The 57,671-nt window shown below is 68.4% G+C and carries 38 protein-coding genes (2 of these 38 cut by a window edge); 25 read left to right on the top strand and 13 right to left on the bottom strand.

The window, feature by feature from the left end; all coding sequences use genetic code 11:
- Positions 1–80, bottom strand: the 5' portion of a protein-coding gene (locus BDD16_RS04965) for a TPM domain-containing protein (RefSeq protein WP_179632925.1). It extends 835 nt beyond the left edge of the window; only the first 80 of its 915 coding nucleotides appear in the window; it begins with the start codon at positions 78–80; its stop codon lies beyond the left edge, outside the window.
- Between the two features lie 21 nt (positions 81–101).
- Complete coding sequence (locus BDD16_RS04960) at positions 102–719, bottom strand: LemA family protein (protein WP_179632924.1); 618 nt, start codon at positions 717–719, stop codon at positions 102–104.
- Positions 720–843: 124 nt separating this feature from the next.
- Here BDD16_RS04960 and hemE point away from each other — a divergent pair, with 124 nt between their 5' ends.
- From hemE to BDD16_RS04930, 6 genes are all read left to right on the top strand, one after another.
- Positions 844–1,911: a uroporphyrinogen decarboxylase gene (hemE, locus tag BDD16_RS04955; protein WP_179632923.1), complete on the top strand. Its 1,068-nt coding sequence runs from the start codon at positions 844–846 to the stop codon at positions 1,909–1,911.
- A 111-nt stretch (positions 1,912–2,022) separates the two neighbouring features.
- Positions 2,023–4,125: a primosomal protein N' gene (locus BDD16_RS04950; RefSeq protein WP_179636002.1), complete on the top strand. Its 2,103-nt coding sequence runs from the start codon at positions 2,023–2,025 to the stop codon at positions 4,123–4,125.
- Between the two features lie 304 nt (positions 4,126–4,429).
- The gene (locus tag BDD16_RS04945) at positions 4,430–5,473 is read left to right on the top strand and encodes a GNAT family N-acetyltransferase (RefSeq protein WP_179632922.1); all 1,044 of its coding nucleotides are present in this window, start codon (positions 4,430–4,432) and stop codon (positions 5,471–5,473) included.
- 72 nt (positions 5,474–5,545) lie between these two features.
- On the top strand, positions 5,546–6,778 hold the full coding sequence (locus tag BDD16_RS04940) for a carboxylate--amine ligase (RefSeq protein WP_179632921.1): 1,233 nt from the start codon (positions 5,546–5,548) through the stop codon (positions 6,776–6,778).
- A gap of 16 nt (positions 6,779–6,794) precedes the next feature.
- A complete protein-coding gene (locus BDD16_RS04935; protein WP_179632920.1) occupies positions 6,795–8,081 on the top strand; it encodes an FAD-dependent monooxygenase in 1,287 nt (428 codons plus the stop codon).
- A 160-nt stretch (positions 8,082–8,241) separates the two neighbouring features.
- Complete coding sequence (locus BDD16_RS04930; protein ID WP_179632919.1) at positions 8,242–9,501, top strand: carboxylate--amine ligase; 1,260 nt, start codon at positions 8,242–8,244, stop codon at positions 9,499–9,501.
- Positions 9,502–9,523: 22 nt separating this feature from the next.
- Here the strand turns inward: BDD16_RS04930 and BDD16_RS04925 are convergent, their stop codons facing one another.
- Complete coding sequence (locus BDD16_RS04925; protein ID WP_179632918.1) at positions 9,524–10,342, bottom strand: carbon-nitrogen hydrolase family protein; 819 nt, start codon at positions 10,340–10,342, stop codon at positions 9,524–9,526.
- Positions 10,339–14,547, bottom strand: a complete 4,209-nt coding sequence (locus BDD16_RS04920; protein ID WP_179632917.1) for a YhdP family protein — start codon at positions 14,545–14,547, stop codon at positions 10,339–10,341. Before BDD16_RS04920 ends, BDD16_RS04925 begins: the two co-directional genes overlap by 4 nt.
- 67 nt (positions 14,548–14,614) lie before the next feature.
- Between BDD16_RS04920 and glnE the strand changes: the two genes are divergently transcribed.
- Together glnE and rrtA are read left to right on the top strand one after the other, a co-directional pair.
- Positions 14,615–17,368, top strand: a complete 2,754-nt coding sequence (gene glnE / locus BDD16_RS04915; RefSeq protein ID WP_246332470.1) for a bifunctional [glutamate--ammonia ligase]-adenylyl-L-tyrosine phosphorylase/[glutamate--ammonia-ligase] adenylyltransferase — start codon at positions 14,615–14,617, stop codon at positions 17,366–17,368.
- Complete coding sequence (gene rrtA, locus BDD16_RS04910; protein ID WP_179632915.1) at positions 17,347–17,985, top strand: rhombosortase; 639 nt, start codon at positions 17,347–17,349, stop codon at positions 17,983–17,985. The genes glnE and rrtA overlap by 22 nt, the downstream gene beginning before the upstream one ends.
- On the opposite strand, the gene BDD16_RS04905 is transcribed toward rrtA, so the two are convergent.
- The 3 genes from BDD16_RS04905 to BDD16_RS04895 all read right to left on the bottom strand — a co-directional run bounded on the left by BDD16_RS04905 (position 17,933) and on the right by BDD16_RS04895 (position 20,668).
- Positions 17,933–19,819 (bottom strand): potassium transporter Kup, encoded by a 1,887-nt coding sequence (locus tag BDD16_RS04905; protein WP_179632914.1) that lies wholly within the window; start codon positions 19,817–19,819, stop codon positions 17,933–17,935. The genes rrtA and BDD16_RS04905 overlap by 53 nt on opposite strands.
- 151 nt (positions 19,820–19,970) lie before the next feature.
- A complete protein-coding gene (grxC, locus tag BDD16_RS04900; RefSeq protein WP_179632913.1) occupies positions 19,971–20,228 on the bottom strand; it encodes a glutaredoxin 3 in 258 nt (85 codons plus the stop codon).
- A gap of 29 nt (positions 20,229–20,257) precedes the next feature.
- Positions 20,258–20,668, bottom strand: coding sequence for a rhodanese-like domain-containing protein (locus tag BDD16_RS04895; protein ID WP_179632912.1), 411 nt, complete (start codon positions 20,666–20,668; stop codon positions 20,258–20,260).
- A 101-nt stretch (positions 20,669–20,769) separates the two neighbouring features.
- Between BDD16_RS04895 and gpmA the strand changes: the two genes are divergently transcribed.
- Positions 20,770–21,513, top strand: a complete 744-nt coding sequence (gpmA, locus tag BDD16_RS04890) for a 2,3-diphosphoglycerate-dependent phosphoglycerate mutase (RefSeq protein WP_179632911.1) — start codon at positions 20,770–20,772, stop codon at positions 21,511–21,513.
- Between the two features lie 95 nt (positions 21,514–21,608).
- Here the strand turns inward: gpmA and BDD16_RS04885 are convergent, their stop codons facing one another.
- On the bottom strand, positions 21,609–21,899 hold the full coding sequence (locus BDD16_RS04885) for a DciA family protein (protein WP_310733987.1): 291 nt from the start codon (positions 21,897–21,899) through the stop codon (positions 21,609–21,611).
- A gap of 51 nt (positions 21,900–21,950) precedes the next feature.
- Between BDD16_RS04885 and BDD16_RS04880 the strand changes: the two genes are divergently transcribed.
- The 4 genes from BDD16_RS04880 to argJ all read left to right on the top strand — a co-directional run bounded on the left by BDD16_RS04880 (position 21,951) and on the right by argJ (position 27,807).
- Positions 21,951–22,976 carry a M23 family metallopeptidase gene (locus tag BDD16_RS04880; protein WP_179632909.1) on the top strand — a complete coding sequence of 342 codons (1,026 nt, stop codon included), beginning with the start codon at positions 21,951–21,953 and terminating at the stop codon, positions 22,974–22,976.
- 153 nt (positions 22,977–23,129) lie between these two features.
- Positions 23,130–25,883 carry a preprotein translocase subunit SecA gene (secA, locus tag BDD16_RS04875; protein WP_179632908.1) on the top strand — a complete coding sequence of 918 codons (2,754 nt, stop codon included), beginning with the start codon at positions 23,130–23,132 and terminating at the stop codon, positions 25,881–25,883.
- Between the two features lie 27 nt (positions 25,884–25,910).
- The gene (locus BDD16_RS04870) at positions 25,911–26,519 is read left to right on the top strand and encodes a GNAT family N-acetyltransferase (RefSeq protein WP_179632907.1); all 609 of its coding nucleotides are present in this window, start codon (positions 25,911–25,913) and stop codon (positions 26,517–26,519) included.
- 58 nt (positions 26,520–26,577) lie between these two features.
- Positions 26,578–27,807, top strand: a complete 1,230-nt coding sequence (argJ, locus tag BDD16_RS04865; protein ID WP_179632906.1) for a bifunctional glutamate N-acetyltransferase/amino-acid acetyltransferase ArgJ — start codon at positions 26,578–26,580, stop codon at positions 27,805–27,807.
- Between the two features lie 16 nt (positions 27,808–27,823).
- Here argJ and BDD16_RS04860 read toward each other — a convergent pair whose 3' ends face one another.
- A complete protein-coding gene (locus tag BDD16_RS04860) occupies positions 27,824–38,167 on the bottom strand; it encodes a Calx-beta domain-containing protein (protein ID WP_179632905.1) in 10,344 nt (3,447 codons plus the stop codon).
- Between the two features lie 140 nt (positions 38,168–38,307).
- Positions 38,308–39,069, bottom strand: coding sequence for a glycerophosphodiester phosphodiesterase (gene ugpQ, locus BDD16_RS04855; RefSeq protein WP_179636001.1), 762 nt, complete (start codon positions 39,067–39,069; stop codon positions 38,308–38,310).
- A 255-nt stretch (positions 39,070–39,324) separates the two neighbouring features.
- On the opposite strand from ugpQ, the gene BDD16_RS04850 reads away from it, so the two are divergent.
- From BDD16_RS04850 to BDD16_RS04810, 9 genes are all read left to right on the top strand, one after another.
- Entirely contained in the window at positions 39,325–43,254 is a 3,930-nt protein-coding gene (locus tag BDD16_RS04850; protein WP_179632904.1) for a DUF3683 domain-containing protein, read from the top strand.
- A 177-nt stretch (positions 43,255–43,431) separates the two neighbouring features.
- Positions 43,432–43,839: a gamma-butyrobetaine hydroxylase family protein gene (locus BDD16_RS04845; RefSeq protein ID WP_179632903.1), complete on the top strand. Its 408-nt coding sequence runs from the start codon at positions 43,432–43,434 to the stop codon at positions 43,837–43,839.
- A 12-nt stretch (positions 43,840–43,851) separates the two neighbouring features.
- Positions 43,852–44,583 carry a bifunctional demethylmenaquinone methyltransferase/2-methoxy-6-polyprenyl-1,4-benzoquinol methylase UbiE gene (gene ubiE / locus BDD16_RS04840; protein ID WP_179632902.1) on the top strand — a complete coding sequence of 244 codons (732 nt, stop codon included), beginning with the start codon at positions 43,852–43,854 and terminating at the stop codon, positions 44,581–44,583.
- A gap of 366 nt (positions 44,584–44,949) precedes the next feature.
- Entirely contained in the window at positions 44,950–46,317 is a 1,368-nt protein-coding gene (locus tag BDD16_RS04835; RefSeq protein ID WP_310732865.1) for a TIGR03013 family XrtA/PEP-CTERM system glycosyltransferase, read from the top strand.
- A gap of 144 nt (positions 46,318–46,461) precedes the next feature.
- The gene (locus BDD16_RS04830; RefSeq protein ID WP_179632900.1) at positions 46,462–47,103 is read left to right on the top strand and encodes an XrtA/PEP-CTERM system exopolysaccharide export protein; all 642 of its coding nucleotides are present in this window, start codon (positions 46,462–46,464) and stop codon (positions 47,101–47,103) included.
- 84 nt (positions 47,104–47,187) lie between these two features.
- Positions 47,188–48,735, top strand: coding sequence for an XrtA system polysaccharide chain length determinant (locus BDD16_RS04825; protein ID WP_257645026.1), 1,548 nt, complete (start codon positions 47,188–47,190; stop codon positions 48,733–48,735).
- A gap of 17 nt (positions 48,736–48,752) precedes the next feature.
- A complete protein-coding gene (locus BDD16_RS04820; protein WP_179632898.1) occupies positions 48,753–49,748 on the top strand; it encodes an XrtA-associated tyrosine autokinase in 996 nt (331 codons plus the stop codon).
- Between the two features lie 16 nt (positions 49,749–49,764).
- Complete coding sequence (locus tag BDD16_RS04815) at positions 49,765–51,279, top strand: TIGR03016 family PEP-CTERM system-associated outer membrane protein (protein WP_179632897.1); 1,515 nt, start codon at positions 49,765–49,767, stop codon at positions 51,277–51,279.
- A 10-nt stretch (positions 51,280–51,289) separates the two neighbouring features.
- Entirely contained in the window at positions 51,290–53,707 is a 2,418-nt protein-coding gene (locus tag BDD16_RS04810; protein WP_179632896.1) for an XrtA/PEP-CTERM system-associated ATPase, read from the top strand.
- 14 nt (positions 53,708–53,721) lie between these two features.
- Here BDD16_RS04810 and ftsY read toward each other — a convergent pair whose 3' ends face one another.
- Complete coding sequence (ftsY, locus tag BDD16_RS04805; RefSeq protein ID WP_179632895.1) at positions 53,722–54,798, bottom strand: signal recognition particle-docking protein FtsY; 1,077 nt, start codon at positions 54,796–54,798, stop codon at positions 53,722–53,724.
- Positions 54,799–54,921: 123 nt separating this feature from the next.
- Between ftsY and rsmD the strand changes: the two genes are divergently transcribed.
- The 3 genes from rsmD to BDD16_RS04790 are packed head-to-tail and all read left to right on the top strand — an operon-like array spanning position 54,922 to position 56,412.
- A complete protein-coding gene (gene rsmD, locus BDD16_RS04800) occupies positions 54,922–55,569 on the top strand; it encodes a 16S rRNA (guanine(966)-N(2))-methyltransferase RsmD (protein WP_179632894.1) in 648 nt (215 codons plus the stop codon).
- Between the two features lie 54 nt (positions 55,570–55,623).
- Complete coding sequence (coaD, locus tag BDD16_RS04795) at positions 55,624–56,124, top strand: pantetheine-phosphate adenylyltransferase (protein ID WP_218897698.1); 501 nt, start codon at positions 55,624–55,626, stop codon at positions 56,122–56,124.
- 15 nt (positions 56,125–56,139) lie between these two features.
- A complete protein-coding gene (locus BDD16_RS04790; protein ID WP_179632893.1) occupies positions 56,140–56,412 on the top strand; it encodes a YfhL family 4Fe-4S dicluster ferredoxin in 273 nt (90 codons plus the stop codon).
- 6 nt (positions 56,413–56,418) lie between these two features.
- On the opposite strand, the gene pth is transcribed toward BDD16_RS04790, so the two are convergent.
- Together pth and BDD16_RS04780 are read right to left on the bottom strand one after the other, a co-directional pair.
- Positions 56,419–57,048, bottom strand: a complete 630-nt coding sequence (gene pth / locus BDD16_RS04785; protein ID WP_179632892.1) for an aminoacyl-tRNA hydrolase — start codon at positions 57,046–57,048, stop codon at positions 56,419–56,421.
- Positions 57,049–57,150: 102 nt separating this feature from the next.
- Positions 57,151–57,671: the 3' portion of a 50S ribosomal protein L25/general stress protein Ctc gene (locus BDD16_RS04780; RefSeq protein WP_179632891.1), read on the bottom strand. It continues 100 nt past the right edge of the window; only the last 521 of its 621 coding nucleotides appear in the window; its start codon lies off the right edge, out of view — the gene reads right to left on this strand; the stop codon is at positions 57,151–57,153.

Raw genomic sequence — 57,671 nt, 5'->3', positions numbered from 1 at the left:
TGGATGTCCTGGGCGTGGCTGCCGACGGCCATCAGCAGCCACAGTCCGAACGCGAACAGACCTCGCATCAGGGCAGTCATGGTGCGTGACAAGGCGTCGGCTTACTTGGCCGCGGGCTTGTCGAAGCTCACGGCGGGCGGCTGGCTGATCTGCGCCTCGTTGGCCACGGCCAGATTCGGCTTGACCTCGTAGTGGAAGACCATCGCCGTCAGGTTGGTCGGGAAGCTGCGGGCCAGCACGTTGTATTCCTGCACCGTCTTGATGTAGCGGTTGCGCGCCACGGTGATGCGGTTTTCGGTGCCTTCGAGCTGCACGCGCAGGTCCTGGAAGCCCTGGTTGGCCTTCAGGTTGGGGTAGTTCTCGGTGACGACCAGCAGGCGGCTCAGCGCGCCGCTCAGTTCACCCTGCGCGGCCTGGAACTTCTTGAACGCCTCGGGGTTGTTGATCAGCTCCGGCGTGGCCTGGATGCTGGTCGCCTTGGCGCGGGCCTCGACGACCTTGGTCAGCGTGTCCTGCTCGAAGCTGGCTTCGCCCTTGACGGTGGCGACGAGGTTGGGCACCAGATCGGCCCGGCGCTGGTACTGGTTCAGCACTTCGGACCAACTGCCCTTCACATCCTCGTCCAGCTTCTGGAAATCGTTGTAGCCGCAGCCGGTCAGCGACACCAGCGCCAGCGCGCTCATCACCATCCAGCACCACGAGCGCAGTCGTCCCAACATGTCGAATCCTCCATTGAATGATCAGGGTGTGTCGAAAGTCACGAATCGACACAGTGGAAGGTTACCTCAAACACCGTGCAGTTGCGCGTGGGGCGGGGTGGTGCGGCCTCCTACAATCACCCCCATGTTTGCCCCCCTCCAAAACGACACCTTCCTGCGCGCCCTGCGCCGCCAGCCCACCGACCACACCCCCGTCTGGCTGATGCGCCAGGCCGGTCGCTACCTGCCCGAGTACTGCGCCACACGCGCGAAGGCCGGCAGCTTCATGGGGCTGGCGACCAACGTGGACTACGCCACCGAGGTCACGCTGCAGCCGCTGGAGCGCTACCCGCTCGACGCCGCGATCCTGTTCTCGGACATCCTCACCGTGCCGGACGCGATGGGCCTGGGCCTGAGCTTCGCGGTGGGCGAGGGGCCGAAGTTCGCCAAGGTGGTGCGTGACGAAGCCGCGGTGGCGGAACTGGCCGTGCCGGACATGGACAAGCTGCGCTACGTCTTCGACGCGGTGACCTCGATCCGCAAGGCGCTGAACGGCCGCGTGCCGCTGATCGGCTTTTCGGGCAGCCCGTGGACGCTGGCCTGCTACATGGTCGAAGGTGGTGGCAGCGACGACTACCGGCGCGTCAAGTCGCTGATGTACAGCCGCCCGGACCTGATGCACCGCATCCTGGCCATCAACGCCGACTCGGTGGCGGCCTACCTGAACGCCCAGATCGAAGCCGGTGCCCAGGCCGTGATGATTTTCGACAGCTGGGGTGGCGTGCTGGCCGACGGCGCCTTCCAGGAATTCAGCCTCGCCTACACCCGCCGCGTGCTGGCGCAACTCCAGCGCGAACACGACGGCGTGCAGATCCCGCGCATCGTCTTCACCAAGGGCGGCGGCATCTGGCTCGACGAGATCGCCGAACTGGACACCGACGGCATCGGCCTCGACTGGACGATGGACCTTGGCAAGGCGCGCGCGCGTGTCGGCCACAAGGTGGCGCTGCAGGGCAATCTGGACCCGAACGTGCTGTTCGCCGGCCCGGCGCAGATCGAGGCCGAAGTGCGCCGCGTGCTCGACCGCTTTGGCGCGCACCCCGGCCACATCTTCAACCTCGGCCACGGCATCAGCCAGTACACGCCGCCGGAAGCGGTGACGGTGCTGGTCGAGACGGTGCATCGCCACTCGCGTGCGATGCGGGTTGCCTGATTTTGAGGCAATCCAGGAAAATGCCTTGTGTGACAGGCACTTGACAGTGCTCTGACCAGCTTGTCCCCAACGTTATCCACAGGTTCGGTGGACATCCCTGCGTTGCCTGTCATGTGCCGTCTGCGCGTGCTGGTCGATCTGCCGCGGCACAGCCGGCTGGATGCGGTGCTGGACTACCTGGCCCCCGAGCCGTGGCCAGCCGGCACGCTCGTGCGGGTGCCGCTGGGCAAGCGCGAGGTCTGCGGCATCGTCTGGGGCATGGCCGAGACGCCCGACCCGGCCGAGGCAGACGGCGAGGCCCCGGTCCTGCGCAGCGTGGTGCAGGTGCTGACCGATCTGCCACCCTTCACCCACGGCTGGCTGCGGCTGGTGGCGTTTGCGGCTTCCTATTACCAGCGCAGTCCCGGCGAGGTGGCCCTGAGCGCCTTGCCGCCCGATCTGCGGGATCTGGATGCGGTGCAGCTGGCCCGCCGGCTCAAGCGGCTGGACAAGGCGCTGGCCACGGCGGCCAAGGTCGCCAATGCAGCCGCTCAGGCGGGCACGCCCGAACGCCCCGCGCTCTCGCCCGAGCAGCAGCAGGTGCTCGACGTGCTGGCCGACGGCCCGCCGCAGCCCAGCCTGCTGTTCGGCGCCACCGGCAGCGGCAAGACCGAGGTCTATCTGCGCGAGGCCGAGCGGGTGCTCGCCGCCGGGCGGCAGGCGCTGGTGCTGGTGCCCGAGATCAACCTGACGCCGCAGCTCGAAGCCCGCTTCGCCGAGCGTTTCCCCGCGCGCTGCATCGTCTCGCTGCACAGCGGCCTGACCCCGGCGCAGCGCCTGCAGCACTGGCTGTCGGCGCACCTCGGTCGCGCCGATCTGGTGCTCGGCACGCGCATGGCGGTGTTCGCGTCCCTGCCGCGACTCGGGCTGATCGTGGTCGACGAGGAGCACGACCCGTCCTACAAGCAGCAGGAGGGCGCGCGTTACTCGGCCCGCGATCTGGCGGTCTGGCGGGGCCGCCATGAACAGGTGCCGGTGCTGCTGGGCTCGGCCACGCCGTCGCTGGAGAGCTGGTACAACGCCGGCCCGGCCGAGGCGGGGGGAGGGCGCTACCGCCGGCTGGTGATGCCGAGCCGCATCGGCGGCGGCGCCTTGCCGGCCGTGCGCGTGGTGGACCTGGCCCGCATCGCCGCGCAGTTCGGCAAGCAGGCCCTGCGTGCCCACCCGCTGGCACCACCGCTGCTGGACGCGCTGCGCGAGCGGCTCGACCGCGGCGAGCAAAGCCTCGTGCTGCTCAACCGCCGCGGCTACGCGCCGGTGCTGCACTGCACGAACTGCGGCTGGAAGAGCGCCTGCCCGCACTGCAGCGCCTGGCGCGTCTTCCACAAGCTCGACCGCACGTTGCGCTGCCACCACTGCGGCATCACCGAGCGGGTGCCGCGCGCCTGCCCGGACTGTGGTGACCCGGACATCCAGCCCATGGGCCGCGGCACCGAGCGGCTGGAGGAGCAGCTCGCCGACCTGCTGCCCGGCGCCCGCGTCGGCCGCATCGACGCCGACAGCACCCGCGCCAAGGGCAGCCTGGCCGAGCAGCTCGCCAGCGTGCATGCGGGCGAGGTCGATGTGCTGGTCGGCACGCAGATGGTCGCCAAGGGCCACGATTTCCGCCGCATGACGCTGGTGGCGGCGGTGCAGGCGGATGCGGCCTTGTTCTCCAGCGACTTCCGGGCGCCGGAGCGGCTGTTCTCGCTGCTGATGCAGGCGGGTGGGCGCGCGGGGCGCGATGCGGCGCTGGCCGGGCGCAGCGAGGTGTGGATCCAGACCTGGCATCCGGAGCACGCGCTCTATGCGGCGTTGCGCCGGCACGACTACGAGGCCTTTGCCGCGTCGCAGCTCGCCGAGCGTGAGTCCGCGGGGATGCCGCCGTTTTCCTTCCAGGCGCTGCTGCGGGCCGACGCGCGCACCCCCGAAGCCGCGCTGGCTTTTCTGGACGCGGCCGCGCTGCAGGCCCAGGCCTTGCCGGGCGCGCAGGAGGTGCTCATCTACCCGCCGGTGCCCGCGCCGATCCACCGGATCGCCGACGTGGAGCGGGCCCAGATGCTGGTCGAGGCCTCCGGGCGTGTCACGTTGCACCGCCTGCTGGCGCAGTGGCTGCCGGCGCTGCAGGGCTTGTCTTCAGAACCGGCCACGCGGGTGCTTCGGTGGGCATTGGACGTCGATCCGATCTCAATTTAGAACATTTGATAGCCATCCCCCGCATTCTGTTGTCACGTTTTGTTTCTGAGGGGGTGGTCGTTTGCCACGTTTTTAGTCAGGATTGCTGTAAAACCCGGCGTCGAGAATGAGGCGCCATGGGGGGGTCCCGGGTGCATGGTTGCAGACGCCGGGACGGATTCAAGGATCAACGGCGCAATGGGGAGGGAAGTACGTGGCAGTTCCACAGTGGGAAATCAGGTTGCGCCAGCCGGCGGAGCTGAGTGAAAAGGATCGGCAGGCATGGGCTGCGCTGGAGTCTCGTGCCGCAGAGCCGAATGCGTTCATGTCGCCGCACTTCGTGCTGCCGGCGTTGCAGCATCTGGACGCTGGCGCCTCGGTCGTCCTGATGTGGGTCGAGCGTGCGGCCGGTGGGCTGAAGGAGCTGGCCGCGGTCGGCGTGTTCCGGCGGTGTCTGGCGAGCCGGGTGTTTCCATGGCCGCACTTGTCGGCCTACCAGTCCGAGCACACCTATCTGGGGGGGCTGCTGGTCGATGGTGATGCGGTCGGCCCGGTGGTCGAGGCGATCCGGGGCTTCCTGGCCCGGCCGGGTTGTGTCTGGAAGGGGCTGGAGCTGCCCAAGGTGGACACCACGGGCAAGCTGGCCGAAGCGGTCCGGCAGGTTGCGCAGCAGCACCGCCTGCCGGCGCAACTGCTGGGGCCGCAGGAGCGGTCGATGCTGACGGTGGCCGGTTGCGGCGAAGACCTGCTGCGCGAGACCCTCGGCAAGAAGCTCAACGAGATCAACCGCTGCATGCGCCGGCTCGCCGAGCAGGGCGAGGTCCGCTGGCATTGCCTGCGCAAGGACATTCCCGAGGCATCGGTCGAGGATTTCCTGCGCCTGGAGCATCTGGGCTGGAAAGGCGAGTCCGGCACCTCGATGCGTTCGACCAAGGCCGGCGAGGACTTCTTCCGCGACATGGTGGCGCGCTTCGACCGGGACGGCCGGGCGCTGTTCACCGAACTGCGGGTCGATGGCCGTGCGGTGGCGTCCACCTGCAATTTTGTCTCCGGGTCGATGGGCTTCGCCTTCAAGGTGGGCTGGGATCCGGAGCTGCGCAAGCTCGGCCCCGGCATGCTCAACGAGGTCGAGTTCATCCGGCAGGTCCGCACCCATTGTCCGGATCTGGCGGCCTTCGACAGTGGCGCTTCGGCCGATTCGTTCATCAACCGGCTCTGGCCTGACCGGCGGTCGCTCGGGCTGCTGCTGATGCCGTCCAGCCGCATGGCGTCCTGTGCCTTGACGGCGACCCGGCGCCTGCGAGATTCCCGGCAGGCCAGGCGGCCGAAGCCGGAAATTGACGCAATAATCCAGCAAGTCGAAGCCTGATTCCTCTGCTGGAGTCGGTCCGGGATGCGGTTTCCGGTGGAGATCGGCCCGGTTCCCTGTCCCTCTATCTGCATGTACAACAACATATCCCCGGCGGTGGGTTGCCAGCCCGCCGTCGTTCTCGCGTGCGCCGGTGCCCCGGAAGGGGATCTGAACCTTGTGCGCTCGCTGGGCGAGCAGGGGGTGCCGGTGATCGTCCTGGGTGAATATGCCGACCCGCCGTCCCGCTACTCGCGTTACTGCATCGAGTTCGTGCAGGTGCCCGATTTCGGCGGACATCCGCAGGAACTGCTGGCGGCGCTCGCGGAGTTGTCGCGGCGCCATGGCGGGCCGTTGCCGGTGTTTCCGTCGGCCGACCCGGATCTGGAGGCGCTGAGCCGGCTCGGTGACGCCACCCGGCCGTACATGCGCTCCACGATGGCCGATCCTGCGCTGGTGCTGACGCTGATGGACAAGGGAGCCTTCAGCGAACTGGCCACGCGCGCCGGGCTGCCGGTGCCGCGCACCTTCACGCCACACTCGCTGGCAGAGGCCGAGCAGGGCGCCGGGATGCTGACCTACCCGGCCATCGTCAAGCCCTCGCTGCCGACGTCCTGGAGGCACCCGGCGCTGCCACGCGCGATCAGCCTGGCCAAGGCCATCGTGGTGGAGTCGCACGGCGAGCTGATGGATATCTGTCGCACGGTGGCGCCCTGGGGCCTGGCGTTGATCCTGCAGGAATACGTGCCGGGTGACGATGCCGAGCACTACGACGTGCACGCCTTCATCGACCAGCACGGCGAGGCCCGCGCCACGTTCTGTGGCCGCAAGTGGCGCATCCAGCCGCCCCATGTGGGCAGCGGCTGCTATGTCGAGAGCCTGCACGAGCCGGCGCTGGAGGCGATGGTGGCGGACCTGCTGCAGCGGATCGGCTACCGCGGCATCGCCAACCTCAATTTCAAGCGCCACAGCCGCACGGGCGAGTTCAAGCTGCTGGAGATCAACGCCCGGGTGAGCCAGTGGAGCATCCTGACCACCCGCTCCGGGGTGAACCTGCCGTGGATGGCCTACCGCGATGTCTGCGGACTGGCACAGGAGGCGCCGCCGCCGCGGCAGTCCGGGCTCTGGTACGTCAGCGGCAAGAGCGATTTCCGCGCAGTCCGCGGCTATGTGCGCGAGGGGCTCTGGACCTGGAGCGGCTACCTGCGCTCGCTGCTGAAGCGCCCGATGGTCTGTCAGGTGCTGAGCCTGCGGGATCCCGGCCCCGCCCGCCAGCTCACCCTGCGCTGGATTGCGGAGAAAATGCGCCTGCGGTCACCCTCCTGACCGCTCAGGAGCCGAGATGTCCGCTGTCCTTTCGAGGGCCCATGCCCATGCCCATGTCCATGTCCCGGTGCTGCAACTGGCCGTGGTCGGTGCCGGCCCGGTCGGTCTGGCGCTGGCGCTGTCGGCTGCACGCCGCCTGCCGTCCGCGCAGGTGTGTGTCTACGACCGTCTGTCCGTCGACCACGACGTCAGCGGCGATCCGCGCACGCTGGCGCTGTCGCAGGGCAGCGTGCTGGAGTTGCAGCGGCTGGGCGTCTGGGCGGACATGGCCGAGCGCGCCGAGCCGATCCTGGCGGTGCACGTGTCGCAGCAGCAGCCGGGACTGCTGGACCTGCTCGGCAAGGCGCCTGCGCCCGAGTTGCTGATGCGCGCGGAGGACGAAGGCGTGCCGCAACTGGGCGCGGTGATTCCCTATGGGGCACTGGCCGCGCCGATGCGGGCGGCGTGGCTGGCGGCCTGTGCCCGCGAGCCGGGTCGGTTGTCCGTGCGCTGGGGCAGCGCGGTGAGCGGCGTGCGCACGGTGCCCGGCGGAGTGGAGATCGATGTCGGCGCGGCCTCCGGGGCTGGCGGGGCCCTGGTCGAGTCGCACCATCTGGCGGTGATCGCGGAGGGCGGCGTGTTCGCCGAGCAGGCCCGCAAGGCCGTTGCCCGCGACTATGGCCAGACCGCCTGGGTCGGCACGATCGGGCTGGAGGGCGGCGAGGCGGGTGTCGCCCACGAGCGCTTCACGCCCGAGGGGCCGGTCGCGCTGCTGCCGCTGCCCGGCACGACGCTGGCCGACGACGGACGCACCGTGCGGCGCCGTGCGGCGCTGGTCTGGTGTGTCGACCGCGCGGATGACGCGGTGGCCGAACTGAGCGAGGTGCAGCGCCTGGCCGTGCTGACCCACCTGCTGCCGGAGCGGGTGGGGCGGCTGGTGTCGATCAGCCCGCTCAAGGGTTTCGCGCTGGGCCTCAACGCCGAGCGCACGCTGGTGCAGGGCCGCACGGTGCGCATCGGCAACGCGGCGCAGACCCTGCATCCAGTCGCCGGCCAGGGCCTGAACCTGGGCCTGCGCGATGCGCACGAACTCGTGACCCGGCTGGCCCGCGACGGCGATGTCGACCAGGCGCTGCGCCGGGTCGAATGGCAGCGGGCACCGGACCGCTGGGCAATGATCGCCGCCACCGATTTCCTGGCCCGCAGCTTCACCTGGCCGTGGCCGGGGCTGAGCACGCTGCGCGGGGCGGGGCTGGCGGTGCTGGGGCAGGTGGGTCCGCTCAAGTCGCTGCTGGCGCGCCGCATGATGTTTGGCGGACGCTGAGCGGCCTGCGCAAGATGACCGTGCGGATTGCGCGGGCCGGTGCGCAGCCCCCCTGTTGACGGGGAGTGCGTGGCCTCCGCCAGGCGGCCTGATCCGGTAAAAACGTGGCCGTGTTCCCAGCATTTCCGGTCAACGCTTCCAGAGCGGATCTTTCCCCACCATGACTTCTGATATCCAGACCCCGTCCCGAAGCCCAGCCGTCGTGCTCGCCTGCCTGGGGGCCCAGGGGGCCGACCTGAACATGGTGCGCTCGCTGGGCGAGCAGGGGGTGCCGGTGATCGTCATCGGCGAATACGAGTTTCCGCCGTCGGGCTACTCGCGCCACTGCATCGAATACATCTGCGCCCGCAACTTCACGCGCCGCCCGGAGCACCTGCTGCGCGTGCTGCGCGAACTGCGGGTGCGGCACGGACAGGCCCTGCCGGTGTTCCCGACCGCCGACACCGACCTGCGGGCCCTGGCCTCGCTGCACGCGGACCTGGTCGGCACGGCCTTGTGGGTCTCGGCCTCGCCCGACACGGTGAACCGCATGATGGACAAGCGCCGTTTCGCCGCACTGGCCCAGGCGCTGCGCCTGCCAGTGCCGGTGACGCATGCGCCGCGCACGCTCGAAGAGGTTGAAGCGCTCAGCCGGGTGATCGACTATCCGGTCGTGCTCAAGCCGGCGCAGCCGACAGCCTGGATGCGCCCGGGCATGGACCCGGAGATCGCGCGGGCCAAGGCACTGGTGATCGACGAGCCGGCAGAGCTGATGCGGGTGTGCTGCCGCATCGCGCCGCACGGGCTGGACGTGCTGCTCCAGGACTACGTGCCCGGCAGCGACGACCTGCACTACAGCGTGCACGCGTGGATCAGCCGCAGCGGCCCGATCGAACGTGTGGCGACAACCCGCAAGTGGCGCACCTTCCCGGTTCAGGTCGGCACGGGCTGCCTGGTCGAGACCGTCTCGATGCCGGACCTGGAGGCCGAGGCCAGCGACATCCTCGCGCTGCTGAAGCTGCGCGGCATGGTGGTGATGAACTTCAAGCGCGACGCCCGCACCGGGCAGTTCATGCTGCTGGAGGTCAATCCGCGGCTGAGTGCCAACAGCCTGCTGCTGACCCGGGCCGGCTTCAACCTGCCCTGGCTGGTCTACAGCGAAGTCTGTGGCCGGCCGGAGGCGGCGCCGACCGCGTGGCGGGTGGGCCTGCGCTACCTGAGCGCCAAGGCCGACTTCCGTGCGTTCCGGGTGCTGTCCCGCGAAGGCCGCCTGGGCTGGGGCGAGTACCTGCGCACGGTGCTGCGCCCGGGCATGGTCTACCGTGCGTTCGACCTGAGCGACATGGGGCCGCCGGTGCAGATGACGGTCGACTGGCTGGCGCTCAAGTGCCGGGGCAGCGGCCGCTGGGTGCGCAGCCGGCTCGGTCTGAACGCGGCCTGATGCGTGGCCTGCGCGGGCCGGTTCAGAGCCGGCGGTGCTGCAGCGCCGGCAACTGGGTCCGCACGCGCGCCAGCTGGGCCCTGTCCAGCTCCGCGCACACGACCCCGTCGCCTTCGTCCTGCACCGCCAGCACGGTGCCCCAGGGGTCGATCACCATCGAGTGGCCCCAGGTGCGCCGGCCGTTCTCGTGCCGGCCGCCCTGGGCGCTGGCAATGACGTAACACTGGTTTTCCACCGCCCGGGCGCGCAGCAGCAGCTCCCAGTGCGCCTGTCCGGTCGGCCATGTGAACGCAGCCGGCACCACCAGCACGCTGCAGGGCGGCTGCATCAGGCGCCGGTACAGCTCCGGAAACCGCAGGTCGTAGCAGACCGACAGTCCCACCCGGTGCACCGTGCCGTCCCGGGCGGTGGCGTCGAAGGCCACCGGCTGTTCGCCGGGGCGCAGCGTGGCCGCCTCGTCGTAGCGGCGCTCGCCGTCGTCGTAGCGGAACAGGTGGATCTTGTCGTAGCGGGCGGCGAGCGTGCCGTCCGGCCCGAAGACGAGCGAGGTGTTCGAGGCGTGCTCGGGGTCCCCCTCCAGCGCCATCGGCAGCGTGCCGCCGACCAGCCACAGCCGGTGCTGGCGCGCCAGACCGGACAGCAGCGCCTGGATCGGCCCGTGGCCCGCCGACTCCGCCACCGCGAGCTTGTCACGGTCCTGCCGGCCCATCAGGCAGAAGTATTCGGGCAGCACGACCAGCTCCGCCCCCTGCGCGGCCGCCTGGGCGACCAGTTCCGCGGCGCGGGCGAGGTTGTCCTCGACCCGGGGCGTCGATACCATCTGGAGAGCGGCGATCTTCATGGGGAGCGGTCCTTTCGGGTCAAGGGCAATGGCATGGACGTGGGCAGGGGGGAGCGGTCGACCGGCGTGATCTGTGGGGCCCCCCAGGGGCCGGTGACGCGGTACTCGCGCGTGGCCGCCTCGGTCAGCGGGCGCTGCAGCAGCCACTGCGTCACCAGCGTGCCGAGCCCCACGGCGGGGTTGATCACCGCGTAGGCCAGGGACGCGGCACCAGCGTTCAGGTCCGGCACGATCCAGACCCGCAGATCCTGGGTCGCACTCGTCAGGCTGGCGCTGCCTTCGGCCAGCACCATGGCCTGCACGCCGCGCACGCGCAGGTTGTGCGTGTCCGCCGCGCCGAGGCGGATCTGCACGTCGCCATCGATGCGGTCGAAGCTGAACCCCTTCTGGTACAGGTCCCGGAAATCGAGCGACAGGCGCCGTGGCAGCGACTGCAGATTCAGCGCGCCGAACAGCCGACCGGCGCCCGGCTCGGCCTGCAGGAACTGGCCGTTGTCGACGTCGAGGCGCACCGTGCCACCCAGCTGTGCCAGCGTCAGTGCCGTTGGCGGGCCGGGCCAGCGCAGCTGGCCGCCGAGGTAGCCGCGGCCGCCCTCCAGCAGGCCTGTCCAGCCGAGCTGGTCGAGCCAGCGGCCGCCGTCGTCCACGTCCAGCCGGAAGGTGAGGCGGCTGGTGCCCGTTCCGGTCGCCCCCTCCCGGTCCGCCGGATCCCACACGCCCACGGCGCTCAGGCGGGCCTCGGGCCGGGTCAGAGCGAGCTGGTTCAGGCGCCATTCGCCGTTGACCACGGTGGGCAGCCGGGTGTCCGGGTTCGGACCGCCCTGCAATTCGAGCCGGCCGAGGTGCCTGCCGCCGAACACCAGGTCCTCGACGACCACATCCAGCCCTGGCAGGGGTTCCGCGCCAGGTTCGGGACGGGCGATGGACTCGGCGAGCGGTGCCGTCGGCCACGGCAGGGCCAGCCGGCCGAGTCGCGCCTGCAGGGTGGCAGGGGTCTGCGGTGTCGCGGTGCGCAGCGTGATCCGGCCCGCCAGCTGGTCGGCCTCGATCGTGCCGGTCCAGGTGCGGACGGGCGTGCCGGACGGCTGCAGCGTGGCGTCGACGCCGGTCAGGCGGTGGCCGTGGGTGGCGAGGTCGGCCACCTGCAGCCGGATCTGGTGCAGCGGCAGTCCGTGGGCCTCGTCCGGCGCGCCCGGGTGGTCCACCGAGGGCAGATGGCCGGCCTGCCGTGCCCGTTGCAGCCAGGTCTGCCAGTCGTCCAGCGACAGCCGTGGCAGCGCGATGCCGATGTCGATGCCCTTGTCAGGCGAGGGCCCCTGCTCGGCGCTGCCGATCCGGATCTGCCCGCGCAGCCCGCCGTTCACAGGGTCGCCATCGTGCAGCAGTCGGGTGGACAGCAGCGGCGCGGCCGCCGTGCGGGCGTCGATCTCCAGCAGCGTCGCGGTGGCCGGACTGGCGGCTTGTGCCTGGGGCTGGAGACGGACCCGCAGCACGACGGGCTGTGCGGCGGGCTTGTTCAGCGGTGCCGGCAGACGGCTGGCCAGTCCGACCAGATCGCTGTCCACCTGGACGGTCGGGCCGCCTGGGGTCAGGGCCAGTTGCAGGCGGTAGTCCGCCTGGCCGTCGAACTGGTGTGCGAGCCGGACGACCGGGTCGATCGCACCCAGGTCGCGCAGACCCTGGGCTGTGGCGTGGCCCTGGCCGGCGAATCGCAGCACACCGGCCTCGTCGAGGTGGCCGTCGAAGGCGAACCGACCGCCCGCGACCTGCGCACTGCCCTGCGTCAGGTGGAACTGGCGCTCGGTGAATTCGAGGCGTGCCTGCACGGCCTCCAGCGCCGGCACGTCCGGACGCATCTGCAGTCGCGTCTCGCTCAGATCGACCCGGCCGGCCACCGTCGTGTCCCTGGCCTGTTGCAGGGGCACGGCGATCTGCAGCGCGAGCCGGGTCTGGCCGTCGCCGCGGGCGGGCAGGAACGCGTGGTCCAGCCAGCCGTCGAGCGGACTGTCGCGCAGGTACTGCAGCGCATCGGCCGTGGTGCCGTGGCCCAGGCCGGTCAGGCGCAGCACGGGGTCGTGGGCCAGCTGGTCGATGCCGCCTTCGATGTCCTCCAGCGCGAATTGGCCGCTGCCGGTCTGGCCGAGCCGGGCACGGGTCTGCAGCAGCCGCAGCTGGTGGCCCTGGACGACGAGGTGGCCGGCGCCGTCGGTGTAGCGGGGCCAGGTGCTGTCGGGCACCGCGTCGAAGGTGACCTGCTCGAAACGACCGGCGATGGCGAACTCGCCCTGTCCGGGCCGGGTGTAGGGAAAGTCGAGCACCGGGCCGCGCACGCGGGCATGCACCTCGCGTGCCGATCCGGCCACGAGTGCCGCGCGCAGGTAGTCGCGGACCGACCCGGCGATGCCCAGCGGCAGGTAGCGGTGGATGCGGTCGGCGTGGATCTGGTGGACCCGGGCCTCCAGATCGATGCGGCCGGGCAGCCAGCCCGCAGGACCGAAGACCGGGCCGGCGGTCGGGCCGGTGTGCCAGCGCCCGGAGAACTCGCCCGCGCCATCGGCGGTGTCGAAGACTGCGCGCCGGACGTGGACCTCGATGGCCGGGCGGGTGCCAGCGGGGGCGGCAGCCGGGCGCTGCAGCGTCCAGCGCACGTCGGCCTGCAGCCGATCGAGGGCCACGCGGGGCTGCTCGAACACCCCCGGAAACTCCAGATCCCCCTGGGCGATGCGCAGATCGGCCTGGCCGCCGAGGTCCGTGACGTCGAAACGCACGTGTCCGCCGTGCATGCCCGGGCGCCCGGGCGTGGCGGTCGACGTGAGGGCGGTGGTGGCCGGCTCGGCCGCGAGACTCAGGGCGTCAGCGGCGCCGCGGGCACGCCAGCGGGTGGGCCGCTCCGGATCGCCGGCCCATTCGTAGGCGAACTGTCGCAGCTGGCCGCGCGGGCGGGTGGCGTCCAGCAGGCGCCGCATCGGTCCGGCCAGCGGCACATGGGCGGCCGATTGCGCCAGCAGCCCCAGATCGACCAGCGAGGCCTTGAAGGCGCCGCCCGTCCAGGCGCCGGCGGGCCCGTCGAGCCGCAGCTCCAGATCGGTGGCGGGCCAGAGGCTCGGGTCGGGGGTGGCGGTGCTGGCGGTGGCATCGGCCGGTGGCTGCGACTGGAAGGACAGCTGGCGTGCCCGGACCACGCTGCCCTGGTCGCCGTGGCGCACTTCCAGCTGGCCGGCGATGCGCCGCAGCGCCACGGGCGGCAGTCCCCTGGCCAGGCGCAGCGTGACCGCTTGCAGCTGCAGGTCCGCGGTGGCCCCGGTCAGGCGGCCCTGCGCCACGTCGATGCGGGTGGCGAGCCGGCCGCGGCCCTCCATCAGGTCGAAGGGCAGGTCGACATGCCGGCGCAACTGGCTGACATCCACCAGCGGCCAGTCGGCCTGCACGACACCGGCCCATTGCCGCCAGTCCCCCGGGTGCTGCAACCCGGTCATCGACAGCAGCGAGCGCAGCGGTCGCGCCATTTCGGCACTGGCGAAGAAGCGGCTGCCCCATCCCTCGGGCGGCGTGGCACTCAGGCGCAGGACGTGCCGGCCGACCGGGTTGCGCAGGTCCAGATCGACGCCGGTGAGCACCAGCGGGTCGGCGCCCCGCTGTTCGTCGTGCCACGACAGGCTGGCGCCGCGCAGCCGGATCTCGGCCTGGCTGAACAGCCAGTCGGCCACGCGGCCATCCTCGTTGCGGGCGTCGGTGCGCTCCAGCGGCAGTCCGGCCAGGAAGATCTGCCCGCGCCGGTCCCGGCGCAGCGCCAGATGCAGGGCGTCCAGTTCCAGCCGCTGCACGTGCGGCCACCAGCGCGTGAGGGAGCGCGGCAGCAGGGAGCCTGGGGTGATGACCGCCTCGACCCGGGCCAGCCGCAGGGCTTCATGCCCGTGCGGATCCACCATGCGCAGGTCGCTCAGCGTCACCACCGGCGCCCACGCGTCCCCGGTGACCTGCAGCGCCCCCAGGCGGACGTCCATGCCCAGCGAGCGGCTGGCCCAGGTTTCCAGCCCGGGGCGCCAGGTGTCCAGTCGGGGCAAAATCCCCCACTGCAGGATCAGCCACGCGGTCAACGTCAGCGCGGCAACGGCAGCAATGCTCCAGAATGCGACGCGCAGCACCATGCCGCCGGCGCGCCGGCTCCAGTGCAGCAGATCGGATGACCAGGGAACCACAGGCATGAATGCAGCCGAACCAGGCGCCGGTGAATTGAACACAGCGAAGCTAGCACAGACCCGAAAGCATGCCATGCAGACCCCGTCCGAGACCGCAGTGACGACCGCCACCGCCGACCACAGCCGCTACGTGCAGCGGGTGCGCAGGGTCCGAGGGGCCGATCTGGCGCTGCTGGCCGATGGCCCGCCCGACCGGGCGTCCATGCAGGCCACGCTGGACGCCTGGCTGGCCCGTGGACGCAGCCTGGCCTCGGCGCTGCGCCTGACGCGGCAGCTGGTGATGGAGCGGCTGGTGGTGCTTGATGTCGAGCAGCAGGCCGATGTCGAGGTGGTCACCCGCGCGATGACCGAGCTGGCCGAGGTAACGCTCGAAGCCGCGCTGGCCGCCGCCCGCGCCGAGCAGGATGCGCTGCACGGTGCCCCGTACACCGCCGAGGGCCAGCCGATCGACTTCTGGATCATCGGCATGGGCAAGCTCGGCTCGCGCGAGCTGAACGTGTCCTCCGATATCGATCTCGTCTACGTCTACGAGGAAGACGGCCAGACCGCCGGCAACGCCAGCGGTGGCCGCACCATCTCCGCGCACGAGTACTTCTCGCTGGTGGCGCGCACGCTGCGCGCCCTGATCGGCGACGTGACCGAGGACGGCTTCGTCTTCCGCATGGACCTGGCGCTGCGGCCCAACGGCAATTCCGGCCCGCCGGTCGTGAGCCTGGCGATGCTGGAGGAGTATTTCCTGGTGCAGGGCCGCGAATGGGAGCGCTTCGCCTGGCTGAAGAGCCGGGTCGTGGCACCACGGGCCTCCGTCACGTCCGGGCGGGCCAAGGCGCTGCGCGATGTGGTGACGCCCTTCGTGTACCGGCGTTATCTCGACTACGGCGTGTTCGAGGGCCTGCGCCAGCTGCACCAGAAGGTGCGCGACGAGGCCAACCGCCGCGCCGCCGGCCGCCCGGAGCGTGCCAACGACGTGAAGCTCTCGCGCGGTGGCATCCGCGAGATCGAGTTCACCGTGCAGCTGCTGCAGGTGGTGCGTGGCGGGCAGTTCCCCGAGATCCGCACCCGCCCGACGCTCAAGGCGCTGCAGCGTCTGGCCGGTGTCGGCCTGATCCCGCAGGAGACGGCGGAGAAGCTGGCGGCGGCCTACACCTTCCTGCGCCGGGTCGAGCACCGCATCCAGTACCTCGATGACCAGCAGACCCACCTGCTGCCCACGGCGGACGCCGACCTGCGCTGGATCGCCGGCTCGATGCGCATGGCGTGCACGGTCGATGCCTGCGAACTGCTCGACGCGCTGTGCACCCACCGCGAGCTGGTGGCCACCGAGTTCGACGCCTTGCTGCACGACGGCCGCAGCGCGCCGGCGCGCAGCGGTCCGGGCACCTGCAGCCGCTGCAACGGCACGCCGCCCACGCTGGAGCAGTTGCCGCAGATCGAGGGCCTGTCCGCCCCGCTGGCCGAGCGGCTGCGGCTGCTGGTGGCCTCGCCGCGGGTGGCCTTGCTGCGCGACGAGGGACGGGCGCGGCTGGTGCGGCTGCTGATGCGCGCGCGCCGGCTGACCCAGGACGAACCCGAGATCGGCGAGACCGCGCTGCTGCGCTTCGTGGACTGGCTGGAGCCGCTGCTGCGCCGCGACAGCTACCTGGCCCTGCTGGCCGAACGCGGCGAGGTGCTCGGCCGGCTGCTGCATCTGCTCGGGCTGGCCCGCTGGCCGATGCGCTACCTGATGCAGCACCCGGGCGTGATCGACGAACTGGCGGACGCCCGGCTGATGCACGAGCGCTTCGACGCCGTCGCCTATGCCCGCGATCTGGAGGAGCGCCACCAGGCCTGGATCCGCTCCGGCGAGGCCGACGAGGGCGAGCTGCTCGACACGCTGCGCCGCGCCCACCAGTCCGAGACCTTCCGCACGCTGGTGCGCGACGTCGAGGCCGAGATCACCGTCGAGCAGGTCGCCGACGACCTCTCCGCGCTGGCGGACGCCACGCTGGAGCGCACGCTGCACTGGGCCTGGCGCCATCTGCGCACGCGCCACCGCGAGGCGCCCAGCTTTGCCGTGATCGCCTACGGCAAGCTCGGCGGCAAGGAACTGGGCTACGGCAGTGACCTGGACATCGTCTTCCTCTACGACGACGCCGACGAACGCGCTGGCGAGGTCTACGCCGCCTTCGCGCGCAAGCTCATCACCTGGCTGTCGCTGCGCACCGCGGCGGGGGCGCTCTACGAGATCGACACCGCGCTGCGCCCGAACGGCAACTCGGGGCTGCTGGTGACCTCGATCGCGGCCTTCGAGCGCTACCAGCAGGGCCGTGGCAGCAACACCGCGTGGACCTGGGAGCACCAGGCCATCACTCGGGCGCGCTGGTGCGCTGGCGCGCCCGCGCTGGCCGAGCGCTTCGAGGCGACGCGCCGCGCCGTGCTGACCGCGCCGCGCGACCTGGAGGCCCTCAAGCGCGAGATCGCCACCATGCGCGAGCGGGTGCGCGAAGCCCACCCGGTGCGGCCGACCCGCTTCGACGTCAAGCACAGCCGCGGCGGGATGATGGACGCGGAGTTTGCCGTGCAGTGGCTGGTGCTGGCGCACAGCGCCGCGCATCCGGCGTTGCAGGACAACGCCGGCAACATCGCGCTGCTGCAGCGTGCCGAGCAGGCCGGCCTGCTGCCCGCCGGGGTGGGGTTCGCCGCCGCCGATGCCTACCGCGAGCAGCGCCGCGTGCAGCACCGGGCCAGGCTGGACGAAGCGCCCACGCAGATCGACATGGCCGAACTCGGGCCGATGAAGGCCCACCGCGAGGCCGTGCTGGCGCTGTGGCGCGCCGTGTTCGGCTGATGCTGTGCCGCCACCACGCCTGGCTGGGCGTGGGGCTGTTGCTGGTGGTGCCGAGCCTGCTGATCGCGCTGCGGCCCGGGCTGGCCCGGATGGCGCTGGCCTGGGTGCCTGCGCTGGTGTGGAGCGAGCCGTGGCGCTGGTGGAGCGCCGCCTGGGTGCACCTGAGCACGCGGCACCTGCTGGCCAATCTGGCCGGTGCCGCGCTGCTGCTGCTGCTGGGCTGGGTGGCGCGGTTGCCGCGCGAGGCCGCCTGGGCCTGGGCGCTGGCCTGGCCACTGACGCACCTGGGCTTGCTGCTGGCGCCGGACCTGCTGCGTTACGGCGGTCTGTCCGGCGTGCTGCACGCGGGGGTGGCGGTGGCGGCGGTGGCGCTGGTGCGGGATGCTGCGCTGCGGCGCGACCGGGTGCTCGGCGCGCTGCTGCTGGCGGGGCTGTGCGCGAAGGTGCTGGGCGAGCGGGCCTGGGCGCACACGCTGGTCACGCCGCCCGGCTGGGACATCGCGGTGGCGCCCCTCGCACACGCCAGCGGCACCGTCTGTGGTGCGCTGGCGGCGCTCCTGCTGGTCAGATCTCGACCTTGGAGCCCAGCTCCACCACCCGGTTCGTCGGCAGGTTGAGGAAGTCCGCCGCGGCGGCTGCGTTGCGGTGCATGTTGGCGAAGAGCTTCTCGCGCCACAGCGACATGCCGTCGCCGATGGTGGGCATCACGATGTCGCGCGACAGGAAGTAGCTGGTGTCCATCTCGTCGAGCGGCACGCCGCGGCCGGCCAGCAGCTGCAGCGCCTGCGGCACGTCCGGCTCGTTCTTGAAGCCGAAGTTCAGCATCACCTGCCAGCAGTCATGGCCCAGCGATTCCATGCTGATGCGCTGGTCGAAGCTGACCCAGGGAATGTCGTGGTGGCGCACGGTGACGAACAGGTTGTGCTCGTGCAGCACCTTGTTGTGCTTGAGGTTGTGCATCAGCGCGTTCGGCGTCAGGCCCGGCTCGGCGGACAGGAACACCGCCGTCCCTGCCACGCGCACCGGCGGGTTCACGAAGATCGCGCCCAGGAACGAGGGCAGGTCGATCGCCTCGTCGCGCAGCCGGTGGCTCATCATCGCGCGGCCCTGCTTCCAGGTCAGCATCAGCGTGAACATCGCGATGCCGATCACCAGCGGGAACCAGCCGCCGCCGAACAGCTTGAGCATGTTCGACGCGAAGAAGGCGATGTCGATCACGAAGAAGAACCCCGTCGCCATCAGGCACAGCCACAGCGGGTACTTCCAGCCGTGGCGGATGACGTAGAAGGTCATGATCGTCGTGATCGTCATGTCCAGCGTCACCGCGATGCCGTAGGCGGAGGCGAGGTTGGTCGAGGTCTTGAACAGCGCCACCGCCAGCACGATGAACACGTACAGGCCCCAGTTGACGAAGGGGACGTAGATCTGGCCCAGGTCGCGCACGGAGGTGTGCACGATGCGCATGCGCGGCAGCAGGCCGAGCTGCACCGCCTGGCGCGTCACCGAGAACGCGGCGGTGATCAGTGCCTGCGAGGCGATCACGGTGGCGGCCGTCGCCAGGAACACCAGCGGCAGTGCGGCCCACTTCGGCGCCATCAGGAAGAAGGGGTTCTCGATCGCCTCCGGATTCTTCAGCAGCATCGCGCCCTGGCCGAAGTAGTTGACCACCAGCGCCGGCATCACGAAGGCGTACCAGGCGATGCGGATCGGCTGCTTGCCGAAGTGGCCCATGTCGGCGTAGAGCGCCTCGCCGCCGGTCACGCACAGCACCACGGCGCCCAGGCCGATGAACGCCACCATGGGCTGTGCGGCGAAGAAGTTGAAGGCGTACAGCGGGTTGAGTGCCACCAGCACGCCCGGGTTGTCGGCGATGTGGGGCAGGCCCAGCGCGACCAGCACGCCGAACCACACCAGGGTCACGGGCCCGAAGGCCTTGCCGATGCCGCCGGTGCCGAAGCGCTGCACGGCGAACAGCCCCGTCAGCACGATCAGCGTCAGCGGCAGCACGAAGTGGTGCAGGCTGGGGGCAGCGACCTCCAGCCCCTCGATGGCCGACAGCACCGAGATGGCTGGCGTGATGACACCGTCGCCATAGAAGATCGCGGTGCCGAACATGCCCACCCCCATCAGCGCCTGGTAGAGCTGCGGCCGGTCGCGCACGGCGTGGGTGGCCAGCGCGAGCATGGCGATCAGGCCACCTTCGCCGTTGTTGTCCGCGCGCAGGATCAGCAGCACGTACTTCAGCGAGACGATGACCGTCATCGTCCAGAAGATCAGGGAGAGGACGCCCAGGATGTTGTCGGGCGTGGTCGGGACGTGCCCGGCGTGGAAGACTTCCTTGAGGGCGTACAGCGGGCTGGTGCCGATGTCACCGTAGACGACGCCCAGGGCACCGAGGGTCAGTGCAGCAAGTTCGCGCGGAGTGGCGCGCTGCGGATGTGCGGTGGTCACCGGAGAGGGACAAATCGTGAGATTCGTCTTGAGCCAAAACCGCAGATTGTGCGCCCGGCCACCGAAAAATCTCCGCACCGCGTGCTGAAGGTCGCTGGCAGGTGTTGCCGGCGGCCCTCAGTGTGCGCATCCCGTGCAGGCCGGGTGGTGCTCAACCCTGCAGAAGTGGCAGCAGTCCACCGGCGCTGTCGAGCGCCATCAGGTCGTCGCAGCCGCCGACGTGGGTGTCGCCGATGAAGATCTGTGGCACCGAGCGGCGGCCGGTCACGTTCATCATGTGCGTGCGCTGGTCGGGGTGCAGATCGACGCGGATCTCGTCGATCTCGGCCACGCCGCGCTGCTTGAGCAGCATCTTGGCGCGCACGCAGTAGGGGCAGACCTGCGTGGTGTACATCGTCACGGACTTCATGGGGGTTCCTGTTTCTGGTCCTGGCCGTGTCAGGCCGACTTCTCGACCGGCAGACCGGCCGCACGCCACCCGGCCATGCCGCCCTGCAGGACGTGCACACGCTGGTGGCCCAGTCCGCGTACGGTAGCGGCAGCACGGCGCGCCCGTGCGCCTGACGCACAGACCAGCACCACCGGGAGGGTCTTGTTGGTGGGCAGTCCCTTGCTGCCTTCCAGTGTGGCGAGCGGGACGCTGCGGGCGCCGACCACGTGTCCGGCACTGAACTCGGCGCTTTCGCAGACGTCGATCACGACGGCCTTCTCGCGGTTGATCATCTGCACGGCTTCGGCGGGCGAGATGGCGTCTGCGCCACCCCCCTTGCCCAGCATGGGCAACAGCAGCGCGCCACCCGAGGCCGCGGCCGTCAGCAGCCAGATCCAGTTGTCGAGGAGGAAGTTCACAGGTGTGGGCGCCGGCGGGCCGCCGGCCAAGGTTGCTCAGGGCGCGGATTATAGAATTCACGGTAATTTTCAACCCGACTTCAACCCAACTGCTGACCGCCATGTACAAGCTCGTGCTGATTCGCCACGGTGAATCGACCTGGAATCTGGAAAACCGTTTCACCGGCTGGACCGACGTCGAACTCACGCCCACGGGCGTCGAGCAGGCCAGGCAGGCAGGCCGCCTGCTCAAGGACGCCGGCTATGACTTCGACGTGGCCTACACCTCGGTCCTGAAGCGCGCCGTGTGGACGCTCTGGCACGCGCTGGACCAGATGGACCGCACCTGGCTGCCGGTGGTGCACAACTGGCGCCTCAACGAGCGCCACTATGGTGCGCTGCAGGGCCTGAACAAGGCGGACATGGCCAAGGAGTACGGCGACGCGCAGGTGCTGGTCTGGCGCCGCAGCTATGACACGCCGCCGCCGGCGCTCGATGCCGACGATCCGCGCGGCCAGCGCCAGGACGTGCGCTACAGCAAGCTGCAGCCGGACCAGATCCCGCTGACCGAGTGCCTGAAGGACACGGTCGCCCGCGTGATGCCGTTCTGGAACGAGTCGGTCGCGCCGGCGATCAAGTCCGGCAAGCGCATCGTCATCGCTGCCCACGGCAACTCGATCCGCGCGCTGGTGAAGTACCTCGACAACATCGGTGATGACGACATCGTCGGTGTGAACATCCCCAACGGCATCCCGCTCGTGTACGAGCTGGACGCCGACCTCAAGCCCATCCGCAGCTACTACCTGGGCGACGCCGAAGCGGCGGCCAAGGCCGCTGCCGCCGTGGCCAATCAGGGCAAAGCCTGAGTCCTTTGCTCAGGGCCTTGCAAGGCTGGCCCATCGATTGCATGCAAAATGTCACAACCGGGGGGCGCTGGCGTCCCCCGGTTCGTGTGGCGTGATCAGGTGATCGACGTGGCCTGCACCCGGATCCGGATCCGGCTGGTCGCACAGCCTTTCTGGCGCAGGGCGGCCTCCAGCCGGGGCAGCAACTGCCTCAGCTTGGCGGCGACGGCCGGATTGGCCGCCAGGAGGGTCCAGCCTTCCGCATCGGTCGGACCCGACCGCACGTGCTTCGACAGCACGGGTGGCAGGAACGGGCGCACGGCATCCATGTGGGCATTGGCCGCGGCCAGCCGCTGCTGCAGACGCAGCAGGGGTTCGCAGCGGTCCAGTACCTGACCCAGGGGCACGGCATCCGGCACTGCCGTGGCAGCCGGTTTCAGCAGAGGAATGAAGCGACGATGGATATTCTGATCACCCATGGCGGCTTGGCGCGCACGCGCTCCATGCATGTGCGGCCGGCGCAATTGTGGCTGATCCTGTCGGCGCTCGTGGTGGCGATGCTGCTGCTGTCGGGCACTGTCTACCACTTCGTCTTCCTCAAGGCCGTGCGCGATGGCTGGCCGGTGGTCAGCCAGATCGTCGGGCCCGTGGTCGGCCGGGACGCTGTCCAGCGCGAGCGCTACACCCGCGAGAATCTGGATGCGATGGCCCAGAAAGTGGGCGAACTGCAGGCGAAGCTGCTCAAGCTGGAGGCGGTCGGCGAGCGTGTGTCCGGGCTGGCGGGGCTCAAGCCCGAAGAACTGCGGGCCCTGGACGATGCTGGCAAGGCCTCGACGTCCGGCCCGGCGTCGGAGCTGTCGGTGGCCAAGGGGGCGGGCGGTGGTCCGTTCGTGCCGGCGGCGGGTCCCTCCGGTGCGCAGCTCGACCAGCTGGTCGAACTGCTCGATACCCAGGCAGACCGCTCGGGGGACGTCTTCGTGCTGGTCGAGTCCCGGCTGCTGGAGCGTCGGCTGGAGATGCTGATGGTGCCCAGCATCGCGCCGGTGGATGTGCCGGTGGGCTCCGGGTTCGGCTTCCGCATCGACCCGTTCAACCGCCGTGCGGCGCTGCACACCGGGCTGGACTTCGCCGCCCCGACCGGCACCCCCATCCGCGCTGCCGCCGGTGGCCGCGTGCTGGAGGCGGATCGGGACGGCGCCTATGGCCTGTCGCTGCAGATCGACCACGGCAATGGCCTGATCACCCGCTACGGCCACACCTCGCAGATCCTGGTCCAGCCCGGCGACGTCGTGCGCCGCGGACAGGAAGTCGCGCTGGTCGGCAGCACCGGCCGCTCGACCGGACCGCATCTGCACTTCGAGGTGCTGCTGGGCGGCGTGCCCCAGGATCCTGCGAAGTTCCTGGCCCGAGGTGAAAGTCTCGATGCCGCCGCGCGCACCTCGGCCGAGGTCACCCCTGCAACCAGGCTCCGCAAGTCCCGGTGATAAACTCAAAAGTTGTCCGAGGGCACGCCTGAACCGCGTGCCGGCCTGGCCTGCCGACGCTGCTGCTGACCCGGCCGCACCTCACCTCCTTCCGATCCCCCACCCGCGACATGGGCTGAACCGCCGCGGGTTTGCTGCACCTGCGTCCACTTCATGTTGCCCAAGCTCCTCACCCAGATTTTCGGCAGCCGCAATGACCGCCTGCTCAAGCAGTACCGGCGCGTCGTCGAGCGCGTGACCGCGCTGGAGGTGCAGTTCGAGAAGCTCTCCGAAGACGAGCTGCGCGGCAAGACGGCCGAATTCCGCCAGCGCGTGGCGGCGGGCACCTCGCTCGATGACCTGCTGCCCGAAGCCTTCGCCGTGGTCCGCGAGGCCGGCAAGCGCTTCATGCGCATGCGCCACTTCGATGTGCAGCTCATCGGCGGCATGGCCCTGCACAACGGCAAGATCGCCGAGATGCGCACCGGCGAAGGCAAGACGCTGATGGCGACACTGCCCGTCTACCTCAATGCACTCGCCGGCAAGGGCGTGCACGTGGTGACGGTCAACGACTACCTCGCGGCCCGCGACGCCGAGACCATGGGCGGGCTCTACAACTACCTTGGCATGACGGTGGGCGTGAACCTGCCGAACATGTCGCGCGAGGACAAGCAGGCCGCCTACGCCGCCGACATCACCTACGGCACGAACAACGAGTTCGGCTTCGACTACCTGCGCGACAACATGGTCTACGAAGTCGCGGACCGCGTGCAGCGTGCGCTGAACTTCGCCATCGTCGACGAGGTGGACTCGATCCTGATCGACGAGGCCCGCACGCCGCTGATCATCTCGGGCCAGGCCGACGACCACACCGACATGTACGTGCGCATCAACGCCGTCGTGCCGCACCTCAAGAAACAGATCGGCGAAGCGGATCCGCGCACCGGCGAAGGGGTCATCGAGGCCGGAGACTTCACCGCCGACGAGAAGAGCCACCAGGTCTTCCTGACGGAAGACGGCCACGAGAAGGCCGAGGCACTGCTGGCCGAGGCCGGGCTGCTGACGCCGGGCGCTTCGCTCTACGACGCCGCCAACATCACGCTGGTCCACCACCTCTACGCCTCGCTGCGCGCGCACCACCTGTTCCACCGCGACCAGCACTACGTCTCGCAGAACGGCGAGATCACCATCGTCGACGAGTTCACCGGGCGCCTGATGACGGGCCGCCGCTGGTCGGACGGTCTGCACCAGGCGGTGGAAGCCAAGGAAGGCGTGAAGATCCAGGCCGAGAACCAGACGCTGGCCTCGATCACCTTCCAGAACTACTTCCGCATGTACGCCAAGCTCGGCGGCATGACCGGCACGGCCGACACCGAAGCCTACGAGTTCCAGGAAATCTACGGCCTGGAAACCGTCGTGATCCCGCCGAACCGGCCGATGGTGCGCAAGGACGAGCTGGACCTCGTCTACAAGACCGGCCGCGAGAAGTACGAGGCGGTGGTCAAGGACATCCAGGAGTGCTACGGCCGCGGCCAGCCGGTGCTGGTGGGCACGACCTCGATCGAGAACTCGGAGCTGGTGTCCGAGATGCTGAATAAGGCCGGGCTGCCGCACCAGGTGCTCAACGCGAAGCAGCACGCCCGCGAAGCGACCATCATCGCCCAGGCCGGCAGCCCGAAGATGGTGACGATCGCCACCAACATGGCGGGCCGCGGCACCGACATCGTGCTCGGCGGCAACGTCGAGAAGCAGGTGCAGCTGGTCGAGGCCGATCCGGACCTGTCGGATGCCGAGAAGGCCGTGCGCGTCGAGCAGCTCAAGCGCGAATGGCAGGGTCTGCACGACCAGGTCAAGTCGCTGGGCGGCCTGCGCATCATCGCCACCGAGCGCCACGAGAGCCGCCGCATCGACAACCAGCTGCGCGGTCGCGCCGGCCGGCAGGGCGATCCGGGCTCCTCGCGCTTCTACCTGTCGCTGGACGATCCGCTGATGCGCATCTTCGCGGGCGACCGCGTCAAGGCGATCATGGACCGCCTCAAGATGCCCGACGGCGAGGCGATTGAGGCCGGCATCGTCAGCCGCTCGATCGAGAGCGCGCAGCGCAAGGTCGAGGCGCGCAACTTCGACATGCGCAAGCAGCTGCTGGAGTACGACGACGTCTCCAACGACCAGCGCAAGGTCATCTACCAGCAGCGCAACGAGTTGCTGGAGCAGACCGACATCGACGCGCAGCTCACGCACCTGCGCCGCGGCGCGATGACCGATGTGGTGCGCGCCTTCGTGCCCGTCGAGAGCGTCGAGGAACAGTGGGACCTGGACGGACTGGAGAAGACGCTGCGCGAAGAATGGCAGCTCGACGTGCCGCTCAAGGCGCAGGTCGAGGCCAGCCAGGAAGCCACCGACGAGGACATCGTCGAAGCGGTGTGCGTGGCGGCGGATGCGTCCTACACCGCCAAGGTGGCGCAGGTCGGTGCCACGCAGTTCGGCAACTTCGGCCGCATGGTGCTGCTGCAGGCGATCGACACGCACTGGCGCGACCACCTCTCGGCGCTCGACTACCTGCGCCAGGGCATCCACCTGCGTGGCTATGCCCAGAAGAACCCGAAGCAGGAATACAAGCGCGAGGCCTTCGAGCTGTTCAGCCAGCTGCTGGACGTGGTGAAGATGGAAGTGACCCGTCTGCTGATGACCGTGCGCATCCAGAGCCCGGACGAAGTGGCGCAGGCGGCGGTGGCCATCGAGGAGCGTGCGGAGCACCTCGCCAACGTCACCTACACCCACCCGAACGAGGATGGCAGCGTGTCGCAGGACGCTGAGGCCAGCGCTGCAGAACTGTCGGAAACGCAGATGCAGCGCACCGGCCGCAACGATCCCTGCCCCTGCGGCAGCGGCAAGAAGTTCAAGCTCTGCCACGGCAAACTGACCTGATCCTCGGTCGTCCGCGCCGAGATGACCATGACACCTGATACCTTTCGCCGCAGCCCGGAAACGATTCCGGGCCGACGCCTTCGCCTGGAGAAGATCCATCCCCGCCATGCGCCCGCCTTCCACGCGAGCGTGCAGCGGTCGATGGTCGACCTGGACTTCATCGCCTGGGGGCACCACCACTGGAATGCCGTGGCGGCACTCGAACACTGCGAGCGCCAGCGCGACTGGGTGGACACCGAAGGCGAGGGCGTGATGTACCTGGCCTTCGAGCACGACACCGGCACCTACGTCGGCTGTGTCGACCTGCACAGCGTCGATTTCGGCGTGCCGCGCTGCCAGATCGGGTTTGTCGGCTGCAGCCGGCAACGCGGCCGTGGCCTGATGCGCGACGCGACGCTGACGCTGATGAACTGGGCCTACAGCCGCGGCATGGCGCGCATCGAGGTGTGGTGCGACGTGCGCAACACCCGTGCGCTGGCCTTTGCCGAGAGCCTGGGCCTGCAGCGCGAAGGCTTGATGCGCAAGGTCGAGCGCGACGCCCGCGGGCAGCTGTGCGATCAGTACCTGCTGGCCCGCCTGTCCACCGACAGCGTCCCTACAATCGCCGATTCGCGCGACAGCGTGGCCACCGTCTGAGGGCTGAAGCCCGGGAGGGCCGCGTCTGCGCTCCTTCCGCTTCGACCGCCAGACTGCCATGCCCGTCAATCTCACCGCTCCCAATCCCCAGGACCTGCACCCGGTCGCCGGCGTGCAGCTCGGCACCACGATGGCCGGCGTGCGCAAGGCCAACCGGCGTGACCTGACCGTCGTGCTGCTGGCACCCGGCTCCAGCGTGGCCGGCGTGTTCACGAAGAACCGCTTCTGTGCCGCACCGGTGCAGATCTGCCGCGACCACCTCGCCGCCGGCCCCGCCAAGCGCGCCATCGTCATCAACACCGGCAACGCCAACGCGGGCACGGGCGACGACGGTCTGGTGCGCGCCCGCTCGGTGTGCATCGGGCTGGCGCAGGCGCTGGACATCGCGCCGGAAGAGGTGCTGCCGTTCTCGACCGGCGTGATCATGGAGACGCTGCCGAGCGAGCGCATCCTGGCCGGCCTGCCCGCCGCGCTGGCGGATGCGCAGCCCGACCACTGGGCCGATGCCGCCGCCGGCATCATGACCACCGACACGCTGCCCAAGGCGGCGTCGAAGCAGGTCGTGATCGGCGGCAAGACCGTGACGGTCACCGGCATCAGCAAGGGCGCCGGCATGATCCGCCCGAACATGGCCACCATGCTCGGCTTCGTGGCCACCGACGCCGCGATCGACCCCGCGCTGCTGCAGCCGCTGGTGACGGAGGCCGCCAACCGCAGCTTCAACCGCATCACCATTGATGGCGACACCTCCACCAACGACAGCTTCCTGCTGATCGCCACCCACCAGGCCGGCAACCCGACCATCACCGCGCTCGACTCGGCCGACGGCCAGGCGCTGCGCGATGCGGTGATCGCCGTGTCGCAGCAGCTGGCGCAGGCCATCGTGCGCGACGGCGAAGGCGCGACCAAGTTCATCACCGTGCGCATCGAAGGCGGCCGGACCGAGGACGAGTGCCTGCAGGCCGCCTACGCCATCGCCCACTCGCCGCTGGTCAAGACCGCGTTCTTCGCCAGCGACCCGAACCTCGGCCGCATCCTCGCCGCGGTCGGCTATGCCGGCATCGCCGACCTCGACCAGACGCTGATCGACCTCTACCTGGACGATGTGCACGTCGTCCACCAGGGCGGGCGCCGGCCGGCGTACCGCGAGGAAGACGGCCAGCGCGTGATGAAGCAGGCCGAGATCACCGTACGCGTCGGCCTGAACCGTGGCGACGCCGTCGCCACGGTCTGGACCTGCGATTTCTCGCACGAGTACGTCACGATCAACGCCGACTACCGGAGCTGAGCGCGGGCGGCTGCGCTCAGCAGCCGTGCAGGGCGTCGATCGGCTGCTGGATCAGCGTCTGCGCGAGCTGTGCATCCACCGTGGAGCCGCCGCTCAGGCAGTCGCCGCCGCCCGCCGTCAACGTGCTGCCGCTGCTGGGTGACGGGCTGCAGGTCGGGCCGCTCCAGCTGGACAGCGTGTCGTGGCTGCCGCTGCCCAGCACGTCGCTGAGGTGCAGACCGCCGTCTCCGCTGCCTGATGTGGTGGTACTGGAACCGGTGGTGCAGGCGCTGGTGTCGGTGTGGTGGTCGGCCAGTGTCCACGACAGCACGCCCCCGCTGAGGCAGGTCGAGGGAGCCGGCTCGGTCGGCATCGGCGTCGGTGGCGCGCAATGGCTGTCGTAGTGGCTGCTGCCATCGGCGTTGATGCTCAGTGTCATCTGGCCGGACCGGGTGTCGCCGTCGCGGTCCGTGACGGTGAAGCTCAGCACCTCCTGGTAGTCCGCCCGGGCGCCCGCCGGGGCCTGGTAGGTGTAGTGGCCGGTTTCCATGTCGAAGGTGAACTCCCCTCCGGTGGCGGTCTTGAAGCTGACCGTGTCCGAGGCGCTGGTCGCCGGATCCCAGGGGTGGTGCACGCCGTTGACGACGATGTCGCTCAGGTGGCCGCCGTCGGCGCCGGTCACGCTGTGCAGGCCGCCGTCGACCACGTCGCCCGAGATCGCCGGTGCCACCGTGTGCGCGAGCACCGTGTCCAGCTGGGTGAAGCTGGTCACCAGCAGCGGTGACAGGTCGTCCGCGCCGGTCACGCAGTTCCAGGACACGGGCTCCAGCGCCGACACCGGCACGTCCTTGCCCAGCCCGACGGCATAGGACTGGATCTCGTGCTGGTTCAGGAAGTTCTGCCAGACCTGGGCCTCGCCCGCGTCGATGCCGACGTCGCCGGTCGGCAGGTTCGGTCGGCCGTCCGAGAAGAAGTAGGCCACGTTGTGACCGCCGTCCAGGTGGCCGCTGTCGGTGAAGGCGCCGCGGGCGGCGTCCAGCGCCGCGTCGTAGTTGGTGTTGCCACCCGCGCACAGCGAGGCGAGGGCGGATTTCGCCTCGGCCGTACTCATCCAGTGGTCGCCCCGCTCGGCGCCGGTGGTCGAGAACGTGACCAGCCGGACGGCCACTTCGCCCTGGTTGTCGTAGGAGTCGATCAGCTTCGTGATGGACTTGATCGCGCTCTGCAGGCGGGTTTCGCCGTTGACGCCGTCGCGGGTGCCCATCGAGCCGGAGACATCGAGCGTGATCAGCAGGTTGTTCTGCACCAGGCTCAGGTCGGCGCTGCGGGCGGTGCAGAAGGGGGTGGGCGAGTCGTCGCGCACGGTCACGTCGAGCGTGGCCGAGCTGGTGGACTGGCCGTCGCTCACCTGCACGCCCAGCGAGAGCGTGAGCGTGTCCTCGGCGTTGCGCACCGGGTGGTCGAGCGGGCCGTGCAGTTCGACCGTGTAGCGGCCCTGGGCGTCGATGGTGGCGCTCAGGACCACCTGCCCGCCGGCCGTTCCGACCAGTGGGTGATCCGCCGAGCCGTCACCGCTCCACACCAGCGCCTGGCCGCCGCTGGCGTACAGGCCGGTGGGCGCTTCGAGGGTGAAGTGCAGGGTGGGGCTGTCCACATCGCTGAACTGCAGCGTGCCGCTGGCCTGGGTGGCGTGCGGCCCGGTGCCGGCATCGGGCAGTCCGCCGGGCAGACCGGCCTCGCTCAGCGCGACGCGGGTGCCGAGCAGGGTCGGTGCATCGTTCACGCCCTCGATCGCCAGGGTCAGGTTCGATACCGTCGTGAGCGCACCGTCGCTGATGACGCAGGACACCTCGGGCACCGGGCCGGCGTAGTCCCTGGCGGGTGTGAAGGTGTAGCGGCCATCGGCCTCGACGACCAGCGTGCCGATGCCGGGCAGCGTCGCGGTGCTGCCGGCCGGGTGGTGGACATCGCCCCAGGTGTAGCCGGCCACGGACAGCGGATCGCCGTCCGGATCGCTGTCGTTGGCGAGCACATTGCCGCTGAGCGGCTGGTCCTCGCGGACGGTGCCGGCATCGTCCTGCGGGGTTGGCGCGTGGGCGGTGTCGGTGATCGTGGTCGTCACGGCGTAGGCCGACGGGTTGCCGCGGATGGCCTCGAAACCGCCGCCGGAGATGGCCCCGAGCGCGACGGTGAAGTTCTCCGCGCCCTCCGCCGCGGCGTCGGGCAGCGTGGCGATGTCGAACCGGGCGCTGGTCTGGCCGGCAGGGATCGTCACCGTGGTGACCCGGGTGTAGTCGGCGCCGTCGGTGGCGGTGCCGGCGTAGTTGAGCTTGATCACCACGTCGGTGGCCGCGGGCTGCGACAGCGTGACGGTGTAGCCGGTGGCGACCTCGCCCTCCAGCACCTGGCCAGGGCCGGTGAGCGAGACCTGTGCCGTGTCCTCGGCGCCGGGCGTGGCGCCGCCGGGGCCGACGTCGTCGACCAGGCAGGTGGTGACCGAGGTGGCCAGCGGATTGGCCAGCACGGCCTCGAAGCCGCCGCCGCTGATCCCGCCCAGCGCCACGACGATGCTTTCCGTGCCTTCGGCGAGGGCGTCGTCCAGCGTGGCCAGATCGAAGCTGGCCGAGGTCTGTCCGGCGGGCACCGTGACCGACAGCACCTGCGTGTAGTCGGCGCCCCCGCTGGCGGTGCCGGAATAGCTCAGCGTGACCTGCACGTCGGTCCGGGCCGCTTGCGACAGCGTGACGGTGTAGCCGCTGGCCGTCTCGCCTTCGAGCACGGTGTCCGGGCCGGTCAGCGACACCAGCACGGTGTCATGGGCATCGGGCGGCTGGCCACCGCCGGGTGCCTGCGGACCGCTGTCATCGACCAGTGCGGTGGTCACTGACGCCTGTGCCGGGTTGCCGGCGATGACCTCGAAGCCGCCGCCCGAGATCTGGCCCAGCGCCACGGTGATGGTTTCGGTGCCTTCGGCCAGCGCGTCGTCGACGGTGGCGAGGTGGAACGTGGTCGATGACTGGCCGGCCGGGATCGTCACGGAACTGGTCTGGACGTAGTCCGCGCCGTCGGTGGCCGTGCCGGTGTAGACGAGGCGCACGACGACATCGGTGACGGCGGGCTGGCTCAGCGAGACGACATAGCCGCTGGAGGTCTCGCCCTCGACCACTGTGTCCGGGCCGGTGATCGATACCAGCACGGTGTCGCTGGCATCGGGTGTGCCGGGCGGGGTGTCCGGGGCCAGCGGTCCGACGTCGTCGACGATGCAGGTCGTGACCGATGCGTGTGCGGGATCGAGGGCGATCGCCTCGAACGAACCGCCGCTGACCGTGCCCAGCTGGACCGAGAACTGCTCCGTCCCTTCGGCGAGCGCGTCGTCCTGTGTCGAGATGCCGAACGAGTAGGACGTCACTCCTGGCGGGATCGTGATCGACGCCACCTTGGTGTAGTCGGCGCCGGCTTCGGCCGTGCCGGAATAGCTCAGTTGCACGACGACGTCGCTGGTCGATGCATGCGACAGCGAGACGGTGTAGCCAGACGCAACTTCACCTTCGACGACAGAGCCGGGCCCCGAGATCGAGACGAGACAGGTGTCCTCGGGGCCGAACGGACCGGTGTCGTCGGTGATCGTCGTAGTGACGGTGGCTTGTGCCGGATTGCCCGCGATGGCCTCGAAGCCGCCGCCGGTGATCTCGCCCAGCGAGACGGTGAGCGTCTCGGTGCCTTCGGCCAACGCATCGTCGATGGTGGCGATGTCGAAGGTCGCCGAGGACTGGCCGGCAGGAATGGTGACGGACGTGACGGCGGTGTAGTCGGAGCCGTCGGTGGCGGTGCCGGTGTAGGTCAGCTTGACGACGACGTCGGTGACGGCCGGCTGGCTCAGCGAGACGGTGTAGCCGGAGGCGATTTCGCCCTCGACGACGGAGCCGGGGCCGGAGATCGAGACGAGACAGGTGTCCTCGGGGCCGCGCGGACCGGTGTCATCGGTGATCGTGGTGGTGATCGATGCTCCGGTCGGGTTGCCGGCAATCTGCTCGAAGCCGCCACCGGTGATCTCGCCGAGCGAGACGGTGATGGTCTCGGTGCCCTCAGCGAGGGCGTCGTCGATGGTGGCGATGTCGAAGGTCACCGAGGACTGGCCGGCGGGAATCGTGACCGAGGTGACCGCGGTGTAGTCGGAGTCGTCGGTGGCGGTGCCGGTGTAGGTCAGTTTGACCACGACGTCGGTCGCCGCGGGTTGGCTGAGCGAGACGGTGTAGCCGGAAGCGACTTCGCCCTCGATGACGGAGCCCGGGCCAGAGATTGAGACGAGGCAGGTGTCCTCAGGGCCGCGCGGGCCGGAGTCATCGACGAGCGAGGTCGTGATCGACGCACCGGCCTGGTTGCCGGCGATCTGCTCGAAGCCGCCGCCGGTGATTTCGCCGAGCGAGACGGTGATGGTCTCTGTGCCCTCGGCGAGGGCGTCGTCGATGGTGGCGATGTCGAAGGTCACCGAGGACTGCCCGGCGGGAATCGTGACCGAGGTGACGGCGGTGTAGTCGGAGCCGTCAGTGGCGGTGCCGGTGTAGGTCAGCTTGACGACGACGTCGGTGACGGCCGGCTGGCTCAGCGAGACGGTGTAGCCGGAGGCGACTTCGCCCTCGACGACGGAGCCGGGCCCCGAGATCGAGACGAGACAGGTGTCCTCGGGGCCGCGCGGGCCGGTGTCATCGGTGATCGTGGTGGTGATCGACGCTCCGGTCGGGTTGCCGGCAATCTGCTCGAAGCCGCCACCGGTGATCTCGCCGAGCGAGACGGTGAGCGTCTCGGTGCCTTCGGCCACCGCATCGTCGACGGTGGCGATGTCGAACGTGGCCGAGGACTGGCCGGCGGGAATGGTGACCGAGGTGACCGCGGTGTAGTCGGAGCCGTCGGTGGCGGTGCCGGTGTAGGTCAGCTTGACGACGACGTCGGTGACGGCAGGCTGGCTGAGCGAGACGGTGTAGCCGGAGGCGACTTCGCCCTCGACGACAGAGCCAGGTCCCGAGATCGACACAAGGCAGGTGTCCTCGGCGCCGGGCGTGCCGGGGCCGAACGGGCCGGTGTCATCGGTGATCGTCGTGGTGACGGTGGCTTGCGCCGGATTGCCCGCGATGGCCTCGAAGCTACCGCCAGTGATCTCTCCGAGCGAGACGGTGAGAGTCTCGGTGCCCTCGGCCAGCGCATCGTCGATGGTGGTGATGTCGAAGGTCGCCGAGGACTGTCCGGCAGGAATGGTGACGGACGTGACGGCGGTGTAGTCGGAGCCGTCGGTGGCAGTGCCGGTGTAGGTCAGTTTGACGACGACGTCCGTGACGGCCGGCTGGCTCAGCGAGACGGTGTAGCCGGAGGCGACTTCGCCTTCGACGACAGAGCCGGGGCCGGAGATCGAGACGAGACAGGTGTCCTCGGGGCCGCGCGGGCCGGTGTCGTCGGTGATCGTGGTGGTGATCGATGCTCCGGTCGGGTTGCCGGCAATCTGCTCGAAGCCGCCACCGGTGATCTCGCCCAGCGAGACGGTGAGGGTCTCGGGGCCCTCGGCGAGGGCATCATCCAGGATCGGGATGTCGAACGTGGCCGACGATTGCCCTGCAGTGATGGTGACTTCCTTGACAGCGGTGTAGTCGGAGCCGTCGGTGGCAGTGCCGGTGTAGGTCAGTTTGACGACGACGTCCGTGACGGCCGGCTGGCTCAGCGAGACGGTGTAGCCGGAGGCGACTTCGCCCTCGACGACGGAGCCGGGCCCCGAGATCGAGACGAGACAGGTGTCCTCGGGGCCGCGCGGGCCGGTGTCATCGGTAATCGTGGTGGTGATCGACGCTCCGGCCGGGTTGCCGGCAATCTGCTCGAAGCCGCCATCGGTGATCTCGCCCAGCGAGACGGTGAGGGTCTCGGGGCCCTCGGCGAGGGCATCATCCAGGATCGGGATGTCGAACGTGGCCGACGATTGCCCTGCAGTGATGGTGACTTCCTTGACAGCGGTGTAGTCGGAGCCGTCGGTGGCAGTGCCGGTGTAGGTCAGCTTGACGACGACGTCGGTGACAGCCGGCTGGCTCAGCGAGACGGTGTAGCCGGAGGCGACTTCGCCTTCGACGACAGAGCCGGGGCCGGAGATCGAGACGAGACAGGTGTCCTCGGGGCCGCGCGGGCCGGTGTCGTCGGTGATCGTGGTGGTGATCGATGCTCCGGTCGGGTTGCCGGCAATCTGCTCGAAGCCGCCACCGGTGATTTCGCCGAGCGAGACGGTGAGGGTCTCGGGGCCCTCGGCGAGGGCATCATCCAGGATCGGGATGTCGAACGTGGCCGACGATTGCCCAGCCGGGATCGTGACCGAGGTGACCGAGGTGTAGTCGGAGCCGTCGGTGGCGGTGCCGGTGTAGGTCAGCTTGACGACGACGTCGGTGACGGCCGGCTGGCTCAGCGAGACGGTGTAGCCGGAGGCGACTTCACCTTCGACGACGGAGCCAGGCCCCGAGATCGACACAAGGCAGGTGTCCTCGGCGCCGGGCGTGCCGGGGCCGAACGGACCGGCGTCATCGGTGATTGTCGTGGTGACGGTGGCTTGCGCCGGATTGCCCGCGATGACCTCGAAGCCGCCGCCGGTGATCTCGCCCAGCGAGACGGTGAGGGTCTCGGTGCCTTCGGCCAGCGCATCGTCGATGGTGGTGATGTCGAAGGTCGCCGAGGACTGGCCGGCGGGAATGGTGACCGAGGTTACCGCGGTGTAGTCGGAGCCGTCGGTGGCGGTGCCGGTGTAGGTCAGCTTGACGACGACGTCGGTGACGGCTGGCTGGCTCAGCGAGACGGTGTAGCCGGAGGCGACTTCGCCCTCGACGACAGAGCCGGGGCCGGAGATCGAGACGAGGCAGGTGTCCTCGGGGCCGCGCGGACCGGTGTCGTCGGTGATCGTGGTGGTGATCGATGCTCCGGTCGGGTTGCCGGCAATCTGCTCGAAGCCGCCACCGGTGATCTCGCCGAGCGAGACGGTGAGCGTCTCGGTGCCTTCGGCCAACGCATCGTCGATGGTGGCGATGTCGAAGGTCGCCGAGGACTGGCCGGCAGGAATGGTGACGGACGTGACGGCGGTGTAGTCGGAGCCGTCGGTGGCGGTGCCGGTGTAGGTCAGCTTGACGACGACGTCGGTGACGGCCGGCTGGCTCAGCGAGACGGTGTAGCCGGAGGCGATTTCGCCCTCGACGACGGAGCCGGGGCCGGAGATCGAGACGAGACAGGTGTCCTCGGGGCCGCGCGGACCGGTGTCATCGGTGATCGTGGTGGTGATCGATGCTCCGGTCGGGTTGCCGGCAATCTGCTCGAAGCCGCCACCGGTGATCTCGCCGAGCGAGACGGTGAGGGTCTCGGTGCCTTCGGCCAGCGCATCGTCGATGGTGGTGATGTCGAAGGTCGCCGAGGACTGGCCGGCGGGAATGGTGACCGAGGTTACCGCGGTGTAGTCGGAGCCGTCGGTGGCGGTGCCGGTGTAGGTCAGCTTGACGACGACGTCGGTGACGGCTGGCTGGCTCAGCGAGACGGTGTAGCCGGAGGCGACTTCGCCCTCGACGACAGAGCCGGGGCCGGAGATCGAGACGAGGCAGGTGTCCTCGGGGCCGCGCGGACCGGTGTCGTCGGTGATCGTGGTGGTGATCGATGCTCCGGTCGGGTTGCCGGCAATCTGCTCGAAGCCGCCACCGGTGATCTCGCCGAGCGAGACGGTGAGCGTCTCGGTGCCTTCGGCCAACGCATCGTCGATGGTGGCGATGTCGAAGGTCGCCGAGGACTGGCCGGCAGGAATGGTGACGGACGTGACGGCGGTGTAGTCGGAGCCGTCGGTGGCGGTGCCGGTGTAGGTCAGCTTGACGACGACGTCGGTGACGGCCGGCTGGCTCAGCGAGACGGTGTAGCCGGAGGCGATTTCGCCCTCGACGACGGAGCCGGGGCCGGAGATCGAGACGAGACAGGTGTCCTCGGGGCCGCGCGGACCGGTGTCATCGGTGATCGTGGTGGTGATCGATGCTCCGGTCGGGTTGCCGGCAATCTGCTCGAAGCCGCCACCGGTGATCTCGCCGAGCGAGACGGTGATGGTCTCGGTGCCCTCAGCGAGGGCGTCGTCGATGGTGGCGATGTCGAAGGTCACCGAGGACTGGCCGGCGGGAATCGTGACCGAGGTGACCGCGGTGTAGTCGGAGTCGTCGGTGGCGGTGCCGGTGTAGGTCAGTTTGACCACGACGTCGGTCGCCGCGGGTTGGCTGAGCGAGACGGTGTAGCCGGAAGCGACTTCGCCCTCGATGACGGAGCCCGGGCCAGAGATTGAGACGAGGCAGGTGTCCTCAGGGCCGCGCGGGCCGGAGTCATCGACGAGCGAGGTCGTGATCGACGCACCGGCCTGGTTGCCGGCGATCTGCTCGAAGCCGCCGCCGGTGATTTCGCCGAGCGAGACGGTGATGGTCTCTGTGCCCTCGGCGAGGGCGTCGTCGATGGTGGCGATGTCGAAGGTCACCGAGGACTGCCCGGCGGGAATCGTGACCGAGGTGACGGCGGTGTAGTCGGAGCCGTCGGTGGCGGTGCCGGTGTAGGTCAGCTTGACGACGACGTCGGTGACGGCCGGCTGGCTCAGCGAGACGGTGTAGCCGGAGGCGACTTCGCCCTCGACGACGGAGCCGGGGCCGGAGATCGAGACGAGACAGGTGTCCTCGGCGCCGGGCGTGCCGGGGCCGAACGGACCGGTGTCGTCGGTGATCGTGGTGGTGATCGACGCTCCGGTCGGGTTGCCGGTAATCTGCTCGAAGCCGCCACCGGTGATCTCGCCGAGCGAGACGGTGAGGGTCTCGGTGCCCTCGGCCAACGCATCGTCGATGGTGGCGATGTCGAAGGTCGCCGAGGACTGGCCGGCAGGAATGGTGACGGACGTGACGGCGGTGTAGTCGGAGCCGTCGGTGGCAGTGCCGGTGTAGGTCAGTTTGACGACGACGTCCGTGACGGCCGGTTGGCTCAGCGAGACGGTGTAGCCGGAGGCGACTTCACCTTCGACGACAGAGCCGGGGCCGGAGATCGACACAAGGCAGGTGTCCTTGGCACCGGGCGTGCCGGGGCCGAACGGGCCGGTGTCATCGGTGATCGTCGTGGTGACGGTGGCTTGCGCTGGATTGCCCGCGATGGCCTCGAAGCCGCCGCCGGTGATCTCGCCCAGCGAGACGGTGAGGGTCTCGGTGCCCTCGGCCAGCGCATCGTCGATGGTGGCGATGTCGAACGTGGCCGACGACTGGCCGGCAGGAATGGTGACGGACGTGACGGCGGTGTAGTCGGCGCCGTCGGTGGCGGTGCCGGTGTAGGTCAGCTTGACGACGACGTCCGTGACGGCCGGCTGGCTCAGCGAGACGGTGTAGCCGGAGGCGACTTCACCTTCGACGACGGAGCCAGGCCCCGAGATCGAGACAAGGCAGGTGTCCTCGGCACCGGGCGTGCCGGGGCCGAACGGACCGGCGTCATCGGTGATCGTCGTGGTGACGGTGGCATGGATCAGATCGATGCCGATGGTCATTGCTTCGCTGGCCGCCCCAGCCTCGCCCGCGGCGGCACGTGCGATCGTGACCGTGTAAGGCTCAGCCCCTTCGGCCAGCGCATCGTCGATGGTGGCAATGTCGAACCGAGCCGAAGTCTGCCCGGCCGGGATCGTGACCGACGGAATCGCGGTGAAATCCTCGCCGGCGGTGGCTGCCCCGGCGTAGGCCAGCGTCACGGTCACATCGACCGTGGCCGCGTGCGACAGCGTGACGGTGTAGTTGGCTGCGGTCTGCCCTTCGACGACGCCGGTGGGGCCGTCCAGCCGCACGACGATGTCCGTGTCCACGGCCATCGGGCCGTCGGGCAGGCCTGTGCTGCCACCGTTGAAGTGCTCGCCAGTCTGGTGGAGCTGCTCGTAGGCGTACTGGTATTCCTGCGGCGAAACGACTTCGATGACCCGTTCCGCGACGACGCCAGCCTGCAGCGAGCCTTCGCCGCCCTCGGCGCCCGCGCCAGTGACGAAATCGAGTTCCCCATCGTCTAGGCGCATGACCAGCCGGTCGAGGCCCGGATCGCCAGTGGTGATGAACTGCTTGCCCTCGGCGGTCAGCTGCACGATGCCGCGCTGCGTGGTGAGCAGCACATCCCCCTTGTGGATGACGTCCCCCATCTGAAGTGGCGTCCCGCTGCCATCGTCCATGCGCTTGACGGCGCTGCCCCAGAGTCCGGTCACCACGCCCGCCGGCATGCGGGCCGGCACGTAGTGCACATTCAGCGTCGAGTGTTCGTTGCGTTGCGCCGTGTCGTGGCGGCCGGAAGAGGCGCGGACAGACGCCGACGCAGGGGCGGACTTGGAGGCGGGCATGGAAAGCCTTTCGACGAGACGCGAATTCGATGAGCGGGCGTCGCCCGTGCCTGCTCGGCACGGGGGGCGCGGATGTCGTCGATATCGGCGTCAGGCTGGTCCGCCTTGAGCCCGGGCTTCAGGGGGCCGGATCCCCGCAGTCAGGGGCCTGGAACGAAGGTGTCGACCGCGTCCGTGATGAGCCCGTCCAGACCCAGATCGAGCAGCAGATCGGCCCGCCCAGCGTCGTTGACCGTGTAGGCGAGTACCCGCAGCCCGTCGTGGTGCAGCGTGCGCACAAGGTCTGCGTGGACCAGCGACTCCTCCAGGATCACCGCGACGCAGTCCAGCCGCTCGGCGATGTCGAAGCAGTCGGGGGCCAGTCGGTCCAGCAGCAGCGCGCGCGGCAACTCCGGCACCGCCTCGCGGGCGGCGGCCAGCGCGCGTGGCTCGAAGGAACTGAGCAGGGGCCAGGCACTCAGTCCGTCCCGCACCGCTTCACCCCAGCGTTGCCGGACCGCCTGGGCGACGACCTGACCGGTCCGCTCCTCGTCACCGGGGACCGGCTTGAGTTCCAGATTGAGCAGGTGCCCATTGCGCAGGCAGAACGCGGCGATGGCGTCCAGGCTGCACGGCGGCTCGCCCGCGTACAGGCGGCCGTGCCAGCCGCCGGCATCCAGCCGTGCGAGATCGGCCCAGTTCAGATTCCCGGCGCTGCCGGCCGCGTCGGTGGTGCGCTCCAGCGTGTCGTCGTGCAGCAGGAAGGGCACGCCGTCCGCGCTCAGCTTGACGTCGCATTCGAAGGCCCGCCAGCCCAGTGCCGCGCCGGCACGGAAGGCGGCCAGCGTGTTCTCGGGCGCGAGCCGGCCGGCGCCGCGGTGGGCGATCCAGGTCGGGTAGGGCCAGGGCGTGACCACGACCATGGCCGGGATCGGTGGCTCTGCATCGACGTCGTTCGGCAGTGTACGGTTCGGGCTCATCGTGGCACTCCAGCGCAGGCGAAGTCTGCAGTCTGCAGCATTCGGGCGGACTGTGGCGTTGCGCCGTGTCAGGGGAAGCGGTTTGGTACAAACAACACTTGTCAACGGGCCAAAGCACTTGTACGGGGGCTGAAATGGCCGCTGCGGTAGCATTGCGGGCTCTGCGCGCCCCCCGCGTGCTGCTGCTTCTGCGGCCACATGAACGCACCGCTTCCCCTGAATCCGATCCTTCAAATGCCCGGTACCCCCCTGGACCCGGCGCACGCCGAAGCTCGCCTGCGCGAGATTCCGTACAACTACACCTCGTTTTCGGACCGCGAGATCGTGATCCGTCTGCTGGGCGCACGGGCCTGGGAACTGCTCGACCGCCTGCGCGGCGAGCGCCGCACCGGCCGCTCCGCGCGCATGCTCTACGAGGTGCTGGGCGACATCTGGGTCGTGCAGCGCAATCCCTACCTCGAAGACGACCTGATCGACAACCCGAAGCGGCGCCAGCTGCTGATCGACGCGCTGCACCACCGCCTCGGCGAAGTCGAGAAGCGCCGCGATCCGGGCAACGATGCCGGTCGCGACGAACTCGTTGGCGAATTGCTGAAGTCGGCGCGCGGTGCGGTCGAGCGCTTCGGCGAGCGTTTCCGCATGGTCCACGACCTGCGCCAGCGCACGAAGAAGGTGCTGGGTCGCCACACCCGCAAGGACAACCTGAAGTTCGACGGTCTGAGCCGCGTCTCGCACGTCACGGACGCAACCGACTGGCGCGTCGAGTACCCGTTTGTCGTGCTGACCCCGGACACCGAGGCCGAGATGGCCGCGCTGGTGGCGGGCTGCGTCGAGCTGGGCCTGACGATCATCCCGCGTGGCGGTGGCACGGGCTACACCGGCGGCGCCGTGCCGCTGACGTGGAAGAGCGCGGTCATCAACACCGAGAAGCTGGAGCAGATGACCGAGGTCGAGATGGTCGACCTGCCGGGCGTGCCGCACAAGGTGGCGACGGTCTGGACCGGCGCGGGCGTGGTGACGCAGCGCGTGTCGGATGCGGCCGAGCGGGGCGGCTTCGTCTTCGCGGTCGATCCCACGTCGGCCGAGGCGAGCTGTATCGGCGGCAACATCGCGATGAACGCGGGTGGCAAGAAGGCCGTGCTCTGGGGCACCGCGCTGGACAACCTCGCCTCGTGGAAGATGGTGACACCCGAGGCCAAGTGGCTCGAAGTGATCCGCCTGAACCACAACCTGGGCAAGATCCACGACATCGAGACCGCCAGTTTCGAGCTGAATTACTACGACGCGACCGGCAAGACGCTGGAGCGCACCGAACGCCTCGACATTCCGGGCCGCACCTTCCGCAAGGAAGGGCTCGGCAAGGACGTCACCGACAAGTTCCTGGCCGGCCTGCCCGGCATCCAGAAGGAAGGCTGCGACGGCCTGATCACCTCGGCGCGCTGGGTCGTCCACCGCATGCCCGACCACGTGCGCACCGTCTGCCTGGAGTTCTTCGGCAACCCGATCCAGTGCGTGCCCTCGATCGTCGAGATCAAGAACTTCATGTTCGACGAGATGAAGAAGCCGGGCGGCGCGATCCTGGCCGGGCTGGAGCATCTGGACGACCGCTACCTGAAGGCGGTCGGCTACGCGACCAAGAGCAAGCGCGGCGGTCTGCCCAAGATGGTGCTGGTGGGCGACATCGTCGGCGATGACGCGGACGCCGTGGCGCGGGCCACCAGCGAGGTCATCCGTCTGGCCAACGCCCGCTCGGGCGAAGGCTTCGTGGCCATCAGCGCCGATGCGCGCAAGAAGTTCTGGCTCGACCGCAAGCGCACGGCGGCGATCTCCAAGCACACCAACGCGTTCAAGGTGAACGAGGACGTGGTGATTCCGCTGGAGCGCATGGGCGAGTACACGCTGGGCATCGAGCGCATCAACATCGAACTCTCCCTGCGCAACAAGCTCGCGCTGGTCGACCGCCTCGAAGCCCTGTTCACCACCGGCAACCTGCCGCTGGGCAAGACCGACGACGCCAACGACATCCCGAGCGCCGAGCTGCTGGGCGACCGGGTGGCGCAGGCGCTGGGCCTGCTGCGCGAGGTGCGCATGCTGTGGTCGGGCTGGAAAACCGGTCTGGATGTGGTGCAGCACGATGCGGCGAGCGCCGGCCGCAGCTTCTTCGACCAGTTGCAGGACCGCAGCCTGCGCGCCTCGTGGAAGACGCAGATCCTCAAGCCGCTGCAGCAGGTCTTCACCGGCGCGGCCTTCATCCCGGTCATCGACGAGATGCGGCGCATCCACCAGGAAGTGCTGCGCGGACGGGTCTGGGTCGCGCTGCACATGCACGCCGGGGACGGCAACGTCCACACCAACATCCCCGTCAACAGCGACAACTACGAGATGCTGCAGACGGCGCACGAGGCCGTGGCGCGGATCATGGTGCTGGCGCGCTCGCTCGACGGCGTGATCTCGGGCGAACACGGCATCGGCATCACCAAGCTCGAATTCCTGACCGACGACGAGCTGAAGAACTTCGCGACCTACAAGGCCAAGGTCGACCCGGAAGGCCGCTTCAACAAGGGCAAGCTGCTGCGCCAGAAGGACCGGCAGACCGACCTCGGCGCCGACACCCGCTCGGCCGACCTGAGCGAGGCCTACACGCCGAGCTTCGGCCTGATGACGCACGAGTCGCTGATCATGCAGCAGAGCGACATCGGCGACATCGCCGCGTCGATCAAGGACTGCCTGCGCTGCGGCAAGTGCAAGCCGGTGTGCGCCACGCACGTGCCGCGCGCGAACCTGCTCTACAGCCCGCGCAACAAGATCCTGGCGACTTCGCTGCTGATCGAGGCCTTCCTCTACGAAGAGCAGACGCGCCGCGGCATCAGCCTGAAGCACTGGGAAGAGTTCGAGGACGTGGCCGACCACTGCACGGTCTGCCACAAGTGCCTCAGCCCCTGCCCGGTGAAGATCGACTTCGGCGACGTGTCGATGAACATGCGCAACCTGCTGCGCAAGATGGGCCAGAAGAGCTTCCGCCCCGGCAACGCCGCAGCGATGCTGATGCTCAACGCCACCAACCCCGAGACGATCAAGCTCGCCCGTGGCGCGATGGTCGGCGTGGGCATGAAGGCGCAGCGCTTCGCCCACGACCTGTTCAAGTCAGTGGCGAAGAAGCAGACCGCTGCCCCGCCGTCCTCGGTCGGCACCGCGCCGATCAAGGAACAGGTGATCCACTTCATCAACAAGAAGCTGCCGGGTGGTCTGCCGAAGAAAACGGCGCGGGCGCTGCTGGACATCGAGGACAAGGACTACGTCCCGATCATCCGCAACCCGAAGGCGACGACCGCCGAGACGGAAGCGGTGTTCTATTTCCCGGGCTGCGGCTCGGAGCGGCTGTTCTCGCAGGTCGGGCTGGCCACGCAGGCGATGCTCTGGCACGCGGGCGTGCAGACGGTGCTGCCGCCGGGCTACCTGTGCTGCGGCTATCCCCAGCGCGGCTCGGGCCAGTTCGACAAGGCCGAGAAGATCATCACCGACAACCGGGTGCTGTTCCACCGGGTCGCCAACACGCTGAACTACCTCGACATCAAGACGGTGGTGGTGTCGTGCGGCACCTGCTATGACCAGCTCCAGGGCTACGAGTTCGACAAGATCTTCCCCGGCTGCCGGATCATCGACATCCACGAGTACCTGCTGGAAAAGGGCATCACGCTGCAGGGGCAGGGCGGGTTCCTCTACCACGACCCCTGCCACACGCCGATGAAGCTGCAGGATCCGATGAAGACGGTCAAGGCGCTGCTCGGAGACAACGTCATCGAGAGCAAGCGCTGCTGCGGCGAGTCCGGGACACTGGGCGTGAGCCGGCCGGACATCTCGACCCAGATCCGCTTCCGCAAGGAGGAGGAGATCCTCAAGGGCGAGGCGCAGCTGCGCGCGGCGGGGCAGCAGGGCGACCTGAAGATCCTGACCTCGTGCCCGAGCTGCCTGCAGGGCCTGACCCGCTATGGCGATGACCTCAAGAGCGGCCTGCTCGAAGCGGACTACATCGTCGTCGAGATGGCCCGCCAGATCCTCGGAGAGAACTGGATGCCCGACTACGTGCAGCGTGCCAACGCGGGCGGTATCGAGCGGGTGCTGGTCTGACCACTCGGTCTGGTCACCAGGTGCCGATTGAAGGATCTCTTCATCAAATAGAACGAGATCCAGCAGTCGGTACCGTCATAATTTCACATAAATTAACGGACAATTCACGATGCTGCAGCGCCGCAATGCGCTGCGGCACGCGATGAAAAGAGCCCGTTCAGCCAAGGATTCCAACCCATGTCGCGCCCGTCTACCCCTCAGCCGACTGCGCTGACCCTGCACCAGCAGTCTCGCGTGCTGGAAATCGGTTTCAGCGACGGTGCCGTGTTCCGTCTGCCCTACGAACTGCTGCGGGTGTACTCGCCATCGGCGGAGGTGCGTGGACATGGTCCCGGGCAGGAGGTGCTGCAGACCGGCAAGCGTCTGGTCGAGATTGTCGACATTGAGCCGGTGGGCCACTACGCGGTGCAGCCGTCGTTCAACGATGGCCACAACACCGGACTCTACACCTGGGAGATGCTCTACGACCTGGGTGTGAACCAGGATGCCTGCTGGCAGGACTATCTCGACCGGGTGAGCGCGGCGGGTGTGGACCGGGATGCTCCGATGGCGCCGGCGGCCGGCAGTGCCTGTGCCAGCCACTGACCGGGAGCCTCCATGAGCGATACCCATTTCGGTTTCAAGACCGTCGATGAAGGCCAGAAGGCCCGGATGGTGCGTGGTGTGTTCGATTCGGTCGCTTCGCGTTATGACGTGATGAACGACCTCATGTCCATGGGGCTGCACCGCGTCTGGAAGGCCTACACGCTGGCGGTCTCTGGGGCTCGTGAAGGGCATCAGGTGCTGGACATCGCCGGTGGCACCGGTGACCTCAGCCGTGCCTTTGCGCGCAAGGTGGGTGCGACCGGGGGAGTGGTGCACACCGACATCAACGAGGCGATGCTGCACACCGGACGCGACCGACTGGTGGATGAAGGACTGGTGCTGCCGACGGTGATCTGCGACGCGGAGAAGCTGCCGTTTCCTGCCGAGCGGTTCGACATCGTCAGCGTCGCCTTCGGTCTGCGCAACATGACCCACAAGGACGTGGCGCTGGCAGAGATGTGCCGCGTGCTCAAGCCAGGTGGCAAGTTGCTGGTGCTGGAGTTCTCGAAGGTCGCGGCTCCCCTTGGCAAGGTGTACGACTGGTACTCCTTCAATGTGTTGCCGCGTCTGGGTCAACTTGTGACCGGTGATGCCGATAGCTACCGCTATCTGGCGGAATCCATTCGCATGCACCCCCCGCAGGCTGAACTCAAGGCCATGATGAAGTCCGCCGGCTTCGGGCATGTGGATGTGCACAACCTGTCTGCCGGTGTTGTTGCGCTGCATGTGGGCTTGAAATGCTGAATGTGATAATTGCACGATAGATGCACCTGCGTTTATTCCATTTTTGATTCCGGTATTCTTATATTTATCAAATCTGGTCGACGCTGTCAGAATCGAGAGCACCTGCACAGGCGGTGCTTTATTAAAGAGTTGGTGTCAGTCTTCACTTGACCGTTATTACGTCACACAATCATGGTGAGATGGCACCTGATCGGGGGATCGACGGTTGCCTTGGTCTCGATCCTCTCGGTCTTGAGGCGAGAATTCAGGAAGTTGATCCAAGCGGTTCGTGATGTGAGATGCGCGTGAGGCGGTGTCTCACCTGTTTGCCTAGGGGGCCAGAGGATGTTCAGAGTTTTTCAGCACCGCACGTCGGGAACGCACTTCGTGGAATTGTTCGCTGACGGGGTGCTCTGCTTCATAGCGGCACTGCTGTCCGCTGCCACGCTAGCACACCCCGTACCGGGGGTCAGTCCCCTGATGCAGGTCATCAGTCCGGTCATTCTCTTCTCGGCGTTCTCCTTCGCCCTGGTGATGGCCTTGCTGTACTCGTTCGTCGGGCTCTATCGCCATCGCAATCTGGGCCTAGTGCCGATGTTCCTGCGCATCGGGTTTGCATTCGTGATCGGTGGCTATATTACATACTTGGCCATCAAGTATGTTCGTTACGATGGATATGCCAGCAGTCTGGTTGGATATTCTCTGGTTTATCTGATGGGCGGCCTTGCCATTTATCGCGGCGCTGCCTGGGGTATCCGGCAAATGGTTGGAACGCGCCGGGTACTGATTGTCGGTACCGGTCCGGATGCGCGGCAGGTCTGTACCGATCTGCGTGCGGGTGGTCATTGGGCTGGTTACGATGTGGTTGGTTTCTTCCCTACTGCGGAGCAGACTGATCGTGGTGCCTTGCGCGGTGCCGCCCATATATTCGATACCCGTTTGCGCATGGTGGATCTGGTTCGCGAGCACAAGATCAGCGAAATCATCGTGGCCGTGCGCGAGCAGCGTGGCGGTGGTGTGCCGATGGACCAGTTGCTGGAGTGCCGCATCGGTGGTGTGCCGATCATGGATCTGGCGTATTTCTACGAGCGCACGAAGGCTGAAGTGCCCGTTGACAGTCTGAAGGCCAGCTGGCTGGTGTATGGCGATGGTTTCGTCCAGGGGCGGGCCCGGGAGTTCACCAAGCGCGTCTTCGATATTGTCAGTTCCTCCATGCTGCTGCTGCTCGGTGCGCCGGTCATGCTGCTGACGGCGCTGGCCATCCGGATGGACAGTGTCGGTCCGATCCTCTATCGCCAGGAGCGTGTCGGCCTGGGTGGTCAGGGCTTCATGTGCATCAAGTTCCGAAGCATGCGTACCGATGCGGAGAAGGACGGTGTCGCGCGTTGGGCATCGAAGAACGATTCACGCATCACCCGTGTAGGCGCATTCATCCGCAAGACCCGGATCGATGAACTGCCGCAACTGTTCAGTGTGCTCAAGGGCGAGATGAGCATGGTGGGTCCGCGTCCGGAGCGACCCTCCTTCGTGGCGCAATTGCGCGAGCAGATCCCGTTCTATGACCTCCGCCACACGGTCAAGCCCGGACTGACCGGCTGGGCCCAGGTGCGTTATGCCTATGGCGCCTCGCTGGAAGACGCGCGCAAGAAGCACCAGTTTGACCTTTACTACGTCAAGAACAATTCGCTTTTGCTGGATTTGCAGGTACTGATCGAAACTGTCAGTGTCGTGCTGTTCAGAGAGGGCGCGCACTGAGCGGAATCCGGGTTGCGGGCGCTGCTGGCGCATGTGCATGGATGTCGCGTAAAAATTAACTTTGCAAGAAACTGTCGTTGTCGCGCGGTACCATCCGGGACTGCTGCAACGCGGTGCGCTTGCAGACCATTGAGAGGAATTCGCATGAGGATCGAAATGAGCCGTTTCTCGCGGGCAGCGGCCTTGGCCTTGGCATGCGTCACCGGTGCAGGTGCGCTGTCAGGGTGTGGTTTGCTGCGCGGCAACACGTATCCGCCCGCGCCGCGGTCGGCGGAAACGCTGGACCACCGCTACAAGATCGGTCCTCTCGATACCCTGAATGTCGTGGTGTGGCGCAACCCTGAACTGTCGTCCACCGTGACCGTGCGTCCGGACGGGCGCATCTCCACGCCGCTGGTCGAAGACGTGCTGGCAGCCGGCAAGAACCCGGCCGACCTGTCACGCGAGATCGAGACGCTGCTGGCTCGTGTGATCCGTGACCCGGTGGTGACCGTGGTGGTCGGAACCTTCCAGGGAGTGTTCAATGACCAGATCCGCATCGTTGGCGAGGCCACCAAGCCGCAGAGCGTGGCATTCCGCCAGAACATGACGATGCTGGACGTGATGATCCAGGCCGGTGGTCTGACCGACTTCGCTGATGGCAACGGCGCCGTGCTGGTGCGTGGTGCCGAAGCGGGCAAGCAGTACAGCGTGCGCCTGAAGGACCTGCTCAAGCGTGGCGACATCTCGGCGAACGTCGACGTCAAGCCGGGTGACATCATCATCGTGCCGCAAAGCTGGTTCTGATCTCCACCGCTCTCTGATACGCCGCTGATCGGTCACTCAGAGCCGGTCAGCCCTGAACCCAAGAATGACAGGTAGACAGCCGGTATGAATGAATTCACCCGACAGGCTGCGATATTGGCTGGCAGTGTCTGGCAACATCGCTGGATGGCTGTTGCAGTGGCCTGGATCGTCGCGCTCGCTGGCGCGCTGGTCGTGTGGGTCGTTCCCGAGCGACACGAGGCCCGCGCCCGGGTCTACGTGGATACGCAGACGGTGCTGCGTCCCATGATGGTCGGTCTGGCCTTCCAGCCGGACATCGACCAGCAGGTCCGCATGCTGGGCCGCACGCTGATTTCCCGCCCCAACGTCGAGCGTCTGGTCAATAACCCGGCCATCGGGCTCGAAAAGCTGGAGCCGGGTCAGCTGGATGCCCAGATCGAATCCCTGATGAAGTCCATCAAGGTCGAGCTGACAGGCGGCAACAACCTCTACGCCATCAGCTACCGCGACCAGGATCCTGTGCGCGCCCGCAAGCTGGTGGAGGTGCTGGTCGGCATGTTCATGGAGTCCGGTCTGGACACCAAGCGCAAGGACTCGGCCGAAGCCAGCCGCTTCATCGATGAGCAGATCCAGCAGTACGAGGGCAAGCTGACCGAGGCGGAAAATCGCCTCAAGGACTTCAAGCTCAAGAACATGAGCGTGGCCGCGACCACGAACCAGGACTATTTCGCACGGATCCAGACGCTGACGGACGACGTCAACCGCCTGCGCGTGCAACTGAGTGCCGCCGAGCAGTCGCGTGACGCGACCCGTCGTGAACTCGGCAATGAAGAGCCCAATCTGCCGGTGGCCGCGGCCTCCGCCGTTTCGCTCACGCCGGATCTCGACAGCCGCGTCGAGACCCAGAAGCGCCAACTGGACGAGATGCTCCGCCGCTACACGGAAGAGCATCCGGATGTACTGACGACCCGGCGCATCATTGCGCAGCTGGAAGACCAGCGCCGTCGAGAGATGGACGCCCTCAAGAGCACCAGCAGCGCGACCCGTCGGGCGGCCGCGGCCACCAATCCGGTGTTCCAGCGGCTGCGTCTGAATCTGGCCGATGCAGAAGCCAATGTGGCGTCACTGCGCTCCCAGCTGGGCAACCAGCAGGCTCGCCTTGAAGAGATCCGCGCCCAGGCGAACAAGGTGCCGCAGGCCGAGGCCGAGCTCGTCCAGCTCAACCGGGACTACGAGATCATGCGCCGCAACTACGACCAGCTGGTGCAGCGCCGCGAGGCTGCTTCGCTGGGCGTGAAGATCGACCAGACCTCGTCGATGGCGGATTTCCGTCTGATCGAGCCGCCACGGGTGCTGCCGTCGCCGGTGTTCCCGAGCCGGATCCAGATGGCCATCGGCGTGATGCTGCTGTCGGTGATCCTGGGGGTGGCTGCTGCCTACGCGCAGACGCTGCTGAACCCGGTCTTCTCCAGCGAACGGGAGCTGCGTGAATTCACCAAGCGACCGGTGCTGGGCAGTCTCCTGAAGGTGGATGACCCGCGGGACCGTGACCTGGATCGCCAGGACCGACTCAAGCTCGCGGGTGTGATGAGTCTGTTCGTCCTCGCGAATGTGGGATGGGTGGCCTGGATCTCCTTGCGTTCGGCCAGTTAAGGAATAGGTGCCCCCTGATGAACACCATCGAGCAAGCCGCCAAGCGGTTAGCAGAACTCAAACGTGCCGGATTCGATGTTCCGGTTCCGGAGATTCCGGGCGCCGCTGCTGCGTCGCCTGTGCCTGTCGAGGCCCCCGCGGCCGTGCCGGTCGAAGCACCGGTGCCCGTCGCGGCTGCCGCCGAAACGAAGATCGCGCCCGTCAAGCCCGCTGCCGGCCGTTCGTCGGCGGCGGTGGTGGCTGCGGCGCGCAATGGCGTGGTCGAGGCATTGACGTCGTCGGGCCGCCGGTCGCGCGAGGTGATGCTCGACCTGGCACGGCTGGAACGCGAAGGCTATCTGGTGCCCGCCCAGGCCCGTTCGCAACTGGCCGAGCAGATGCGCATCATCAAGCGCCCGCTGCTGGCCAATGCCCGTGGCGAATCGGCACAGACACTGAGCCGCCCGAACCTGATCCAGGTGGTCAGCGCGATGCCGGGCGAGGGCAAGACCTTCTTTGCCATCAATCTGGCGATGAGCATCGCGATGGAAGTCGATCTGTCCGTGCTGCTGGTGGATGCGGATGTGCTGCGTCCGTCCGTGCTGGCCCGCTGCGGGATCGAGCCCGCCCGTGGCCTGATGGATGTACTGCAGTCGCCGAGCATCGAACTGCACGACGTGATGCTGCGGACCAATGTCGCCAAGCTGAGCATCCTTCCTGCGGGCACGGCCAATGCGCAGTCCACCGAACTGCTGGCCAGTGGCGCGATGGAGGCGCTGCTGGATGAACTGGCCGCGAAGTTCTCGGACCGCATCGTCGTCTTTGATGCGCCGCCCCTGATCCCCACGACGGAATCCCGCGTCCTGGCTTCGCGCGTCGGACAGGTGGTCATGGTGGTGGAGGCCGGAAAGACCACGCATGCCCAGGTCTCGCAGGCCTATGCCGCGGTGGAGCAGTGCCCGGTGGTGTTGTCGGTGCTGAATCGGGCACGTGGCAAAGCGGGCGAGGCCTATGGCTACTACTACGCCTCTTGAGAGGGTCTGCACGGGCGTGTCGGCAGCCGTCCTGCTGCTGGCAGGCTGGACCGTGCACGGCAGCGCCCAGGCGCAAGCCTGGCGTGTTGTCCCTGCGGTCAAGGCCACGGCGACGATGTCCAGCAATGTCGGCATGCAGGCTGCAGACGCTGCCAGCATGGACACGGTGCTCACCGTCACGCCCCAGGTCCAGCTGCTCGGCACCGGCCCCGACTACCGGCTGACCGGCACACTGGCCGCCGACATGGTGCAGTACCTGGGCCGCAGCCGTGCCGACCGCATCCTGCCGCGTGGGCAGGTCGTGCTCAACAGCCGCCTCGTCGATCGCCTGCTGTTCGTGGATGCCGAACTGGGGGCCGATACCACGTCGTCCACCCCGTTCGATCTGCTCAGCGATGGCGCCACGTTCTACAACGTCGGGACCACCACTCGGGAGCGGATCAGTCCCTATCTGGACCGTGAACTGTCGCCTTCGTCGCGCATCACCGCACGCAGTGATCTGGTCTGGACGCAGGGGCGCGGCACTGCCGCGGCGGCTGCGCTGACCAACAGCGCCGATGCGCTGGTACAGACCCACACCGCGCGCTATGACCTGCGGCCTGAGCCAGCAGGACTGCGCGGCGAGGTGAATTATCAGAACACCAACTACAGCGACAGCGCCGCTGGTGGCCTGACGCTGCAGACGGCACGCCTGTCTGCGCTCTATGCACCGGATCCGACGCTGACCCTCGGCTTGACGGGCGGTCGTGACGCAGCGCGCTACACCACCAACAACGTCAGCGAAACGCTGCGTGGCGCTTCGCTGCGCTGGGCTCCGACCGAGCGCACGCTGTTCGAGGCCTTGCTCGAAAAACGCTTCTTCGGCAATGGCTGGACCGTCAACTTCACGCACCGCTCGCCGTTCATGGCCGTTTCTGCCGGACTGGTGCGCCAGGCGACCACCTATGCGGCCCGCCTGGGCGTGTTGCAGGCTGGTGGCGACGTGGCAACCCTGGTCGACTCCATCCTGCAGACCCGCATCCAGGATGCGGCGTTGCGCCAGATCGCGGTCCAGGACCTGATCGCCAAGCGGGGTCTGCCGAACACGCTGACCGGTCCGGTGGATCTGTTCTCCCGCACCGTCCAGTTGCAGCAGGGTGCCAACGTCACGCTGGCCATGATCGGCGTGCGCCACACGGTCACGCTGCGCGTGTTCCAGACCCGCACGGAAGACCTGCGCGGACCGACCGAGGACAGCGTCATCGGACTCGCCAGCGATGCCACGCAACGCGGCGCCACCTTCGGGGTGTCGCGCCGCCTGACGCCGGAAACCACGGCCGACCTGAGCTTCACCCGCACCAAGACCGACGGTCTGGGCCCGAACGTGGCGCTGCACTCGAGCAATTCGATTGTCCGTCTCGGGGCCACGCACAGCCTGTCGCCCCGAACCACGCTGAGCGGCGCCGTGCGCCACCAGACCGGTTCGTCCACGCTCATCGGTGTCAACGCGACGGAATCTGCCCTCTCGGTCGGCATGTTGCACCGGTTCTGACGGTCACACGATGTACGAATCAGCTTTCGGTTTCAGCGGTCCCCCGTTCCAGCTCAATCCTGATCCGGCCTTCTACTTCAACAGCCGCGGCCACGGTCGGGCGCTGGCCTACCTGCAGTACGGGGTGGCGCAGGGCGAGGGCTTCATCGTCATCACCGGCGAGATCGGCGCAGGCAAGACCACGCTGGTGCGGATGCTGCTCGACGGGCTGGACCGGCAGAAGGTGCTGCCGGCGCAGATCGTCAGCACGCAGCTGGAGTCGGGTGAGCTGCTGCAGTCGATCATCACGGCCTTCGGCATCCCCTCGCAGAACAACACCTCCAAGGCGCACCTGATCGCCACGCTGGAAGCCTTCCTGACGGCGCTGGCCGCGCAGGGGCGGCATGCATTGCTCGTGGTGGATGAAGCGCAGAACCTCGGGCCGCGTGCCGTGGAAGAGCTGCGCATGCTGTCGAACTTCCAGCTCGGCAACCATTCGCTGCTGCAGAGTTTCCTGGTCGGCCAGCCGGAGTTGCGCCGACTGCTCGAATCGCCGTCGATGGAGCAGTTGCGCCAGCGCGTGACCGCGTCGTGCCACCTCGGGCCGCTGAGCCTGGAGGAGACGCAGGCCTACATCGAGCACCGGCTGCGCCGCGTGGGCTGGACCCAGCGCCCGGCGTTCGGCGCGGGTGCCTTCGAGAGTCTGTACCAGTGGTCGGGCGGCGTGCCGCGCCGGCTCAATCGCCTGGCCAACCGCGTGCTGCTGGCGGCCTTCCTGGATGGTGCGGAGAACATTTCGGCCGAACTCATCGAACGCACGGCAGGTGAGCTGCGGGCGGAGATCGGGGAGGGTGGTCTGGAGGTGCCGGCGCCGGTCGTGGCGCCCGCGCCTGCCCCGGTTGTGGTCGCCCCACCGGTTGCTGCTCCCGCGGTTCCTGAACCGGTTGCAGTGCCGGAGCCGGTGCTGACCTTCATCGAATCCCCGCCCCAGACGGTGCCCGAGGCGGTTGCCACCGAGGCCCCTGTCGCGGACGAAGTCGACGACACGCTCGCGGAGGAGGCCGAGGTCTCCCTGCCCGCCGAGGTGACCATCGAACTGGACGCGCAGTCCCAGGCCGCCTTGATGGCGCCCCGCCTGCGCTCGGTGTCGGACGCCGCCGTGAAGGCCGCCCGCGTCCATGCGGCTGGTCGTCTGTCGCAGCGCGACAGCCGCGACAAGGTGTTCTGCCTGGCCGACAGCACCAGCGCCGCACTGAAGTTCGCCGCACTCGCCCAGGCGATGGCCGAACAGGGGCGCGCGCCACGCATGATGCTGGTCAGTCTGGGCCCCCTGCCGCGGGTGTGGCCCTGGTCCGGCATGGGGCGTGTGCTGCCCGCGATGGAAGTCGGGCTCGATCTGGAATGGTCGGATGCGGACCTGAACGCCTCGATCGCCAGGATCACGGAAGGCTTCGGGCACTTCGCGGAGGAATACAAGCCGCTGGCGGTCCTCAGCCTGGGATCGAGCGACGCGATGGTGGCGTGCTGCCTCGCGGCGCAGCAGCGGGGCTTGCCGCTGATTCGCCTGGAAGCCGGCGACCGCATGGCCTCTGCCAGCGAAGGGCTGAACGCCACGCTGATCGAGCAGATGTCCGGTCTGCTGTGCGTGGCCAGTGCGCCGTCGCCGCTGCAGTCGCTGGCGCGCCAGGGGATGCGGCCGGAGCGCATCGCCTGTGTGCCCGACCACCTGAACACGGATGCCGTGGCGGCCGTCTGGCCCGAAGTGATGACCCCGGACCGCGCCTTCCTGCGCAACGGCCTGCCGATGTACCTGGGACCGACGTGGTCGGTGAACGGCGTGACGGGCACCCCGTACGTGCTGGCCGCCTGCTCGCTGATGGGCTTGCCGGTGGACCGCGTCCAGGCGGTGGTCCGGGCGCTTTCGCAGATCCGTTGCGATGGCAAGGTCATCTGGCTGGTCGATGCGCCGACCCAGGCGATGCTGGTCGAGTTGCTGGATGCCGACGCTGCGCTGGCCGAGCGCATCGTTGTCGTGCGCAGCGACGGTCAGCGCCGTGGCGATGCCCGTGCACGCATGGATGCGGCCCAGGTGCTCTGCCGGGAGGTGTCCTCCCTGCCCGAACAGATCAGCCTGCTGCACGGTGCCAATGGTGCCGTGCTGGACGCCGGCCACGCGCTGGCAGATGTGGCGAGCGTGCTCGATGTGCCCTTCGTGAGCATGGACAGTGCACACGGCCAGGTGCTGCGCCGCAATGGACATGGCGCCGTGCTGGACCTGCGCCCGCTGGATGGCGACGCACTGAACGCCGTGCTGGCCGATGCCCGCACGGCCGCGGCCGATCGTCCGGTGCTGGCTCAGCCTGCGGTCGCTTCGGGGGCTGCAGCCGGCATTGCCGAACACCTGCTGGCCTGGATCGATGCCCGCCAGCAGGCGGCCATGGTCGCCTGACGCAGCCCTGCGGCTCAGCTCAGCAGGGCCTGCGCGAACTCGCGGGCATTGAAGGTCTGCAGGTCTTCGAGCTTCTCGCCCACCCCGATGAAGTAGACCGGCACGACCGGCTTGCCCTGGGCGACCCGCTCGCGGTTCCACAGCGCGATGGCGGCCAGCACGCCGCCCTTGGCCGTGCCATCCAGCTTGGTGACGACCAGCCCGGTGAGCTGGATGGCCTCGTCGAAGGCCTTCACCTGGGTCAGCGCGTTCTGGCCGGTGTTGCCATCGACGACCAGGATCACCTCGTGCGGCGCGCCTTCCATCGACCGGCCGAGCGAGCGGCGGATCTTGCGCAACTCCTCCATCAGGTGCAACTGCGTGGCCAGACGCCCGGCGGTGTCGGCGATCACGACGTCACAGCCACGCGCCTTGCCCGCGGTCACGGCGTCGAAACACACGGCCGCGGGATCGCCGCCTTCCTGGCTGACGATCTCGACGCGGTTGCGGTCCGCCCAGACGGACAGCTGCTCGCGCGCCGCGGCCCGGAAGGTGTCTGCCGCTGCCAGCAGCACCTTGCAGTCCATGCCGGCCAGATGGCGGGTCAGCTTGCCGATGCTGGTGGTCTTGCCCGCGCCATTGACGCCGGCGACCATCATCACGGTGGGCTGGGTCGCGCCGATCTGCAGTGGCGCCTCCAGCGGCTGCAGCAACTCGGTCAGCACCTCCATCAGCAGCGCCTTGACGGCAGCCGGGTCGGTGCAGCGTGTGTCCTTGACGCGGCGCCTGAGTTCATCCAGCAGATGCTGCGTGGCGCCGACGCCGGCATCCGCCATGAGCAGGGCGGCTTCCAGCTCTTCGTAGAGCGCGTCGTCGATGCGGGTGCCGGTGAAGACCTGGGCGATGCTGGAGCCGGTGCGGGCCAGGCCGGACTTGAGCTTGTTCAGCCAGGAGGTTCGGGCGGGTGTGGCGTCGGCCACCGGAGCCGCGACCACGGCCATCGGCGCACTGGCGGGCTGGGGGATCGCCGCGGGCGCTTCGGCGGCTGGCGTGGCCGTCGCTTCAGGCGGCGGAGGCGCGGAAAAGAGCTTGCGACGAAGAAAACTGAACATGCGTGTCGATGGTGACGAAAACGACCGGCTGGTCGGCTTCGGATTGTAGGCAGCGTGTCTGACGCAACCCGCCCCGGGCGGGTGGGTTGTCTGCATCGCACCACTGAATGGCAGAATCCCCCCGTGTCTACCGCCCCCGCCCGACGCGCCCCCGTGCGCAAACCCTCCGCCAACCATGTGGCTGCCGCCGCACCGGGTGAACTGCGCCTCATCGGAGGCCGCTGGAAGCGCAGCAAGCTGCCAGTGGCCGACCACCCCGGTCTGCGCCCGACCCCGGACCGCGTGCGCGAGACGCTCTTCAACTGGCTCGGTCAGGATCTGGCCGGCTGGCGGGTGCTGGATGCCTTCGCCGGCACCGGCGCGCTGGGCTTCGAGGCCGCGTCGCGTGGTGCCGCCGAGGTGCTGCTGCTGGAGCACGACCAGAAGCTGGCCATCCATCTCCAGTCGGCCTGCACCCGCCTCGGTGCCACGATGGTGCGCGTGGTCCGTGCCGATGCGCTGGGCTGGATGGCGCGCCGCGAGGTGGCCGATCTGGATCTGGTGCTGCTGGATCCGCCGTTCGGCGCCAATCTGTTCGATGCGGCGGTGCGCGCCGCGCTGCCCTTGCTCACCCCCGAGGGCTGGCTCTATCTGGAGGCGGACCGGGCCTTCGACGAGGCGGCGTGCGCGGCCTGGGGCTGCCGCCTGCACCGGCAGGGCCGCGCCGGGATGGTGCATTTCCACTTGCTGCAGCGCAGTGCGCCGCCTGCGCCCGACTACACTGGTGCATGACCCCTTGGCCAGTGCGTGCCCCGTGATACCCGAGACTTCGATCAGGAGCCCGTCTTGAACCCCGTGACCCAGGACCTCACCGCCATCTATCCCGGCACCTTCGACCCGATGACCCTGGGTCACCAGGACTTGATGCGCCGGGGCAGTCGCCTCTTCAGCCGCCTGATCCTGGCGGTGGCTGCCGGGCACCACAAGCGCACGATGTTCAGCGTCGAGGAGCGCCTGGAGATCGCCCAGGAGCTGGCCGCGCCCTATCCGAACGTCGAAGTGATCGCCTTCCGCGGCCTGCTGCGCAACTTCGTCATCGAGCACGATGGCAAGGTGGTCGTGCGGGGGCTGCGCGCGGTCAGCGACTTCGAATACGAGTTCCAGATGGCCGGCATGAACCGCCAGCTGATGCCGGAAGTCGAGACCCTGTTCCTGACGCCGAGCGACCAGTACCAGTTCATCAGCGGCACCTTCGTGCGCGAGATCGCCGTGCTGGGTGGGGATGTCTCGAAGTTTGTCGCGCCGATGGTGCTGCAGCGCCTGCAGCAGCGCGTCGCGCAAAGCTGAGGGCGGGAGAACACCATGGCCCTGCTCATCACCAGCGAATGCATCAACTGCGATGTCTGCGAGCCCGAGTGCCCGAACCAGGCGATCTCGATGGGCGAGGAGTTCTATGTCATCGACCCGGAGCGTTGCACCGAATGTGTCGGTCACTTCGGCGAGCCGCAGTGCGTGCAGGTCTGCCCGGTCGAGTGCATCCCGCTGAACCCGGACCACGTTGAGTCCCCGGAGCAGCTGATGGCCAAGTACGAGCGGCTGCAGAAGACGGCGCTGCCGCGGCTCGTGGTCGGCTGAGCCTGGTCAGTCCGCGGCCGGCTCGGCTGCGGGCGGCTTGGGCGGGCGGGGCGGCTTCGGGCGCTGCGGCCCGGCGTGCAGCACCATCGTGGCCTTGGTCATGTCGCCGGCCAGCAGGGTGTCCAGCGCTTCCATCGAACGGTCGATGCAGCCTTCGATCGCCTCTCGCTCGGTCGCTGGCGGCTTGCGCAGCACGAAATCCGCCACTTCGGCACGCACACCCGGATGCCCGATGCCCAGCCGCAGGCGCCAGAACGCCGGGGATCCGAGCTGGGCCTGGATGTCCTTCAGGCCGTTGTGACCTGCGGCGCTGCCCCCTTGCTTGAGCTTCATCTGGCCTGGCAGGAGATCCAGTTCATCGTGCACGACGAGGATCTCTTCCGGGGCGATCTTGAAGAACCGCGCCAGAGGAGCCACCGACTTGCCCGACAAGTTCATGTAGGTCATCGGCGTGATGAGCCAGATCGGCCCGTCCGGGCGGTTCACGCGCGCCACCAGTCCGTGGTAGGCCCGGTCGGCCTGCAGATGGGTGCCAAGGCGGCGCGCGACCGCGTCGATCCACCAGAAGCCGGCGTTGTGCCGGGTGGACTCGTATTCATGACCCGGATTGCCCAGGCCGACCAGCAGACGGATCATGGTTTCGACTCCCTGGGTGACACCCCAGTCCCAGAACGAGAAAAGCCCCGCCGGGGCGGGGCTTGCGGGCTGCACGCCGTGGCGTGCGTTCCGAGGCAGGAATTACTTCTTGCCCTTCTTGCCCTTGACCGGTGCCGGAGCGACCGCGGCCACGATGACTTCCTCGACGATGGCCACGGGCGTCGCGATGACCGGGTTCTTGAAACCGTGGGTCAGCACCTTGACGCCGTTCGGCAGGGCCAGGTCGTTGACATGCAGCGACTTGCCCAGGGTCATGCCACCCAGGTCCACAGTCAGGAATTCCGGCAGCTGTTCGGCCAGGCACTCGATGTGCAGTTCCGACACCACGTGGGTGATGGTGCACTTTTCAAGCTTGACGGCCGGCGATTCGCCTTCATTGATGAAGTGCAGCGGCACCTTCTTGCGCAGGCGGGTGGTGGCGTCGACGCGCTGGAAGTCCGCGTGCAGCACCAGCGGCTTGAACGGGTGCATCTGCAGCGCGCGCAGCACGACCTTGGTCGTTTCGCCGCCGAGTTCCATCTCCAGCACGGACGAATGGAACACTTCCTTCTTCAGCGCGTGGAACAGGGCGTTGTGATCGAGTTCGATCTGGGCGGGCGAGG

Origin of the sequence: Sphaerotilus montanus (assembly GCF_013410775.1) — a bacterium.
Taxonomy (GTDB): Bacteria; Pseudomonadota; Gammaproteobacteria; order Burkholderiales; family Burkholderiaceae_C; genus Sphaerotilus; species Sphaerotilus montanus.
The sequence above is the reverse complement of the archived record's forward strand: the minus strand, read 5'-3'. Positions and strand labels throughout refer to the sequence as shown.

Coding starts and splice junctions, on each gene's coding strand:
- BDD16_RS04820 (WP_179632898.1), top strand. CDS start 48,753: ATGAACACCATCGAGCAAGCCGCCAAGCGGTTAGCAGAACTCAAACGT.
- BDD16_RS04960 (WP_179632924.1), bottom strand. CDS start 719: ATGTTGGGACGACTGCGCTCGTGGTGCTGGATGGTGATGAGCGCGCTG.
- BDD16_RS04920 (WP_179632917.1), bottom strand. CDS start 14,547: ATGCCTGTGGTTCCCTGGTCATCCGATCTGCTGCACTGGAGCCGGCGC.
- BDD16_RS04845 (WP_179632903.1), top strand. CDS start 43,432: ATGTCGCGCCCGTCTACCCCTCAGCCGACTGCGCTGACCCTGCACCAG.
- BDD16_RS04860 (WP_179632905.1), bottom strand. CDS start 38,167: ATGCCCGCCTCCAAGTCCGCCCCTGCGTCGGCGTCTGTCCGCGCCTCT.
- ugpQ (WP_179636001.1), bottom strand. CDS start 39,069: ATGGTCGTGGTCACGCCCTGGCCCTACCCGACCTGGATCGCCCACCGC.
- BDD16_RS04935 (WP_179632920.1), top strand. CDS start 6,795: ATGTCCGCTGTCCTTTCGAGGGCCCATGCCCATGCCCATGTCCATGTC.
- BDD16_RS04870 (WP_179632907.1), top strand. CDS start 25,911: ATGACACCTGATACCTTTCGCCGCAGCCCGGAAACGATTCCGGGCCGA.
- BDD16_RS04825 (WP_257645026.1), top strand. CDS start 47,188: ATGAATGAATTCACCCGACAGGCTGCGATATTGGCTGGCAGTGTCTGG.
- BDD16_RS04880 (WP_179632909.1), top strand. CDS start 21,951: ATGGATATTCTGATCACCCATGGCGGCTTGGCGCGCACGCGCTCCATG.
- grxC (WP_179632913.1), bottom strand. CDS start 20,228: ATGAAGTCCGTGACGATGTACACCACGCAGGTCTGCCCCTACTGCGTG.
- BDD16_RS04930 (WP_179632919.1), top strand. CDS start 8,242: ATGACTTCTGATATCCAGACCCCGTCCCGAAGCCCAGCCGTCGTGCTC.
- BDD16_RS04950 (WP_179636002.1), top strand. CDS start 2,023: ATGTGCCGTCTGCGCGTGCTGGTCGATCTGCCGCGGCACAGCCGGCTG.
- BDD16_RS04790 (WP_179632893.1), top strand. CDS start 56,140: ATGGCCCTGCTCATCACCAGCGAATGCATCAACTGCGATGTCTGCGAG.
- ubiE (WP_179632902.1), top strand. CDS start 43,852: ATGAGCGATACCCATTTCGGTTTCAAGACCGTCGATGAAGGCCAGAAG.
- pth (WP_179632892.1), bottom strand. CDS start 57,048: ATGATCCGTCTGCTGGTCGGCCTGGGCAATCCGGGTCATGAATACGAG.
- argJ (WP_179632906.1), top strand. CDS start 26,578: ATGCCCGTCAATCTCACCGCTCCCAATCCCCAGGACCTGCACCCGGTC.
- BDD16_RS04925 (WP_179632918.1), bottom strand. CDS start 10,342: ATGAAGATCGCCGCTCTCCAGATGGTATCGACGCCCCGGGTCGAGGAC.
- BDD16_RS04810 (WP_179632896.1), top strand. CDS start 51,290: ATGTACGAATCAGCTTTCGGTTTCAGCGGTCCCCCGTTCCAGCTCAAT.
- glnE (WP_246332470.1), top strand. CDS start 14,615: ATGCAGACCCCGTCCGAGACCGCAGTGACGACCGCCACCGCCGACCAC.
- hemE (WP_179632923.1), top strand. CDS start 844: ATGTTTGCCCCCCTCCAAAACGACACCTTCCTGCGCGCCCTGCGCCGC.
- BDD16_RS04830 (WP_179632900.1), top strand. CDS start 46,462: ATGAGGATCGAAATGAGCCGTTTCTCGCGGGCAGCGGCCTTGGCCTTG.
- BDD16_RS04850 (WP_179632904.1), top strand. CDS start 39,325: ATGAACGCACCGCTTCCCCTGAATCCGATCCTTCAAATGCCCGGTACC.
- secA (WP_179632908.1), top strand. CDS start 23,130: ATGTTGCCCAAGCTCCTCACCCAGATTTTCGGCAGCCGCAATGACCGC.
- BDD16_RS04940 (WP_179632921.1), top strand. CDS start 5,546: ATGTACAACAACATATCCCCGGCGGTGGGTTGCCAGCCCGCCGTCGTT.
- gpmA (WP_179632911.1), top strand. CDS start 20,770: ATGTACAAGCTCGTGCTGATTCGCCACGGTGAATCGACCTGGAATCTG.
- ftsY (WP_179632895.1), bottom strand. CDS start 54,798: ATGTTCAGTTTTCTTCGTCGCAAGCTCTTTTCCGCGCCTCCGCCGCCT.
- BDD16_RS04945 (WP_179632922.1), top strand. CDS start 4,430: ATGTCGCCGCACTTCGTGCTGCCGGCGTTGCAGCATCTGGACGCTGGC.